60 protein-coding genes and 4 tRNA genes (1 of these 64 only partly in view) are annotated in these 56,526 nt (G+C 57.1%); 8 read left to right on the top strand and 56 right to left on the bottom strand.

Annotation, left to right across the window (positions count from 1 at the left end; all coding sequences use genetic code 11):
• On the top strand, nt 1-4,072 hold the 3' portion of the coding sequence (locus tag QZR30_RS24545; RefSeq protein WP_311904423.1) for a DEAD/DEAH box helicase. The gene continues 176 nt to the left of window position 1, outside the view; the window shows 4,072 of its 4,248 coding nt (coding positions 177-4,248); its start codon lies off the left edge, out of view; its stop codon occupies nt 4,070-4,072.
• A 92-nt stretch (nt 4,073-4,164) separates the two neighbouring features.
• On the opposite strand, the gene QZR30_RS24540 is transcribed toward QZR30_RS24545, so the two are convergent.
• Nucleotides 4,165-6,255 carry a mechanosensitive ion channel family protein gene (locus QZR30_RS24540; RefSeq protein WP_046069752.1) on the bottom strand — a complete coding sequence of 697 codons (2,091 nt, stop codon included), beginning with the start codon at nt 6,253-6,255 and terminating at the stop codon, nt 4,165-4,167.
• Nucleotides 6,256-6,473: 218 nt separating this feature from the next.
• Between QZR30_RS24540 and QZR30_RS24535 the strand changes: the two genes are divergently transcribed.
• Genes QZR30_RS24535 through QZR30_RS24520 form a run of 4 tightly spaced genes read left to right on the top strand, consistent with a single transcriptional unit; the run spans nt 6,474 to nt 10,378 of the window.
• Nucleotides 6,474-7,400: a DUF72 domain-containing protein gene (locus QZR30_RS24535; RefSeq protein WP_059398388.1), complete on the top strand. Its 927-nt coding sequence runs from the start codon at nt 6,474-6,476 to the stop codon at nt 7,398-7,400.
• Entirely contained in the window at nt 7,397-8,173 is a 777-nt protein-coding gene (locus QZR30_RS24530) for an endonuclease/exonuclease/phosphatase family protein (protein WP_046069754.1), read from the top strand. The genes QZR30_RS24535 and QZR30_RS24530 overlap by 4 nt, the downstream gene beginning before the upstream one ends.
• Nucleotides 8,170-9,432 carry a cardiolipin synthase ClsB gene (clsB, locus tag QZR30_RS24525; protein ID WP_068965537.1) on the top strand — a complete coding sequence of 421 codons (1,263 nt, stop codon included), beginning with the start codon at nt 8,170-8,172 and terminating at the stop codon, nt 9,430-9,432. The genes QZR30_RS24530 and clsB overlap by 4 nt, the downstream gene beginning before the upstream one ends.
• Nucleotides 9,422-10,378 (top strand): lysylphosphatidylglycerol synthase domain-containing protein, encoded by a 957-nt coding sequence (locus QZR30_RS24520; protein ID WP_311904420.1) that lies wholly within the window; start codon nt 9,422-9,424, stop codon nt 10,376-10,378. Before clsB ends, QZR30_RS24520 begins: the two co-directional genes overlap by 11 nt.
• Before the next feature lie 4 nt (nt 10,379-10,382).
• Here QZR30_RS24520 and QZR30_RS24515 read toward each other — a convergent pair whose 3' ends face one another.
• From QZR30_RS24515 to QZR30_RS24505, 3 genes are all read right to left on the bottom strand, one after another.
• Complete coding sequence (locus QZR30_RS24515) at nt 10,383-11,138, bottom strand: alpha/beta hydrolase family protein (RefSeq protein ID WP_059398391.1); 756 nt, start codon at nt 11,136-11,138, stop codon at nt 10,383-10,385.
• Nucleotides 11,128-12,237, bottom strand: coding sequence for a DUF3182 family protein (locus QZR30_RS24510; RefSeq protein ID WP_311904418.1), 1,110 nt, complete (start codon nt 12,235-12,237; stop codon nt 11,128-11,130). Before QZR30_RS24510 ends, QZR30_RS24515 begins: the two co-directional genes overlap by 11 nt.
• Before the next feature lie 172 nt (nt 12,238-12,409).
• The gene (locus QZR30_RS24505) at nt 12,410-13,381 is read right to left on the bottom strand and encodes a GlxA family transcriptional regulator (protein ID WP_046069759.1); all 972 of its coding nucleotides are present in this window, start codon (nt 13,379-13,381) and stop codon (nt 12,410-12,412) included.
• A 96-nt stretch (nt 13,382-13,477) separates the two neighbouring features.
• Here QZR30_RS24505 and QZR30_RS24500 point away from each other — a divergent pair, with 96 nt between their 5' ends.
• A complete protein-coding gene (locus QZR30_RS24500) occupies nt 13,478-14,041 on the top strand; it encodes a cysteine hydrolase family protein (protein ID WP_306956519.1) in 564 nt (187 codons plus the stop codon).
• Between the two features lie 21 nt (nt 14,042-14,062).
• On the opposite strand, the gene tam is transcribed toward QZR30_RS24500, so the two are convergent.
• A complete protein-coding gene (gene tam, locus QZR30_RS24495) occupies nt 14,063-14,824 on the bottom strand; it encodes a trans-aconitate 2-methyltransferase (RefSeq protein WP_311904415.1) in 762 nt (253 codons plus the stop codon).
• 277 nt (nt 14,825-15,101) lie between these two features.
• On the opposite strand from tam, the gene QZR30_RS24490 reads away from it, so the two are divergent.
• On the top strand, nt 15,102-15,926 hold the full coding sequence (locus QZR30_RS24490; RefSeq protein WP_046069762.1) for an alpha/beta fold hydrolase: 825 nt from the start codon (nt 15,102-15,104) through the stop codon (nt 15,924-15,926).
• A gap of 74 nt (nt 15,927-16,000) precedes the next feature.
• Here QZR30_RS24490 and QZR30_RS24485 read toward each other — a convergent pair whose 3' ends face one another.
• Nucleotides 16,001-16,516, bottom strand: a complete 516-nt coding sequence (locus tag QZR30_RS24485; protein ID WP_311904414.1) for a single-stranded DNA-binding protein — start codon at nt 16,514-16,516, stop codon at nt 16,001-16,003.
• A 9-nt stretch (nt 16,517-16,525) separates the two neighbouring features.
• Nucleotides 16,526-17,920: an MFS transporter gene (locus tag QZR30_RS24480; protein WP_046069764.1), complete on the bottom strand. Its 1,395-nt coding sequence runs from the start codon at nt 17,918-17,920 to the stop codon at nt 16,526-16,528.
• A 178-nt stretch (nt 17,921-18,098) separates the two neighbouring features.
• On the opposite strand from QZR30_RS24480, the gene uvrA reads away from it, so the two are divergent.
• A complete protein-coding gene (gene uvrA, locus QZR30_RS24475; RefSeq protein ID WP_046069765.1) occupies nt 18,099-20,933 on the top strand; it encodes an excinuclease ABC subunit UvrA in 2,835 nt (944 codons plus the stop codon).
• A gap of 65 nt (nt 20,934-20,998) precedes the next feature.
• Here uvrA and bfr read toward each other — a convergent pair whose 3' ends face one another.
• From bfr to birA, 49 genes are all read right to left on the bottom strand, one after another.
• A complete protein-coding gene (gene bfr, locus QZR30_RS24470) occupies nt 20,999-21,463 on the bottom strand; it encodes a bacterioferritin (protein ID WP_003176400.1) in 465 nt (154 codons plus the stop codon).
• Between the two features lie 155 nt (nt 21,464-21,618).
• Nucleotides 21,619-23,067 (bottom strand): catalase, encoded by a 1,449-nt coding sequence (locus QZR30_RS24465; protein ID WP_043050067.1) that lies wholly within the window; start codon nt 23,065-23,067, stop codon nt 21,619-21,621.
• 238 nt (nt 23,068-23,305) lie between these two features.
• Nucleotides 23,306-23,692 carry a 50S ribosomal protein L17 gene (rplQ, locus tag QZR30_RS24460; protein WP_003176402.1) on the bottom strand — a complete coding sequence of 129 codons (387 nt, stop codon included), beginning with the start codon at nt 23,690-23,692 and terminating at the stop codon, nt 23,306-23,308.
• Nucleotides 23,693-23,733: 41 nt separating this feature from the next.
• A complete protein-coding gene (locus tag QZR30_RS24455) occupies nt 23,734-24,735 on the bottom strand; it encodes a DNA-directed RNA polymerase subunit alpha (protein WP_003176403.1) in 1,002 nt (333 codons plus the stop codon).
• A 22-nt stretch (nt 24,736-24,757) separates the two neighbouring features.
• Nucleotides 24,758-25,378 carry a 30S ribosomal protein S4 gene (gene rpsD / locus QZR30_RS24450; RefSeq protein ID WP_003176404.1) on the bottom strand — a complete coding sequence of 207 codons (621 nt, stop codon included), beginning with the start codon at nt 25,376-25,378 and terminating at the stop codon, nt 24,758-24,760.
• Between the two features lie 18 nt (nt 25,379-25,396).
• A complete protein-coding gene (gene rpsK, locus QZR30_RS24445) occupies nt 25,397-25,786 on the bottom strand; it encodes a 30S ribosomal protein S11 (RefSeq protein WP_002555466.1) in 390 nt (129 codons plus the stop codon).
• 30 nt (nt 25,787-25,816) lie between these two features.
• Nucleotides 25,817-26,173 carry a 30S ribosomal protein S13 gene (gene rpsM, locus QZR30_RS24440; protein WP_003194635.1) on the bottom strand — a complete coding sequence of 119 codons (357 nt, stop codon included), beginning with the start codon at nt 26,171-26,173 and terminating at the stop codon, nt 25,817-25,819.
• A 129-nt stretch (nt 26,174-26,302) separates the two neighbouring features.
• The gene (gene rpmJ, locus QZR30_RS24435) at nt 26,303-26,419 is read right to left on the bottom strand and encodes a 50S ribosomal protein L36 (RefSeq protein WP_002555468.1); all 117 of its coding nucleotides are present in this window, start codon (nt 26,417-26,419) and stop codon (nt 26,303-26,305) included.
• 27 nt (nt 26,420-26,446) lie between these two features.
• Nucleotides 26,447-27,775, bottom strand: a complete 1,329-nt coding sequence (gene secY, locus QZR30_RS24430; RefSeq protein WP_003194637.1) for a preprotein translocase subunit SecY — start codon at nt 27,773-27,775, stop codon at nt 26,447-26,449.
• On the bottom strand, nt 27,776-28,213 hold the full coding sequence (gene rplO / locus QZR30_RS24425; RefSeq protein ID WP_046069766.1) for a 50S ribosomal protein L15: 438 nt from the start codon (nt 28,211-28,213) through the stop codon (nt 27,776-27,778).
• 3 nt (nt 28,214-28,216) lie between these two features.
• Nucleotides 28,217-28,393, bottom strand: coding sequence for a 50S ribosomal protein L30 (rpmD, locus tag QZR30_RS24420; protein ID WP_003176408.1), 177 nt, complete (start codon nt 28,391-28,393; stop codon nt 28,217-28,219).
• A 2-nt stretch (nt 28,394-28,395) separates the two neighbouring features.
• Nucleotides 28,396-28,896 carry a 30S ribosomal protein S5 gene (gene rpsE / locus QZR30_RS24415; RefSeq protein WP_003176409.1) on the bottom strand — a complete coding sequence of 167 codons (501 nt, stop codon included), beginning with the start codon at nt 28,894-28,896 and terminating at the stop codon, nt 28,396-28,398.
• A gap of 3 nt (nt 28,897-28,899) precedes the next feature.
• On the bottom strand, nt 28,900-29,250 hold the full coding sequence (gene rplR, locus QZR30_RS24410; protein WP_003186037.1) for a 50S ribosomal protein L18: 351 nt from the start codon (nt 29,248-29,250) through the stop codon (nt 28,900-28,902).
• 10 nt (nt 29,251-29,260) lie between these two features.
• Nucleotides 29,261-29,794 (bottom strand): 50S ribosomal protein L6, encoded by a 534-nt coding sequence (gene rplF, locus QZR30_RS24405; RefSeq protein ID WP_003194640.1) that lies wholly within the window; start codon nt 29,792-29,794, stop codon nt 29,261-29,263.
• Nucleotides 29,795-29,806: 12 nt separating this feature from the next.
• Complete coding sequence (gene rpsH, locus QZR30_RS24400; protein ID WP_003176413.1) at nt 29,807-30,199, bottom strand: 30S ribosomal protein S8; 393 nt, start codon at nt 30,197-30,199, stop codon at nt 29,807-29,809.
• A gap of 208 nt (nt 30,200-30,407) precedes the next feature.
• Nucleotides 30,408-30,713 carry a 30S ribosomal protein S14 gene (gene rpsN, locus QZR30_RS24395; protein ID WP_003176414.1) on the bottom strand — a complete coding sequence of 102 codons (306 nt, stop codon included), beginning with the start codon at nt 30,711-30,713 and terminating at the stop codon, nt 30,408-30,410.
• A 13-nt stretch (nt 30,714-30,726) separates the two neighbouring features.
• Nucleotides 30,727-31,266 (bottom strand): 50S ribosomal protein L5, encoded by a 540-nt coding sequence (gene rplE, locus QZR30_RS24390; protein ID WP_003194642.1) that lies wholly within the window; start codon nt 31,264-31,266, stop codon nt 30,727-30,729.
• Between the two features lie 22 nt (nt 31,267-31,288).
• Nucleotides 31,289-31,603, bottom strand: coding sequence for a 50S ribosomal protein L24 (rplX, locus tag QZR30_RS24385; RefSeq protein WP_007896770.1), 315 nt, complete (start codon nt 31,601-31,603; stop codon nt 31,289-31,291).
• 11 nt (nt 31,604-31,614) lie between these two features.
• Nucleotides 31,615-31,983 carry a 50S ribosomal protein L14 gene (gene rplN / locus QZR30_RS24380; protein WP_002555479.1) on the bottom strand — a complete coding sequence of 123 codons (369 nt, stop codon included), beginning with the start codon at nt 31,981-31,983 and terminating at the stop codon, nt 31,615-31,617.
• 23 nt (nt 31,984-32,006) lie between these two features.
• Entirely contained in the window at nt 32,007-32,273 is a 267-nt protein-coding gene (rpsQ, locus tag QZR30_RS24375; protein WP_003444370.1) for a 30S ribosomal protein S17, read from the bottom strand.
• A gap of 2 nt (nt 32,274-32,275) precedes the next feature.
• Nucleotides 32,276-32,467 carry a 50S ribosomal protein L29 gene (gene rpmC, locus QZR30_RS24370; protein WP_002555481.1) on the bottom strand — a complete coding sequence of 64 codons (192 nt, stop codon included), beginning with the start codon at nt 32,465-32,467 and terminating at the stop codon, nt 32,276-32,278.
• Entirely contained in the window at nt 32,467-32,880 is a 414-nt protein-coding gene (rplP, locus tag QZR30_RS24365) for a 50S ribosomal protein L16 (protein ID WP_003176421.1), read from the bottom strand. Before rplP ends, rpmC begins: the two co-directional genes overlap by 1 nt.
• 12 nt (nt 32,881-32,892) lie before the next feature.
• The gene (rpsC, locus tag QZR30_RS24360) at nt 32,893-33,579 is read right to left on the bottom strand and encodes a 30S ribosomal protein S3 (protein WP_003176422.1); all 687 of its coding nucleotides are present in this window, start codon (nt 33,577-33,579) and stop codon (nt 32,893-32,895) included.
• A gap of 13 nt (nt 33,580-33,592) precedes the next feature.
• Nucleotides 33,593-33,925: a 50S ribosomal protein L22 gene (gene rplV / locus QZR30_RS24355; protein WP_003103908.1), complete on the bottom strand. Its 333-nt coding sequence runs from the start codon at nt 33,923-33,925 to the stop codon at nt 33,593-33,595.
• 11 nt (nt 33,926-33,936) lie between these two features.
• Nucleotides 33,937-34,212 (bottom strand): 30S ribosomal protein S19, encoded by a 276-nt coding sequence (gene rpsS / locus QZR30_RS24350; protein WP_002555486.1) that lies wholly within the window; start codon nt 34,210-34,212, stop codon nt 33,937-33,939.
• A 16-nt stretch (nt 34,213-34,228) separates the two neighbouring features.
• A complete protein-coding gene (gene rplB, locus QZR30_RS24345) occupies nt 34,229-35,053 on the bottom strand; it encodes a 50S ribosomal protein L2 (protein WP_003210080.1) in 825 nt (274 codons plus the stop codon).
• Nucleotides 35,054-35,067: 14 nt separating this feature from the next.
• Nucleotides 35,068-35,367 (bottom strand): 50S ribosomal protein L23, encoded by a 300-nt coding sequence (rplW, locus tag QZR30_RS24340; protein ID WP_002555488.1) that lies wholly within the window; start codon nt 35,365-35,367, stop codon nt 35,068-35,070.
• Nucleotides 35,364-35,966, bottom strand: coding sequence for a 50S ribosomal protein L4 (gene rplD / locus QZR30_RS24335; RefSeq protein ID WP_003176424.1), 603 nt, complete (start codon nt 35,964-35,966; stop codon nt 35,364-35,366). Before rplD ends, rplW begins: the two co-directional genes overlap by 4 nt.
• A gap of 12 nt (nt 35,967-35,978) precedes the next feature.
• Nucleotides 35,979-36,614: a 50S ribosomal protein L3 gene (rplC, locus tag QZR30_RS24330; protein ID WP_003176425.1), complete on the bottom strand. Its 636-nt coding sequence runs from the start codon at nt 36,612-36,614 to the stop codon at nt 35,979-35,981.
• Between the two features lie 81 nt (nt 36,615-36,695).
• Nucleotides 36,696-37,007, bottom strand: coding sequence for a 30S ribosomal protein S10 (rpsJ, locus tag QZR30_RS24325; protein ID WP_003186070.1), 312 nt, complete (start codon nt 37,005-37,007; stop codon nt 36,696-36,698).
• Between the two features lie 159 nt (nt 37,008-37,166).
• Nucleotides 37,167-38,360, bottom strand: coding sequence for an elongation factor Tu (gene tuf / locus QZR30_RS24320; RefSeq protein ID WP_003176426.1), 1,194 nt, complete (start codon nt 38,358-38,360; stop codon nt 37,167-37,169).
• A 30-nt stretch (nt 38,361-38,390) separates the two neighbouring features.
• On the bottom strand, nt 38,391-40,496 hold the full coding sequence (fusA, locus tag QZR30_RS24315; protein WP_043050068.1) for an elongation factor G: 2,106 nt from the start codon (nt 40,494-40,496) through the stop codon (nt 38,391-38,393).
• A gap of 30 nt (nt 40,497-40,526) precedes the next feature.
• Nucleotides 40,527-40,997 carry a 30S ribosomal protein S7 gene (gene rpsG, locus QZR30_RS24310; RefSeq protein ID WP_002555493.1) on the bottom strand — a complete coding sequence of 157 codons (471 nt, stop codon included), beginning with the start codon at nt 40,995-40,997 and terminating at the stop codon, nt 40,527-40,529.
• 118 nt (nt 40,998-41,115) lie between these two features.
• Nucleotides 41,116-41,487, bottom strand: coding sequence for a 30S ribosomal protein S12 (rpsL, locus tag QZR30_RS24305; RefSeq protein ID WP_002555494.1), 372 nt, complete (start codon nt 41,485-41,487; stop codon nt 41,116-41,118).
• 216 nt (nt 41,488-41,703) lie between these two features.
• Nucleotides 41,704-45,903: a DNA-directed RNA polymerase subunit beta' gene (gene rpoC, locus QZR30_RS24300; RefSeq protein ID WP_005791982.1), complete on the bottom strand. Its 4,200-nt coding sequence runs from the start codon at nt 45,901-45,903 to the stop codon at nt 41,704-41,706.
• Between the two features lie 64 nt (nt 45,904-45,967).
• Nucleotides 45,968-50,041 (bottom strand): DNA-directed RNA polymerase subunit beta, encoded by a 4,074-nt coding sequence (gene rpoB / locus QZR30_RS24295; protein ID WP_046069767.1) that lies wholly within the window; start codon nt 50,039-50,041, stop codon nt 45,968-45,970.
• 219 nt (nt 50,042-50,260) lie between these two features.
• Nucleotides 50,261-50,626 (bottom strand): 50S ribosomal protein L7/L12, encoded by a 366-nt coding sequence (rplL, locus tag QZR30_RS24290; protein WP_003176432.1) that lies wholly within the window; start codon nt 50,624-50,626, stop codon nt 50,261-50,263.
• A 78-nt stretch (nt 50,627-50,704) separates the two neighbouring features.
• Complete coding sequence (gene rplJ, locus QZR30_RS24285) at nt 50,705-51,205, bottom strand: 50S ribosomal protein L10 (RefSeq protein ID WP_003232405.1); 501 nt, start codon at nt 51,203-51,205, stop codon at nt 50,705-50,707.
• 199 nt (nt 51,206-51,404) lie between these two features.
• Nucleotides 51,405-52,100, bottom strand: a complete 696-nt coding sequence (gene rplA / locus QZR30_RS24280; protein ID WP_003176434.1) for a 50S ribosomal protein L1 — start codon at nt 52,098-52,100, stop codon at nt 51,405-51,407.
• Nucleotides 52,100-52,531 (bottom strand): 50S ribosomal protein L11, encoded by a 432-nt coding sequence (rplK, locus tag QZR30_RS24275; protein WP_003176435.1) that lies wholly within the window; start codon nt 52,529-52,531, stop codon nt 52,100-52,102. Before rplK ends, rplA begins: the two co-directional genes overlap by 1 nt.
• Nucleotides 52,532-52,648: 117 nt before the next feature.
• Nucleotides 52,649-53,182, bottom strand: coding sequence for a transcription termination/antitermination protein NusG (gene nusG / locus QZR30_RS24270; protein ID WP_003176436.1), 534 nt, complete (start codon nt 53,180-53,182; stop codon nt 52,649-52,651).
• A gap of 9 nt (nt 53,183-53,191) precedes the next feature.
• Nucleotides 53,192-53,560, bottom strand: a complete 369-nt coding sequence (gene secE, locus QZR30_RS24265) for a preprotein translocase subunit SecE (protein ID WP_003194658.1) — start codon at nt 53,558-53,560, stop codon at nt 53,192-53,194.
• Between the two features lie 45 nt (nt 53,561-53,605).
• A tRNA-Trp gene (locus QZR30_RS24260) sits at nt 53,606-53,681 on the bottom strand.
• 163 nt (nt 53,682-53,844) lie between these two features.
• Nucleotides 53,845-53,920 (bottom strand) — tRNA-Thr (locus QZR30_RS24255).
• Between the two features lie 26 nt (nt 53,921-53,946).
• Nucleotides 53,947-54,020 (bottom strand) — tRNA-Gly (locus QZR30_RS24250).
• 23 nt (nt 54,021-54,043) lie between these two features.
• Nucleotides 54,044-54,128 (bottom strand) — tRNA-Tyr (locus tag QZR30_RS24245).
• Nucleotides 54,129-54,270: 142 nt separating this feature from the next.
• Nucleotides 54,271-54,717 (bottom strand): hypothetical protein, encoded by a 447-nt coding sequence (locus tag QZR30_RS24240; protein WP_056846330.1) that lies wholly within the window; start codon nt 54,715-54,717, stop codon nt 54,271-54,273.
• A 7-nt stretch (nt 54,718-54,724) separates the two neighbouring features.
• On the bottom strand, nt 54,725-55,474 hold the full coding sequence (locus QZR30_RS24235) for a pantothenate kinase (protein WP_311904409.1): 750 nt from the start codon (nt 55,472-55,474) through the stop codon (nt 54,725-54,727).
• Nucleotides 55,464-56,423, bottom strand: coding sequence for a bifunctional biotin--[acetyl-CoA-carboxylase] ligase/biotin operon repressor BirA (birA, locus tag QZR30_RS24230; protein WP_311904406.1), 960 nt, complete (start codon nt 56,421-56,423; stop codon nt 55,464-55,466). The genes QZR30_RS24235 and birA overlap by 11 nt, the downstream gene beginning before the upstream one ends.
• Between the last annotated feature and the right edge of the window lie 103 nt (nt 56,424-56,526).

Raw genomic sequence — 56,526 nt, 5'->3', positions numbered from 1 at the left:
CGCCTTTCTCGCAGTGCTGGACGATCTGGTGCATCAAGGCTTGGCGAACGGTGGACAACTGCCGGATGAAACACTGGTGGTCTACGTCTCGCCGCTCAAGGCACTTTCCAATGACATCCAGATCAACCTGCAAACCCCGTTGGCAGGCATAACCGAGCACCTTGAAAAGCTAGGCCTGCCACCCCTGGTCATTCGCACCGCTGTGCGCACCGGCGACACTCCGCAAAAAGACCGCGCCCAGATGCGCAAACGCGCACCGCATATACTGGTCACCACTCCGGAATCGCTCTACGTGTTGCTCGGCTCGGATTCCGGCCGACACATGCTCGCCAGCACGCGCACGGTGATCGTCGATGAGATCCACGCGATCGCCGCCGGCAAGCGTGGCAGCCACTTGGCCTTGAGCCTGGAGCGCCTGCAAGGGCTGTGTGCCGAGCCATTGACCCGTATCGGCTTGTCGGCCACGCAAAAACCCATCGAAGCCGTCGCCCGCTTTTTAGTCGGCACCGACCGTGATTGCGCCATCGTCGATATCGGCCACGCCCGTCCCCGCGACCTGGCGATCGAAGTGCCGCCGGTGCCGCTCTCGGCGGTAATGGCCAACGACGTGTGGGAGTTAGTCTACGACCGCCTCGCGCAATTGGCCCGCGAACACCGCACCACGCTGGTATTCGTCAACACCCGGCGCCTGGCCGAACGCCTGGCCAGGCACTTGAGCGAGCGCCTGGGCAAGACCGCCGTGGCCGCTCACCATGGCAGCCTGGCCAAGGAGATGCGCCTGGACGCCGAACAGCGCCTCAAGGCCGGCGAACTGCAAGTGTTGATCGCCACGGCGTCCCTGGAGCTGGGGATTGATATCGGCGAGGTAGACCTGGTCTGCCAGATAGGCTCGCCGGGTTCGATCAACGGCTTTCTGCAACGGGTCGGCCGTTCCGGGCACCAGGTCGGCGGCACGCCCAAGGGGCGCCTGTTTGCCACCACTCGCGACGACCTGATTGAGTGCGCCGCGCTGCTCGACTGCGTGCGCCGTGGCGAGCTGGATACCTTGCATATTCCGGTGGCGCCGCTCGATGTACTGGCCCAGCAGATCATCGCCGAGGTCAGCGCCCAGGAATGGCCGGAACAGGCGTTGCTGGCGCTTGTCCACCGCGCCGCGCCCTACGCCGAACTGGATGAACGCCACTACCAGGCCCTTTTGCAGATGCTCAGCGAGGGCTATAACGGCCGCCAGGGCATGCGCAGCGCCTACCTGCACCGCGACGCCGTGACCCACACCCTGCGCGACCGCCGTGGCGCCAGGCTCACCGCAGTAACCAGCGGCGGCACGATCCCCGACAACGCCGACTACAGCGTGTTGCTGGAGCCGCAAAGCCTGAATATCGGCAGCGTCAACGAAGACTTTGCGGTGGAAAGCATCGCCGGGGATATCTTCCAGCTCGGCAATACCTCCTATCGCATCCTGCGGGTCGAAGCCGGCAAGGTGCGGGTCGAGGATGCCCAGGGCCAACCTCCGACCATTCCGTTCTGGCTGGGTGAAGCCCCCGGGCGCAGCAACGAGTTATCGGTGGCTGTGGCCCGCTTGCAAGGGCAGTTGGACAGCTTGCTCGGCGCCACGCCAGGCGACCTGCAACCGGCCCTCGACTGGCTTACCGGCACCCTGGGCCTCAATGCCGCCAGCGCCGATCAACTGTTGGACTACCTCGCCCGGTCGCGCCTTGCCCTGAGCGCCCTGCCGTCCCAGGACACATTGATCATGGAACGGTTTTTCGACGCATCCGGCGGCACCCAACTGATCATCCACACGCCGTTTGGCAGCCGCATCAACCGCGCATGGGGCCTGGCCTTGCGCAAGCGCTTTTGCCGCACGTTCAATTTCGAGCTGCAAGCGGCGGCCAGTGAAAATGCCATCGTGCTGTCGTTGTCCACCAGTCACAGCTTCGCGCTGGATGAGGTGTGGCGTTATCTCAACAGCAACAGTGCCGAGCACATCCTGATCCAGGCCGTGCTGGATGCGCCACTGTTTGGTGTGCGCTGGCGCTGGAATGCCGGCGTGGCCCTGGCGCTGCCGCGTTATACCGGCGGGCGCAAGGTGGCGCCGCAGATCCAGCGCATGAAAAGCGAAGACCTGATCGCCAGCGTGTTTCCCGACCAGATCGCCTGCCTGGAAAACCTTGCCGGCGAACGCGAAATTCCCAACCACCCGTTGGTAGAGCAAACCCTCGACGACTGCCTGCACGAAGCCATGGACAGCGACGCCTGGCTGGCGCTGCTGCGGCGCATGGAGCGCGGCGACGTGCGGTTGATCAGCCGCGACCTGCCCGCGCCCTCGCCCATGGCCGCAGAAATCCTCAGCGCCAAGCCCTATACCTTCCTCGACGACGCGCCCCTGGAAGAGCGCCGCACCCAGGCCGTGCTCAACCGCCGCTGGAGCGACCCGCAGAGCACCGACGACCTGGGCGCCCTGGATGCCGACGCCGTCGCCGGTGTACGCGAAGAAGCCTGGCCCGCGCCCAATGGCCTGGATGAAATGCATGAGGCGCTGATGAGCCTGGCATGCATCGCAGCGAGCGAAGTTACGCCGCAATGGGCCCAATGGCTGCTGGCATTGCGCAACGCCGGGCGGGCCTATCAGTTGTCTAACGGAATGTGGGTCGCCGTGGAGCGCTTGAGCTGTTTGCAGGCGCTGTATCCTAACGATCTGCCGTTGCTGCCGGGGTTCGATGAGCCCTGGTCCTTCGATGAAGCGCTGGTGGAAGTGCTGCGTGCGCGCCTCAGTGGTTTTGGCCCGCTGACCCTGGTCGAGATCGCAGCACCCCTGGCCTTACCGGTGGAGTCGATTACCCAGGCCCTGGCACGCCTGGAACAGGAAGGCTACGTGCTGCGCGGCCAATTCAGCCCCGGCGTGGGTGAAGAACAATGGTGCGAACGTCATTTGCTGGCGCGCATTCATCGCTACACGGTCAAGCGCCTGCGTCGGGAAATCGAGCCGGTGGCATTGCAGGATTTCATGCGCTTTCTGTTCGATTGGCAGCACCTGTCCGACAGCACCCGTGGCCAGGGCAGCGCGGTGTTGCCGCAGATTGTCGGCCAGTTCGAAGGCTATGCCGCGGCCACGTCGGCCTGGGACACCGACCTGCTCAGCGCCCGCATCAAGGATTACTCATCGACCTGGCTCGATGACCTGTGCCGCAGCGGCAAGCTGGTCTGGACGCGCCTGAGCAACAAGGCCGGCGCCATGGCGTTGCGCAGCACCCCGGTGGTTTTGCTCCCCCGTAGCCAGGTAGCGTTGTGGAGCGGGCTGACCGAGCCTACCGACAGCACCACCTTGTCGCCCAAGGCCCAGAAGGCCCACCTGGCCCTGCGCGAGCATGGCGCGCTGTTTTTCGATGAACTGGTGCACGAGGCCCATTTGCTGCGCAGCGAACTGGAGATAGCCTTGCAGGAACTGGTAGGCGCCGGCCTGGTGAATGCTGACAGTTTCGCCGGCCTGCGCGCCTTGACCACCCCTGCCAGCAAACGCCAAGCGCGCAGCAGTCGACGTGGGCGCGGGGCGTTTGTCGGCGGTATGGACGATGCCGGGCGTTGGGCCTTGGTTCGCCGCTCGGCGACCGCCGCCGGCGCGCATTCGGCCGAGACCCTGGAGCATGTGGCGATGACCCTGCTGCGCCGTTATGGTGTGGTGTTCTGGCGGCTGCTGGAGCGTGAGGCGGACTGGTTGCCAAGTTGGCGTGAGCTGCTGCGCACTTTCCATCGGTTGGAGGCGCGGGGCGAAATTCGTGGCGGGCGGTTTGTCAGTGGGTTGGCGGGGGAGCAGTTTGCATTGCCTGAGGCGATACCGCTGCTGCGCGAGGTGCGGCGGCGGCCCCATGATGGGAGTTTGATTGCAGTGTGTGGGGCCGATCCGTTGAATCTTGTCGGCACGCTGTTGCCGGGGGCCAAGGTGCCAGCGGTGAGCGGTAATCGGATTGTGTATCGTGATGGGGTGACGGCGGCGGTGATGGTCGCCGGCAAGCAACAGGTGTTGCTGGAGGTGGATCAGAAAGCGGTGCAGGAGAAGTTGATCAGGCGCTGACCTTGAGGGCCTCATCGGGGGCTAGCCCCCTCCCACACTTGAAATGTGTTCACAAATCTAAATGTGAGGGGCTTGCTCCCGATGGGGCCTCATCATTGAGACCTGGGCTGCTCAGTCAGCACCAGCGCATCCGGCTCTTCCACCTGCGCCACACGTTTTGGCAACAACACCTGCTGTGGATAAGTCTGCGCAAAGTGCACCTCATCACAGTTATCCACAAGTTTTTTCAACCGCTGGTTAAACGCCCGGCTGACCGCATATTGCCCACCCGACACCGTACGGAACTGTGCGGTAAGCACCACGCCATTGAGGTCCATCTTGTCCACGCCAAATACTTCCAGCGGCCCTTGCAGGTTGTATTTGAGGAACACGTCGTCGCGAATCGATTGGCCCGCTTCGCGGATCAGTTCCACGGCCTTGTCCACGTCGGTGTCGTAGGTGAATTGCACCGAGAAGAAGGCATAGGCGAACTGCCGCGACTGGTTGGTAACCGCCTTGATCTGCCCGAACGGCACCGAATGCACAAAACCCTTGCCGTCGCGCAAGCGCAGGGTGCGGATGGTCAGGCCTTCGACGGTGCCGGCGTGGCCGGAGTCGAGCACCACCCAATCGCCGATGGACAGGGTGTCTTCGATAATGATGAACAGGCCGGTAATCACGTCCTGCACCAACTGCTGGGAGCCGAAACCAATGGCCAGGCCCACCACCCCGGCACCCGCCAGCAACGGCGCGACGTTGATGCCAAGGTTTGCCATGGTGGTGATCGCGCAAATCACCACCAGGATAATCTTCACCGCATTGCGCAGCAGCGGCAGGATGGTTTTCACCCGGGTGCTGGGCTGGCGGCTGGAGCGTTTATTCACCGGCGGCTTGAGCGCTTCCTGGATCGCCGTGTCGAGCACCACCCAGAACAGCCAGGTCACCAACAGGATCAGGCCGATGCTACTGAGGGAATCGCTGATGGCCCGGCCCACCGAGTTGCGCTGGGCAAATTCGAATAGCGAAACACCCCAGATACGCCCGAGGATTTCGATAAACGCGATAGCCATCACGATACGCAGGATCGCGTGCAGCAAACTGAGGAAGCGCTCCTTGTAGGCGCTGCTGCGTTGGATCGACACTTGGCTGCGGGATTTGAACAGGTGTTGCAGCACGGTGCTGAGAAACACGGTGCCGATCAGCAGCAGCGTGGTGAGCAGTGCGCAACGCAGGGCCTTTTGGTTGTCGTCGCCGGCGCCGATCAGGTTGACCGCCGACACCAGCACCATCAACAGGATCGGCCAGTACCAAAGCCCGGAAAACACCCGCAGCGATTGCTGCAAGGCCGGATGTTTGAGGCGCTGGGCCAACGGCCGGTTACGGATCAAATGGGCCACCGGACGGCGCAGGCGCACCACCAGCACACCAAAAATTACTGCGGCAAACAGGCCGGTAAATACCGCGATACTGCTGGTGATATTGCCGCCCAGTTGACGAGCGATCTGCGGGCTGGTCAACGCGTCGCTGAGGGCGGCAAGGAAGCCGATCAGGAACAGCGGCTTGGGGCAGTAGTCACGAATAATCTGCACGGCGGGCCGTTTGTGCCCGACGTTAAACATCACAATGACGCACAGCAGCATCGAGGTCGAAAAGATGCCGCTGCTGGTGGCATAGGCAAAACACAGCGCCAGCGCACGACCCACCGAAGCGGCCAAGAAGTGGCTTACATAGAGGGTAAGCGGCAGGCAGATCAACGCTGGAATCGTGTAGGGCACTATGTAGCCGAGCAAGCCTTGCAAGCGCTGGCGTCGTGCGACGAACGGGCGCCGGCTGGAGCGCTGCACGACCCAGTGCCCCAGTAACGTCAACACGGCAAAGGCACCGATCCACACCCCGGACAACAACAGAAAATCGCCGGCCACACTCCACGGCGAGCGCGCGGCGGTCTGGTCGACCAGGCGCCCCACTTCATCCGCCGCCCGATCGGCACGCAGGCGCCAGGCATCGACGAGGTTCTGGTTGAGGTCGAGCTTGTCCTGCACGTCATCGATACTGGAACTGATGGCCCCGAGCAGCCCGCCCTCCACCAACAGCTCCGGCTTGGCCGGCGTTTCGGTGGCAGGCGCGGTGGCCGCGGCTTGCAGTGCGCCGTTGCCGCACAGCAACAGTGCGGCGAGCAGTAATGCAGTCTTTAGATTCAGCAAAACAACGGGCTCCTTCAGCAGGGTCTGTAAGGAACTGACGGGTTTGGCCTTGGATCGTTCCCTGCGCTTTTTGGGCATGTGATTCAAAAAGGTGGAAGGGGCTTGCCCCTCCCACATTTGGCACCCCGTACCGTCTGTAGGAATGTGGAAACTTTCAGGCAAATATCGCAGTCATCCCATAACGGAGGTCAATCCACCCATCATTTACGGGAGCAAGCATGGCGGCGATTCATATCGGCATTTCCGGCTGGCGCTACACGCCCTGGCGCGGGGACTTCTACCCCGAGGGGCTGACCCAGAAACGCGAGCTGCAGTTTGCGTCACGTGCCGTCAACAGCATCGAAATCAACGGCTCGTTCTACGCGCTGCAAACCCCCAAGCGCTACGCCGAATGGTATGCCGATACGCCCGAGGGCTTCGTATTCAGCGTCAAGGCGCCGCGCTATATCACCCATATCCTGCGCCTGCGGGAGGTGCACAAGCCAATGGCGAACTTCTTCGCCTCCGGGGTATTGGAGTTGAAGGAAAAACTCGGCCCCATCCTTTGGCAGTTCCCGCCCAGCTTCAAGTTCGACGCCGCGCTGTTTGAAACCTTCCTTGCCGAACTACCCACCGACACCCATCAGGCCGCTGCCCTGGCCCGCCAACATGAGTCACGCCTGAACGGCAAGGCCAGCATGAAAGCCTATGCCAAGAAGCCTTTGCGCCATGCCGTGGAGATTCGCCACAAGAGTTTTGCAGTGCCGGAATTTGTGCAGATGCTGGACAAGCACGGCGTCGCTCTAGTGGTGGCAGACACCGCCGGCAAGTGGCCGTATATCGAAGACGTCACCGCCAACTTCATGTACTTGCGCTTGCACGGCGACAAGCAGTTGTATGCCAGTGGCTATAGCGTCGAAGCGCTCAAGCGCTGGGGTGACCGTATCGAGCGCTGGGCCAACGGCAAGCAGCCTGCGGACGCGCACCTCGTCGACCCACAACACAAACCCCGTGCCCGCAAACAACGCGACGTGTTCTGCTTTTTCGACAATGACATCAAGGTTCGCGCCCCCTTCGATGCACGCCAATTGCTGCAGCGTTTCGAACTGGACAAGCACCTGGCCACCGAGCCCGGCAAGTTGCCGGAACCCGGAGTATTGCCATGACCCAGCCCGAATTGATTCCGATCACGCCGACCACTCCCATCACTCGTTTCACCGTGCTGACGGTCAATATCCACAAGGGCTTCACGGCCTTGAATCGGCGCTTCATCTTGCCCGAGTTGCGTGAGGCAGTGCGCAGCGTGGGCGCCGACATGGTGTTCCTGCAGGAAATTCACGGCACCCACGAACGTCATCCCCAGCGCTACAGCGACTGGCCAAAAATGCCGCAATACGAATTCCTCGCCGACAGCATCTGGCCGCAGTTTGCCTATGGTCGCAATGCGGTCTACCCCCATGGCGACCATGGCAATGCACTGCTGTCGAAATTCCAGATCATTCGCTACGACAACCTCGACATTTCCCAAAGCGGCCACGAAAACCGTGGCCTGCTGCATTGCGTGCTGCGCTTGCCGGGTGGCGAGCGCGAGATACATGCGATCTGCATCCACCTGGGCTTGCGCGAGGTACATCGCCAGCAGCAATTGCGCTTGCTGGAGCAGCGCATCCGCGAGATTCCGGCCGATGCGCCGCTGGTGGTCGCCGGCGATTTTAACGACTGGCGCCAAAAGGCCGACCTGAGCCAAAGCGGCCTCCATGAGGTGTTTGTCCATGCCCATGGCAAGCCGGCACGCACTTTCCCGGCACGCCTGCCATTGCTGCCTCTGGATCGCATCTATGTGCGCAACCTGACGATCCATAATCCTCGCGTGCTCACCACGCGGCCCTGGTCTCACCTGTCGGATCATGTGCCCCTGTCGGTGGAGATTGAGCTATGAACGTTGCGGTAGAGCATATCGCCACCGACCAGCCGCCGGACGACAGCAAGGCGCGCGACATGGATTACGGCTGGCAGAGCGGCAACCGTGTGGAGTTGCTGGAGAATGGCGAGGCGTACTTTCCCGCGGTGTTCGACGCCTTGCGCGGCGCCCAGCGCGAAATCCTGTTGGAGACCTTCATCCTGTTTGAGGACAAGGTTGGCCATGAGCTGCAAGGCATCCTTATCGAAGCGGCGCAGCGCGGGGTGAAAGTGGTGGTCAGCCTTGATGGCTTTGGATGTGGCGAGCTGAGCCCGGCCTTTCTTGGCGAATTGGCCGAGGCTGGAGTGATGGTGCAGATGTTCGACCCAGCCTCCAAGACCCTGGGCATACGCACCAACTGGTTCCGCCGCCTGCACCGCAAGATCGTGGTGGTGGACGCCAGCGTGGCGTTTATCGGCGGGATCAATTTTTCCGCGGACCACTTGGCGGATTTCGGCCCCGAGGCCAAGCAGGATTATTCAGTACAGGTGATCGGCCCGGCAGTGGCTGACCTGCACCACTTTGCCCTGGCCCAAAGTGGTCGCCAGGTGCGCAGCCGTCGTGGCTGGCGACGGCGTCAGCAGCGGCCTTCGCCCTGGACCAACGAGCAAGGTGACGGCTTGGTGCGCCTGATTTATCGCGACAATATCCAGCATCGCGACGACATCGAAGAGGCGTATATCCACGCCCTGAGCCAAGCCCGCCAGCGAGTAGTGATCGCCAACGCCTACTTCTTCCCTGGCTATCGCCTGCTGCGTGAGATTCGTAACGCGGCGCGCCGTGGCGTGCACGTGCAATTGATCATGCAGGGCCAGCCCGATGTGCTGCTGGCCAAGCTGGCGGCGCGCATGCTCTACGACTATCTGCTCAAGGATGGCGTGGTGATTCACGAGTACTGCCAACGCCCGTTGCACGGCAAGGTTGCGCTGGTGGACGACGAATGGAGCACCGTGGGCTCCAGCAACCTCGACCCACTGAGCCTCGCGCTGAACCTGGAAGCCAATGTGCTGATTCGTGACCGGACATTCAATCAGCAGTTGTACGAACGCCTGGAAGCACTTGCCAGGAATCATTGCCAGACCATGCCTGCAAAGCGCAAGCCGCGCCTGTGGCTGTGGCGCCTGACCGTGGGCTTTTTGGTGTTCCATGTGATGCGCCACTTCCCTGCGCTGACCGGCTGGTTGCCAGCGCACAAGCCGCGCTTGAAACCTTTTGAGAGTAGGCCCCATGACGTCTGAAATCAGCGGTTCGCGGTTCAAGCGCTGGAAGAAACCGCTGACGATTGCGTTCTTCCTGCTGCTGATCGTCCTGTTCACCCTGCTCGCCCGGCGTATCGACTGGAGCGAAGTGTTCCAGACCCTGGGCGACTTCAAGCTGCGCACGTTGCTCATCGCTGGCGCCCTGACCTTGTGCAGTTTTATCGTCTATGCCTGTTTCGATCTGATCGGCCGCACCTACATTCGCCAGCCGCTGCGCTGGAAGCAGATCCTGCCGGTGGGCATCATCAGTTACGCGTTCAACCTCAACCTCAGCGCCTGGGTAGGCGGCATCGCCATGCGCTATCGGCTGTACTCCCGACTGGGAGTGAGCACCAGCAATATCGCCAAGATCCTCGGCCTGAGCCTGGCCACCAATTGGTTTGGCTATATGGCACTGGCCGGGGTGGTGTTCAGCAGCGGACTGGTCACCATGCCGCCCGGCTGGAAGCTCAGCAGTGGCGCTCTGCAAGGTGTCGGCGTGCTGTTGGTAATCGCAAGCCTTGGGTATCTGGCGGCGTGCCGGTTTTCAAAAAAACGCGCATGGTCGATCCGTGGCATCGAGATCAACCTGCCGTCGCTGCGCATGGCCTGCCTGCAACTGGCCCTGGGCGCCTTGAACTGGTCGCTGATGGCAGCGGTGATCTTTACCTTGCTGCCGGCCAAGCTGGATTACCCGCTGGTGTTGGGGGTGCTGCTGATCAGCGCGATTGCTGGAGTGGTCACCCATATACCTGCCGGGCTTGGGGTGTTGGAGGCCGTGTTCATTGGCCTGCTGCAACATGAAGCGTCACGAGGGAGTTTGCTGGCAGGGCTGATCGCGTATCGGGCGATTTATTTCATCTGCCCGCTGTTGATTGCGTTGGTGATGTACCTGGGCGTGGAAGCCAAGGCCAAGGCCCTGCGAGTGAAGAAAACACCCGCTTAGCGCGTCAGCGGGATTGAATGATGCTTAACCGCTCGCCCACCACCATCTCGGTAATCCAGTCCACCAGGATCGAGGTGTAGGCCTGTTGCGACACCGGGTCACTCAGGGAATGGTCGGCACCATCGATGATGCGGTGGGTCAGGGAGTGAGTCTGCTGGCAGGCCGCACGATAGCTCATGATGGTGGCGTGGGGCACATGATCGTCGGTTTCCGATTCGACGATCAGCACATCGCCAGTAAATTGTGCGCAGGCATGCAGGGCACGGTTGGTCTCGGCATGCACGAGGGTGCCGCGGTAATCCATCAAGTCGGCTTTATCCAGGTCGCGCTTGGGCTTGAGCCATTCCTGGTCGCGGTACAGCGCGGGCACCCGCAGCGCCAGCCAACGCACTGGGCGTAACGAGGTGAGGATGGCTGCCAGGTAGCCGCCATAGCTGGTGCCAACCACCGCCACCGCCGAGGTGTCGATAGCCGGGTGAGACAGCAGGCGGTCGTAGGCCGCTATCAGGTCGCGCAGGTTGTCTTCACGGGTAACGCGGGATAACGGAATGCCGGTGCCGGCGTGGCCGCGCAAGTCGAAGGTCAGGCATACGCAGCCCAGCCCGGCAATGCCTTTGGCTCGCTCCAGGTCGCGCTCCTGGCTGCCGCCCCAACCGTGCACGAACAACACGCCGGGCACTTTGGATTTTGGACTGAGGAATGTCCCGCTCATCTGTTCGTCGTCTATATCGATGGTGATGCTCTCGCTTCTAGCCGTCATAAGGTTTGACCGTCACGTATTTGAGAAGAAAGTCGCTGTTTTCGGCCGGGCCTCGGTAGACCTCGATGGCATCCGCCGGCAGCGCTTGCTCCACGTAGGTTTCCACCGAGGACACACGAATGGCCCTGAGACCCGGGTTGTTGATAAAGCTCTGCAGCGCCGCGACCTCTGCGCTGCTTGCGCCGCCCATGCGCCAGGATTGCTCGAGCACACCACTGCGCCGTTGGTTGTCGCTGTCCAGACCCTGGGCTATATCGTAGTTGCGCCGCGAGGCGTAGAAGCCAGGGTAGGCTTCGTCGGCAGCGTTGTCGAACACCCGAGCCTGCTCGATGGCTTCACGCACATCCTCTGGCAAGTCCAGCTTGAGCAGGTCTTCGTAGTAACCGCGCACGACCAAGAGATTGGAGCCGCCGTAAACCTCTTCGCCCTGCCCGTCCTGGGCCAGGTACTGCTCGCCGCAGTAGCTGAATACGTGAGCGCCGATAAAGCTCTGACCCACACTGTGGGTGACCACCTCGTGCAGATCCTGTTCCAGCACCACGCCCTCACTGAACATCTTGCTCGCTTCTGGACGTGCCAAGACCGCGTCGAACTCATCGAGGCTGTGGATAACTTCCTGGCCACGACCTGCGCAGGCATGCACGGGCTTGAGGCGAATCGGACCGCTGTAGAGCAGACGAGTGGCGGCGGGCCTGGCGTCGTTGAGGCTGAAGACAGTTAAGCCATCCAACACGACGTCGCGCACTCGCTCGCAGAATAACGGCGACCACCCTTCAGGCGCTTTTGCCTCAGGGCCCAGCAGGCCATGGCTGATGGCTTTGGTGCAGATGAAATCATGGTCGACATAACCGCCCCACAAGTCTTCTGGCCCCTTGATATTGAGCTCACGTGCTTGGGCGGGCCCAACCAGCGTTTGTGTGGGCAAAAGATACAGTTCACGCCCAGCGTGCAGATCGGGATCGTAATTGCCACCGAATTTGAGTCCGAGTATCTGCGCCAGCCAGCGGGCCAAGGCGCGGTTGGTTTCAACTTCATGCTGTGGCGCGCCCTCTCGCGTGGAGTGTGCGACCACCAGTTTCTTGCGATTCGTTGGGGTCATGCGTTCCCCTTGGTTATCCCGCCCTTATGTGTAGCACAAAGGCTGCATGGATCAGGCCAACGCGCGGCCGGCAGGGATAGTCTTTAAATCAATCAGTTGCGCCGAAAGTGATGGCCGTTAGCCTGTCTTATTCTGCACGACCTGCGTTACACCACACGGCGTTCTGCACGATTCAAACACCAAACCGGTTGCGGTAATCGCTGGGGGCCAGGCCGGTAATCTTCTTGAAGATCGCACGAAAGGCGCTGGGATCCTGATAGCCCACGGTCCAGGCGATGTGGTCGATCGTGCCGTTGGTGAACTCCAGCATCTGTCGCGCCTTGCCTACCCGCAGGTGCTGGCAGTATTCGGTGGGTTTCAACCCGGTCGCAGTGCGAAACCGTCGCAGGAACGTGCGCTCCTCAAGGTTCGCCTCCCGTGCCATTGCCGCCACGCCGACATCCACCGCGCCACTGGCTTGCAACCAATGCTGGACCTTGAGGATTGCGCTGTCGCCATGCCTGAGAATCGGCGCAAAGTTACTGCCGCACTGGCTGGCGCTGTCGCGGTGTTCGATCACCAGAAACCGCGCCGTGTCGGCCGCGATGCTGGGGCCCATCAGCCGGTCGACCAGGCGCAGGCCCAGCTCGGACCAGGCCATCAGCCCAGCGGTGGTGATCAGGTCGCCGTCATCGACAATAGGTTTATCCGCTTCCAGGCGCACCGCCGGGTAACGGGCCGCGAAGGTTTTCGCGGATGACCAGTGGGTGGTGGCGCTGCGCCCGTCCAAAAGCCCGCTGCGCGCCAGCATGATCGAGCCGATGCACACGCCGCCAAGCACCGTACCGGCGGCATGCTGCTGGCGGATCCACTCCAGCAGCGCCGGCGGCGCCTGATCTTCGGTGAATTCACCAATCGACGGGGGCACCAGCACGGCCATCATCGATTGGTCCGGACCTGGGTGGCTGTCAAACCCGCGCGCAGGCGTACCGTGGGCATCCACCTGCCAGTGGCTGACCCGCAACAGGGGCAGTTGCCCGGCTCGATGCTCGGCGGCGATGCGATTAGCCACCCCGAACAGGTCCGTCAGGCCATGCACCGCCGCCAGTTGCGCGCCCTGGTAGATCAACACCCCCAGCTCGACGGTCCCGCGTTCCACGGTCATTGTCAGTTTTCCCCCTGTTATTGTCGGTGCAGCCAATCCTCGGCCTGATCGCCAGCTAAGATACTAGGCCCATCAACCCATCACGAGGCGATACACATGGCCAAGCAGGCGCTCATCCTAATCGATATCCAGAACGACTACTTCCCACAAGGCAAGTGGCCCCTCGACGGCGTGGAAGCCGCGGCGGACAAGGCGGCGCAAGTGCTACAGGCGTTTCGCCAGGCCGGCGATGCAGTGATTCATGTGCGGCATGAATTCGAAGGCGACGACGCACCGTTCTTTACACCGGGCTCCGAAGGCGCGCATTTGCATGCCAAGGTGTTGAACGAGGGCGATGAACCGGTCGTGCTCAAGCACTTCGTGAATGCGTTTCGCCAAACCAACCTGCGCACCGTGCTGGAACAGCGCAGCATCACCGACGTGGTGGTAGTCGGCAGCATGAGCCATATGTGCGTGGATGCCGTGGTGCGAGCGGCGGCGGACCTGGGCTACAAAGTCACGGTGATCCATGACGCGTGTGCCACTCGCGATCAGGAATTCAACGGGCAGGTCATCCCGGCGGCTCAAGTACAAGGCGCGTACATGGCAGCCCTGGCCTTCGGCTATGCGGGCGTGGTGTCGGCGGATGAATTCTTGAAGGCGCAAGCGGCGGCCGCGTGACCGCCACTCGGATCGATGGCTCTAGCGTGTAGCAATGATGAACAGGCGCGGGAATGGCAGCAATACAGTGCCATCGCCCAAGGCCGGGTAGGCCTGGGTGATTCGCGCCCGGTACGCCTGCAGGAAAGCGGTTTTTTCATCGCTGCTCAACGGCGCGAGAAAGGGCCGCAATGCCGACGCCTTGAACCACTCCACTACCGCCGCGTGATCCGCCAGCGGGTGCTGATAAGTGGTGCGCCACACATCTACGGCACCGCAATGCTTGCTCAGCAGTTCGTAGTAGTAGTTGGCGGTGTGCCGCTCATTGTGTTTGACCGCGCCGATCTTCGCGGACCATGGGCCGTCGGCCGCGACTTCGCGGGCAAGGCGATGGGCTGGCTCGTCAAGGTTGTCTGGTGTTTGCACCGCCAGCGTGCCGCCTGGGTTCAGTTGGTTGACTAAGTGCGGGTAGAGTGTGGCGTGGTCGGGCAGCCATTGCAGCGAGGCATTGGCCAGGATCACATCGAAACTCTGTGCCGGACTCCAGGCACCGATATCTGCCAGCTCAAAGTTCAGCGCCGGCAGGCGCTTGCGGGCGTCGGCCAACATGTCATCGGAGCTGTCCATGCCGGTCACCTGCGCCTCGGGGAAGCGTTTGGCCAGCACTTCAGTGGAGTTGCCCGGCCCGCACCCCAAGTCAACGGCTGTACGCACGTCAGCAGTGGGAATGGCCGCGACCAGATCTCGGACGGGGCGAGTGCGTTGCTGTTCGAACAGCGTGTATTGCTTGGCAGACCAGGTCATCGCAATTTTCCTTGTTCTAGAGATGAACGACAGCCTAAAACTTGTGAGCCATGAGAACAAATAGCCGAATTGATCGCCGCCCCTGTTAAAAGCCTGTCCGTGAGCGGAAAACTCGGCGCTGTCGCCACACGCCTCGCCTGTACAGACTAGAATTATTATCGACCCAAACAGGTTGAGTCTTCTTAGGGTCATCAACTTAACGCCAGCGTAGTGTCCACGGACGATTTTTCTGGCCTCCATCAGCCAAAAATTATCCACACGTCAATGGAGCTGAGCCATGGCCTATTTGAAAACCCGCGAAGGTAACGATCTTTACTACAAGGATTGGGGCAGTGGTCAGCCCGTTGTGTTTTGCCACGGCTGGCCGCTGAACAGCGACAGTTGGGAGTCTCAAATGCTGCACTTCGCCAACCATGGTTTTCGTGCCATTGCGCATGACCGCCGCGGGCATGGCCGATCAAGTCAACCGTGGGCCGGCAATGACATGGATCACTACGCAGATGACTTGGCGCAACTGATCGAGCACTTGGATCTGACCGCCGTGATTCTCTTCGGTTTCTCCACCGGGGGCGGGGAAGTGGCACGCTATATCGCACGGCACGGCACTGCACGCGTGGCCAAGGCAGGGTTGATCTGCGCCGTGACGCCCCTGATGTTAAAAACCCCCAGTAATCCGCAGGGGACGCCGATAGATGTTTTCGACGGCCTGCGCGCCGACTCCATTGCCAACCGTTCGCAGCTCTATCTTGACCTCGCAAGCGGACCATTCTTCGGATTCAACCGAACAGGGGTCGAGCCGTCGCCAGGCTTGATCAATTCGTTCTGGATGCAAGGCGTAATGGGAGGTCACAAAAATACGTTTGACAGTATCGAGGCTTTTTCGGAAACCGACTTCAGGGATGATCTGAAGTACTTCAACATCCCCACGCTGATCATCCATGGAGGCGACGATCAAATTGTACCGATCCAAGCTTCGGCCCTGGAGAGCAAGCGCTTGATCCCACACGCCCAACTGCTGGTATACACAGGCGCCCCTCATGGGTTGACCGACACGCACAAGGAGCGAGCCAATCAAGATATGTTGCGCTTTGCGCAATTGTAGTCGGCAGCAGTACACAAAAAAAACGCGCGGCCTTAGGCAGCGCGTTCTTTTGCAGCGAGTCGCTTCGATGTGGCCTAGAACGGAATATCGTCATCAAAACTATCGAAATCCTGGGCCGGTTGCGGCGCAGCCTGTTGTGGCGCTGGGCGCGATTCACGCTGTGGCTGCTGGGCTGGCTGCGGACGCGACTGCTGTGGACGCGGTGCCGAGTTGGACATGCTGCCCTGGCCCTGTTGGTCGCCCTGTGGACGGCCGCCCAGCAGTTGCATGGTGCCTTGCATGTCGACCACGATTTCGGTGGTGTAGCGCTTGATACCGTCTTTTTCCCACTCGCGGGTTTGCAGCTTGCCTTCGATGTATACCTGCGAACCTTTGCGCAGGTACTCACCGGCGATCTCCGCAACCTTGCCGAACATCGACACGCGGTGCCATTCGGTCTTCTCGACTTTCTGGCCGGTCTGCTTGTCGGTCCACTGCTCGCTGGTCGCCAGACTCAGGTTGGTCACGGCGTTACCGTTAGGCAAGTAGCGAACTTCGGGATCCTGGCCGCACGTACCGACCAATATGACTTTGTTAACCCCACGGGCCATAACGTTCTCCTAAGCTGGGCGCGCTGTCGGCACTGGGTTGACCAGTTGCTCGAGCGTCGCGCGATCCAATAATTCGGTGTCTAGTTTGATGTAGATGGCGGCTTCTTCAGCGACAACCACGGCATCGGTAACCCCGGTGACGGTCTTCAGGCGCTCGGCCAGGCCTGCTTCGCGCATCGCGTCGGGCGATAACGGCAAGCGCAGACTCGTCACATAGGGAGGTTCGCGCATGGTAACAGCAAAGGCCAGCCAAAGTGCAGCCAGCCCGGCGCATCCCAGGAAAACAACCGACAAACCGCCATGCTGGAACATCCACCCACCCATGATGCCGCCCAGTGCGGAACCCAGGAACTGGCTGGTGGAATACACCCCCATCGCCGTGCCCTTGCCGCCGGCCGGTGAAACTTTACTGATCAGCGAAGGCAATGAAGCCTCCAGCAGGTTGAACGCGGTGAAAAATACCACCGTGCCGGTGACCAGCGCCCGCAGGCTGTCGCCGAACTGCCAGAAGAATAGCTCAGTGAGCATCAGCGTCGCGACGGCGCCGAGCAGAACTCGTTTCATTTTGCGTTTTTTCTCGCCGTAGATGATGAACGGGATCATGGCGAAGAACGAAATCAGCAGCGCGGTAAGGTACACCCACCAATGCTGTTCCTTGGGCAGGCCGGCTTTTTCCACCAGGGCCAGGGGCAAGGCGACGAAGCTGCACATCAACATGGCGTGCAACACAAAGATACCCAAATCCAGGCGCAGCAGGTCTGGGTGTTTGAGCGTGGGCAGCAACGCCTGGCGGGCGACACCGGATTCACGATGGGCCAGCGTGCCAGTAGAGCGCGGCACCATAAAGGCCACTATCACGATACCGAACAATGCCATGCCACCGGTGGCCAGGAACAACCCGTGCAAGCCAAACGCACGGGTCAGCAAAGGGCCGACCACCATGGCCACGGCAAACGACAGGCCGATGGTCATGCCAATCATGGCCATGGCCTTGGTGCGGTGCTGTTCACGGGTCAGGTCCGACAGCAAGGCCATGACCGCAGCGGAAATCGCGCCCGCACCCTGCAGGATGCGCCCGGCGATCACGCCCCAGATCGAATCGGACTGGGCTGCGAGCACGCTGCCCAAGGCGAACACGATCAGCCCGAGATAAATCACCGGGCGACGGCCAATGCGGTCGGAAATGATCCCGAATGGAATCTGGAAAATCGCCTGGGTCAGGCCATAGGCGCCAATCGCCAGGCCAATCAAAGCGGGGGTTGCGCCTGCGAGATCCATTCCATAGGTCGCCAGCACCGGCAACACCATAAACATGCCCAGCATACGGAAGGCGAACACCAGGGCCAGACCGCTTGCCGCTCGGGTCTCGCCGCTACTCATGCGTTCGCTGTGGGGATCGTGCATGGAAAAACCTCGTGTGAACCGGCGGCGATTCTACCAGTCCCATCGATTGAGAGGGTATATGCGGCGCTTTGCCGCGCAGCTTTCATGTAAGGCTGCAAGCGGCCTTTTGACAGTGTATATTCATCCAGTCTTTAGCCGTATACTCCGGCATTATTTACGCCCGCCGTGCGAGGCCATCTTGGACAAGATCCTGATTCGTGGGGCTAGAACCCACAACCTGAAGAACATCGACCTGACCCTGCCCCGGGACAAACTGATCGTCATCACCGGTTTGTCCGGCTCCGGCAAGTCGTCCCTGGCGTTCGACACGCTGTATGCCGAAGGTCAGCGTCGTTATGTGGAATCGCTGTCGGCCTATGCCCGGCAGTTCCTGTCGATGATGGAAAAACCCGACGTCGACACCATCGAAGGCTTGTCGCCGGCGATCTCCATTGAGCAGAAGTCGACCTCCCACAACCCACGTTCCACCGTGGGCACCATTACCGAGATCTACGACTACCTGCGCCTGCTGTACGCGCGGGTTGGTATTCCGCGTTGCCCGGACCACGACATTCCTCTGGAAGCCCAGACCGTCAGCCAGATGGTCGACCTGGTGCTGGCCCAGCCGGAAGGCGCCAAGCTGATGCTGCTGGCGCCCGTTATCCGCGAGCGCAAAGGCGAACACCTTTCGGTCTTCGAAGAGCTGCGGGCCCAAGGCTTCGTACGCGCACGCATCAACGGCAAGCTTTATGAGCTGGATGAAGCGCCGAAGCTCGACAAGCAGAAAAAGCATTCGATCGATGTGGTGGTCGACCGCTTCAAGGTGCGCGCCGACTTGCAGCAGCGTTTGGCGGAATCCTTCGAGACCGCGCTGAAGCTGGCCGATGGCATTGCCTTGGTAGCCCCCATGGATGACGAGCCGGGCGAAGAGATCATCTTCTCCGCACGCTTCGCCTGCCCGATCTGTGGCCACGCCATCAGCGAGCTGGAACCCAAGCTGTTTTCCTTCAATAACCCAGCCGGCGCCTGCCCGACGTGCGATGGCCTGGGCGTGAAGCAGTTTTTCGATATCAAGCGCCTGGTCAATGGCGACCTGACCTTGGCCGAAGGCGCGATACGTGGCTGGGACAGGCGTAACGTCTACTACTTCCAGATGCTGGGGTCGTTGGCTTCCCACTACAAGTTCAGCCTTGAAGTGCCGTTCAACCAACTGCCGACAGACCAGCAGAAGGTCATCCTCAACGGCAGCGGCTCGCAGAATGTCGACTTCAAGTACCTGAACGACCGCGGCGATATCGTCAAGCGCTCGCACCCGTTTGAAGGCATCGTGCCGAATCTGGAGCGCCGCTACCGCGAAACCGAATCGGCGAGCGTGCGTGAAGAGCTGGCCAAATTCCTCAGCACCCAGCCTTGCCCGGATTGCCGTGGCACGCGCCTGCGCCGTGAAGCACGACATGTGTGGGTAGGCGAGAAAACCCTGCCGGCGGTGACCAACCTGCCGATTGGCGATGCATGCGAATACTTTGGTGTGCTTAAGCTCACCGGGCGTCGCGGGGAGATTGCCGACAAAATCCTCAAGGAGATTCGCGAGCGGTTGCAGTTCCTGGTCAACGTCGGCCTGGACTACCTGTCGCTGGATCGCAGCGCCGATACCTTGTCGGGTGGTGAAGCACAGCGGATCCGCTTGGCCAGCCAGATTGGTGCGGGCCTGGTAGGCGTGCTGTATATCCTCGACGAGCCTTCGATTGGCTTGCACCAACGGGATAACGATCGCCTGCTGGGTACGTTGAAACACCTGCGGGATATCGGCAACACCGTGATTGTGGTCGAGCACGATGAAGACGCTATCCGCCTGGCAGATTATGTGGTCGATATCGGCCCAGGTGCTGGCGTGCATGGTGGGCATATCGTTGCCGAGGGTACGCCTGCCGAAGTAATGGCCCACCCCGATTCATTGACCGGCAAGTATTTGTCTGGCCGGGTGAAGATCGAAGTACCTGCCAAGCGTACTCCGCGTAACAAGAAAATGGCGCTACATCTCAAAGGCGCGCGCGGGAACAACCTGCGCAATGTCGACCTGGAGATTCCGCTGGGCCTGTTGACCTGCGTGACCGGTGTTTCCGGCTCGGGCAAATCGACGCTGATCAACAACACGTTGTTCCCATTGAGTGCCACCGCCCTGAACGGCGCGACCACCCTGGAAGCGGCAGCCCATGACAGCATCAAGGGCCTGGAACACCTGGACAAGGTGGTCGATATTGACCAGAGCCCGATCGGCCGCACACCGCGTTCCAACCCTGCGACCTACACCGGGTTGTTTACGCCGATTCGCGAGCTGTTTGCTGGCGTTCCAGAATCCCGTTCGCGGGGGTATGGGCCTGGCCGGTTCTCGTTCAACGTCAAGGGCGGGCGCTGTGAAGCATGCCAGGGCGACGGCCTGATCAAGGTGGAGATGCACTTCCTGCCGGACATCTACGTGCCGTGCGATGTGTGCAAGAGCAAGCGCTACAACCGCGAAACCCTGGAAATCAAATACAAGGGCAAAAGCATCCACGAAACCCTGGAGATGACTATCGAGGAAGCCCGGGTGTTCTTTGACGCGGTGCCGGCGTTGGCGCGCAAGCTGCAGACGTTGATGGACGTGGGCCTGTCGTATATCAAGCTCGGGCAATCGGCGACTACGTTGTCCGGTGGCGAGGCGCAGCGGGTCAAGTTGTCTCGCGAGCTGTCCAAGCGAGATACCGGCAAGACCCTGTACATTCTCGATGAGCCGACTACCGGACTGCACTTCGCGGATATCCAGCAATTGCTGGACGTACTGCACCGCCTTCGCGACCACGGCAATACCGTGGTGGTGATTGAGCACAACCTCGATGTAATCAAGACCGCTGACTGGTTAGTGGACCTCGGGCCAGAAGGTGGCTCCAAGGGTGGCCAGATCATCGCCGTGGGCACACCGGAGCAAGTCTCCGAGATGTCGCAGTCACACACGGGTTATTACTTGAAGCCGTTGTTGGCGCGCGACCGGGCCTGATTTTCAGGCCCCAATAAAAAGCCCCTGTCACGTTGCGGTGACAGGGGCTTTTTTGTAGCCGGAAGTTAGAACTGCGATTGCAGATAATTCTCCAGGCCAATCAACTTGATGAGGCCCAACTGCTTTTCCAGCCAGTAGGTGTGGTCTTCTTCGGTGTCATTCAACTGGACACGCAGTATTTCCCGGGTGACATAGTCGTTGTGCTGCTCACACAGCTCGATGCCCTTGCACAGGGCCGCACGGACCTTGTACTCAAGGCGCAGGTCGGCAGCGAGCATGTCAGGTACCGTTGTGCCCACATCCAGATCATCGGGACGCATGCGTGGCGTGCCTTCAAGCATCAGGATGCGGCGCATCAGCGCATCAGCATGCTGTGCCTCTTCTTCCATCTCATGGTTGATACGTTCGTAAAGCTCGGTAAAGCCCCAGTCTTCGTACATACGCGAGTGGATGAAATATTGATCACGAGCTGCCAGTTCGCCCGTCAGCAACGTGTTGAGGTAATCGATTACGTCGGGGTGACCTTGCATCGCCCTACATCTCCCTACTTGAAAGGCTGTAGTTTGAACCATGATGACTTGAAGGTCACGGGATCAACGGCAGAAAAGTGAAGATTTCCGGAGAAAAGTAGCTGAAATAACGCAAAAACCGCCCAAATGAGGGCGGTTCTGCTTATCGTTTAGAGTCAGTTAAGCGATACACCCAGTGCCTTTGCGATTGCTTCTCCATAAGCCGGGTCCGCCTTATAGAAATGCTGCAATTGACGCTGGACCACATCGCTGGAAACCCCAGCCATCGCACCGGCAATGTTGCTGGTAAGCAGGGCTTTTTGCTCATCGTTCATCAGGCGGAACAACGCACCCGCATGGCTGTAGTAGTCGGTGTCTTCACGATGATCGTAACGATCCGCGGCGCCGCTCAGGGCCAATGCAGGCTCTGCATATTGCGGGGCTTGTTTCGGCGCATCGGCGTAGCTGTTTGGCTCGTAGTTGGGAGCCGCACCACCGTTACTGCCGAAGGCCATCGAACCGTCACGCTGGTAGCTGTTCACCGGGTTGCGTGGCGCATTCACCGGCAATTGCTGGTGGTTGGTGCCGACACGGTAGCGGTGGGCATCTGCGTAAGCGAAAACCCGACCTTGCAGCATGCGGTCCGGCGACAGGCCAACACCTGGAACCATGTTGCTTGGGCCGAATGCAGCCTGTTCCACTTCAGCGAAGTAGTTCTGCGGATTGCGGTTGAGCTCCAGCTCACCCACTTCAATCAACGGGAACTCTTTTTGCGACCAGGTCTTGGTCACGTCAAACGGGTTCTCGTAGTGAGCATTCGCCTGGGCCTCAGTCATGATCTGGATGCAGACGCGCCATTTCGGAAAGTCACCGCGCTCAATCGCCCCAAACAGATCACGCTGGGCATAGTCAGGATCAGTCCCTGCAAGTCGGGCAGCCTCGGCTGGCGCCAGGTTCTTGATACCTTGCTTGGTCTTGTAGTGCCATTTCACCCAATGACGTTCGCCCTTGGCATTGATCAGGCTGTAAGTGTGGCTACCGAAGCCATGCATGTGACGATAGCCGTCTGGAATACCGCGGTCCGAAAACAGGATCGTGACCTGGTGCAGCGCCTCAGGAGAGTGTGACCAGAAGTCCCACATCATCTGCGCGCTTTTCAGGTTGCTTTGCGGCAGACGTTTCTGGGTGTGGATAAAGTCCGGGAATTTCAATGGGTCGCGGATGAAGAACACCGGGGTGTTGTTACCCACGATGTCCCAGTTGCCTTCTTCGGTGTAGAACTTCAAGGCGAAGCCACGTGGATCTCGCTCGGTGTCAGCCGAACCGCGCTCGCCACCTACAGTGGAGAACCGCAGGAAGGTCGGCGTTTGCTTGCCAACCGATTCGAACAGCTTGGCGCTGGTGTACTGGGTGATGTCTTTTGTCACAGTGAACGTACCGTAAGCACCCGAACCTTTGGCGTGCACACGACGCTCGGGGATGTTTTCACGGTTGAAGTGAGCGAGCTTCTCGATCAGGTGAAAATCGTCGAGCAGCAACGGGCCGCGAGGGCCGGCGGAACGCGAGTTCTGGTTGTCTGCGACGGGGGCGCCGCTGGCGGTGGTAAGGACTTTATTCTGGCTCATGCGCAATCTTCCTCAGGTCGGGCTTGGAACTGCCGGCTAATCGGCTTGGAGGGAGTATTGATCATCAACATGACGTGTACAAATTCATTAAATCGTAAGCATCAATAGAAAATAACTAATAACCTTCCAATATTCATAGTACCCAGCGCCGATGAGTGAAAGCTTGTATCTATTGAGCTTTCCTTGCGCGCACAAAAAACCGGGCACAAGGCCCGGTTCTTCGTTACAGCTTGTCGTCTTACTCGGCGGATACAGCTTCGCCAGCAGTAGCACGATCAACCAACTCGACATACGCCATAGGCGCGTTGTCGCCAGCGCGGAAACCGCACTTGAGGATGCGCAGGTAGCCACCCTCACGGGTAGCGTAACGCTTGCCCAGGTCGTTGAAGAGCTTACCAACGATAGCTTTCGAACGAGTACGGTCGAAAGCCAGACGGCGGTTAGCCAGGCTGTCTGTCTTGGCCAAAGTGATCAGCGGCTCAGCAACGCGACGCAGTTCTTTGGCTTTCGGCAGTGTAGTTTTGATCAGCTCGTGCTCGAACAGCGACACCGCCATGTTTTGGAACATGGCCTTGCGGTGCGAGCTGGTACGGCTCAGGTGACGACCACTTTTACGATGACGCATGGTTCATTCCTTACCAAACTCACGTTCGGTGATTACGACGATCAGGCAGTCGCCTTGTCGTCCTTCTTAAGACTTGCAGGCGGCCAGTTGTCGAGGCGCATGCCGAGGGACAGACCGCGGGAGGCCAGAACGTCCTTGATTTCAGTCAAGGATTTCTTGCCCAGGTTCGGAGTCTTCAACAGTTCTACTTCGGTACGCTGAATCAGGTCGCCGATGTAGTAAATGTTTTCCGCCTTAAGGCAGTTAGCCGAACGTACAGTCAGTTCCAGATCGTCAACCGGGCGAAGCAGGATCGGATCGATCTCGTCTTCTTGCTCGATTACCACTGGCTCGCTGTCACCCTTGAGGTCGACGAACGCAGCCAACTGCTGTTGCAGAATGGTTGCAGCGCGGCGGATAGCCTCTTCAGGATCCAGGGTACCGTTGGTTTCCAGATCAATAACCAGCTTGTCCAGGTTAGTACGCTGCTCGACACGGGCGTTTTCCACCACGTATGCGATACGGCGAACCGGGCTGAACGAAGAGTCAAGCTGCAAGCGACCAATGCTGCGGCTTTCGTCTTCATCGCTCTGACGCGAGTCGGCCGGTTCATAACCACGACCACGAGCTACAGTGAGCTTCATGTTCAGGGCGCCGTTAGACGCCAGGTTAGCGATTACGTGATCGGGGTTAACGATCTCGACATCATGATCCAGCTGAATATCGGCAGCGGTAACCACCCCCGAACCCTTCTTCGACAAGGTCAGCGTAACTTCGTCACGGCCGTGCAGCTTGATAGCCAGACCTTTAAGGTTCAACAGGATTTCAATTACGTCTTCCTGTACACCTTCGATGGCGCTGTACTCGTGGAGCACACCGTCAATCTCGGCCTCGACTACTGCACAGCCGGGCATTGAGGACAACAGGATGCGGCGCAGCGCGTTGCCCAGGGTGTGGCCAAAACCACGCTCGAGAGGCTCGAGAGTGATCTTGGCGCGGGTTGGACTGACAACCTGCACATCAATGTGGCGGGGTGTCAGGAACTCATTTACCGAAATCTGCATGGATGCACCTATTTTCTAGCCCTTACTTGGAGTAGAGCTCGACAATCAGGCTTTCGTTGATGTCGGCGGACAGATCACTGCGAGCAGGAACGTTCTTGAAAACGCCCGACTTCTTCTCAGTGTCTACTTCTACCCATTCTACGCGGCCACGTTGGGCACACAGATCGAGAGCTTGGACAATGCGAAGTTGGTTTTTAGCTTTCTCGCGAACTGCGACCACGTCACCAGCACGAACCTGGTAGGACGGAACGTTTACGGTCTGACCGTTAACGCTGATCGACTTGTGCGATACCAGCTGACGGGATTCGGCACGAGTCGAACCAAAGCCCATACGGTATACAACGTTGTCCAGACGGCATTCGAGCAGTTGCAGCAGGTTTTCACCGGTTGCACCTTTCTTGCCAGCAGCTTCTTTGTAGTAGCCGCTGAACTGACGCTCGAGAACGCCGTAGATACGACGGACCTTCTGCTTTTCACGCAGTTGGGTGCCGTAATCGGACTGGCGACCGCGGCGTTGGCCGTGGATACCAGGTGCTGCTTCAATGTTGCACTTCGATTCGATCGCGCGCACGCCGCTCTTCAGGAAGAGATCGGTGCCCTCGCGACGAGCGAGTTTGCATTTTGGACCAATGTAACGAGCCATTCTTTACAATCTCCTGGATTACACGCGGCGCTTCTTCGGCGGACGGCACCCGTTGTGCGGGATTGGCGTCACGTCGGTGATGCTGGCGATCTTATAGCCACAGCCGTTCAAAGCACGGACAGCAGACTCACGACCTGGGCCTGGACCTTTGACGTTAACGTCGAGGTTTTTCAGGCCGTATTCCAGCGCAGCTTGACCAGCACGTTCAGCAGCTACTTGAGCAGCAAACGGGGTGGACTTGCGGGAACCGCGGAAACCCGAACCACCGGAGGTAGCCCAAGAAAGCGCGTTACCTTGACGGTCGGTGATGGTCACGATGGTGTTGTTAAAAGATGCATGGATGTGGGCGATGCCATCAACCACTGTCTTTTTAACTTTTTTACGAGGACGAGCAGCAGGTTTTGCCATGATAATTTTCCTGTCGATTCGCTGGGGCGATTACTTGCGGATCGGCTTACGCGGACCTTTACGGGTACGCGCGTTAGTCTTGGTACGCTGACCGCGTACTGGAAGACCACGACGATGACGCAGACCGCGATAGCAACCGAGGTCCATCAAACGCTTGATTTTCATGTTGATTTCGCGACGCAGGTCACCTTCAGTGGTGAACTTCGCCACTTCGCCACGCAGCTGTTCAATCTGCTCGTCGCTCAGATCCTTGATCTTAGCGGCTGGGTTTACCCCAGCAACTGCGCAAATTTTCTGCGCAGTAGTGCGACCAACACCATAGATGTAGGTCAGCGAGATAACAGTGTGCTTGTTATCTGGAATGTTAACGCCTGCAATACGGGCCATTCAGTGGGACTCCAATTGACAGCTACCTACGCCCCGGAAGCCAAGAAATAGGGCGCGAGATAATATCGCTGTAATAACAAATAATCAACCCGGCAGCGCACTAGCTGCCGGGCTTCAAGCGGATCACACTCAGCCTTGGCGCTGTTTGTGACGCGGTTCCGCGCTGCAAATTACTCGAACAACACCTTCGCGGCGAATAATCTTGCAGTTACGGCACAGCTTTTTCACCGATGCACGAACTTTCATCACCAACTCCTCGAACCTTATGGGTACTCAGCGCAACATGCCGCTGCCGTAACCCTTCAGGTTGGCTTTCTTCATCAGGGATTCGTACTGGTGCGAAACGAGGTGCGATTGTACTTGGGACATGAAGTCCATCACAACCACGACCACGATCAGCAACGAGGTCCCGCCAAGGTAGAACGGAACGTTTGCTGCAACCACCAGGAACTGGGGCAACAAGCACACGGCCGTCATATATAGAGCACCGAACAGGGTCAAACGAGTCAGAACGCCATCAATGTAGCGTGCCGACTGCTCACCTGGACGGATGCCCGGAATAAAGGCACCGGACTTCTTCAGGTTTTCCGCTACGTCTTTCGGATTGAACATCAACGCCGTATAGAAGAAGCAGAAGAAAATAATCCCTGCACTAAACAGCAGAATATTCAACGGCTGACCAGGAGCGATCGACTGAGAGAGGTCCTGCAGCCAGCCCATATTTTCGGACTGACCAAACCAGGTACCCAACGAAGCCGGAAACAGCAAGATGCTGCTCGCGAAAATTGCCGGAATAACGCCGGCCATATTCACTTTCAGCGGCAAGTGGCTGGTCTGCGCAGCAAAGACCTTGCGGCCCTGCTGACGCTTGGCGTAGTGAACAGCAATACGACGCTGGCCACGCTCAATGAACACCACAAAACCGATAATCGCTACTGCCAGCAAACCGATGGCAACCAAGGCGAAGATATTGATATCACCCTGACGCGCAGACTCGAAAGACTGCCCGATTGCCCTCGGAAGACCGGCGACGATACCTGCGAAAATCAACATCGAGATACCGTTACCAACACCACGCTCAGTAATCTGCTCACCCAGCCACATCATGAACATCGCACCAGCCACAAATGTGGATACCGCGACGAAATGGAAGCCAAAGTCACCAGTGAACGCAACGCCCTGCCCTGCCAGGCCAACGGACATGCCGATAGCTTGAACCAGGGCAAGGACGACAGTGCCGTAGCGGGTGTACTGGCTAATCTTGCGACGGCCAGCTTCACCTTCCTTCTTCAACTGCTCCAGTTGCGGGCTGACGGCTGTCATCAGTTGCATGATGATCGATGCCGAAATGTACGGCATGATCCCCAGTGCAAAGATGCTCATCCGCTCCAGCGCGCCACCGGAAAACATGTTGAACAAGCTAAGAATGGTCCCCTCATTCTGTCGAAACAGGTCTGCGAGTCGGTCCGGGTTGATACCTGGAACCGGGATGTGTGCGCCTATTCGGTAGACGATAATCGCCAGGAACAGAAAACGCAGACGAGCCCAAAGTTCAGACATACCGCCTTTGCCGAGCGCTGAGAGAGCACCTTGCTTAGCCATTTATTCCTCGAACTTGCCGCCAGCTGCTTCGATAGCCGAACGCGCACCTTTGGTGGCGCCGATTCCCTTGCCGATAGTGACAGCGCGAGTCACTTCACCGGACAGCATGATTTTCACACGCTGTACGTTGACGTTGATCACGTTGGCATCTTTCAGGGTCTGCACAGTAACGATGTCGCCTTCCACTTTAGACAGCTCGGACAGACGCACTTCTGCGCGGTCCATGGCTTTCAGGGATACGAAACCGAACTTAGGCAGGCGACGATGCAGCGGCTGTTGACCGCCTTCAAAGCCTGGAGCGATGGTGCCACCGGAGCGGGAGGTTTGACCTTTGTGGCCACGGCCACCAGTCTTACCCAAACCGCTACCGATACCACGGCCCGGACGATGCTTTTCGCGACGGGAACCCGGCGCTGGACTCAGATCATTGAGTTTCATCGATTAACCCTCTACACGCAGCATGTAGTAAGCCTTGTTGATCATCCCGCGATTCTCGGGAGTATCCTGGACTTCTACAGTGTGACCGATGCGACGCAGACCCAAACCTTTAACGCACAGTTTGTGGTTAGGGATGCGGCCGGTCATGCTTTTGATCAGCGTTACTTTAACGGTAGCCATGATCAGAAGATCTCCTTGACAGTCAGGCCACGCTTGGCAGCGATGGACTCAGGAGATTGCATAGCTTTCAAACCCTTGAAAGTGGCGTGAACCACGTTTACCGGGTTAGTCGAGCCGTAGCACTTGGCCAGAACGTTCTGAACGCCAGCAACTTCGAGGACAGCACGCATAGCGCCGCCAGCGATGATACCGGTACCTTCAGAAGCAGGCTGCATGTACACCTTCGAAGCGCCATGGGCGGACTTCATTGCGTACTGCAGAGTGGTGCCGTTCAGATCAACTTGGATCATGTTGCGACGAGCAGCTTCCATTGCCTTCTGGATCGCAGCAGGCACTTCACGTGACTTGCCACGGCCGAAGCCAACACGCCCTTTACCATCACCTACCACGGTCAACGCGGTGAAAGTGAAGATACGGCCGCCTTTAACGGTTTTGGCTACGCGGTTAACTTGAACCAGCTTCTCAATGTAGCCTTCGTCGCGCTTTTGGTCGTTATTTGACATAACTTAGAACTCCAGCCCAGCTTCACGAGCAGCATCAGCCAGCGCTTTCACGCGACCGTGGTACTTGAAGCCAGAGCGGTCGAAAGCCACTTGCGAGACGCCAGCGGCCTTAGCACGCGTAGCGACCAGCTGGCCAACCTTTGTGGCCGCGTCGATGTTGCCAGTGGCACCATCACGCAGTTCTTTATCCAAAGTCGAGGCGCTTGCCAGGACTTTGTTGCCGTCGGCCGAGATGACCTGGGCGTAGATGTGCTGCGACGAGCGGAACACGCAGAGACGCACGACTTCGAGTTCGTGCATTTTCAGGCGTGCTTTGCGAGCGCGACGCAGTCGAGTAACTTTTTTGTCGGTCATTTGCTATGCCCTACTTCTTCTTGGCTTCTTTACGACGGACGACTTCGTCCGCGTAGCGCACACCTTTGCCTTTGTACGGCTCTGGTGGACGGAAGTCGCGGATCTCAGCGGCCACTTGACCTACCAGCTGCTTGTCGATGCCCTTGATCAGGATATCGGTCTGGCTAGGGGTCTCAGCAGTGATGCCCGCTGGCAGTTCGTAATCCACAGGGTGCGAGAAGCCAAGGGCAAGGTTCAGAACCGTGCCTTTTGCTTGCGCTTTGTAACCAACACCGACCAGCTGGAGCTTACGCTCGAAGCCTTGGCTTACGCCTTGGACCATGTTGTTTACCAACGCACGCGTGGTACCGGCCATTGCGCGAGTTTGTTGATCGCCATTGCGAGCAGCGAAACGCAGCTCACCAGCTTCTTCAACGATCTCAACGGACGAATGGATGTTCAGTTCAAGAGTACCCTTGGCACCCTTCACCGAAAGCTGTTGGCCTGCGAATTTGACTTCGACACCGGCTGGCAGCTTAACGGGGTTCTTAGCGACGCGTGACATGCTTATCCCCCCTTAGAACACAGTGCAAAGAACTTCGCCGCCGACACCGGCAGCGCGCGCAGCACGATCCGTCATCACACCTTTGTTGGTGGAGACGATAGACACGCCCAGACCGCCACGAACTTTCGGCAGATCTTCAGCGGACTTGTACTGACGCAGGCCTGGACGGCTAACGCGCTTCACTTCCTCGATGACCGAACGGCCTTCGAAGTACTTCAGCTCGATGGACAGCAGTGGTTTGATTTCGCTGCTGATCTGATAACCCGCAATGTAGCCTTCGTCTTTCAGGACTTTGGCAACAGCTACCTTCAACTTGGAAGATGGCATGCTTACGACGGACTTTTCAGCCATCTGGGCATTACGGATACGAGTTAGCATGTCCGCTAACGGGTCCTGCATACTCATGGGCTAGACGCTCCTAATACAAAAAAATTAGCCTTGCGGCTACATATGTCGCCGAGAATCTCCGAGCATAGAAAACACGGGCTCAGGCGAGCCGGGTATTCTAGACACACTCCGGAAATGAAACAAGCCCCAAAAGGGGCTTGTTCCAGATTCAAGGTCACCGGCGGTCAGTATCTTGCGATCCGAACCGCCTGGACTTCGAACGTACTTACCAGCTGGCTTTAACCAGACCTGGTACGTCACCACGCATTGCCGCTTCACGCAGTTTGTTACGGCCGAGGCCGAACTTGCGGTAAACGCCGTGTGGACGACCGGTCAGGCGGCAGCGGTTACGCATGCGCGAAGCGCTTGCGTCACGTGGCTGCTTCTGCAGAGCAACTGTAGCTTCCCAACGCGCTTCTGGACTTGCGTTCAGATCAACGATGATTGCTTTCAGTGCTGCACGCTTTTTGGCGTACTTGGCAACCGTGAGCTGACGCTTCAGCTCGCGGTTTTTCATGCTCATCTTGGCCATGGTCCTACTCCAATCAGTTGCGGAACGGGAATTTGAAAGCACGCAACAGGGCGCGACCTTCATCATCGTTCTTGGCAGTGGTGGTCAGGGTGATATCCAGACCGCGGAGAGCATCGATCTTGTCGTAGTCGATTTCCGGGAAGATGATCTGCTCTTTCACGCCCATGCTGTAGTTACCACGACCATCGAAGGACTTGGCATTCAGGCCGCGGAAGTCGCGGACCCGAGGCAGGGAGATCGACAGCAGACGATCCAGGAATTCGTACATACGCTCACGGCGCAGAGTCACTTTGACGCCGATCGGCCAACCTTCACGGACTTTAAAGCCAGCGATGGATTTCCGAGCGTAAGTCACAACGACTTTTTGACCGGTGATCTTTTCCAGGTCAGCAACCGCGTGCTCGATGACTTTTTTGTCGCCGATCGCTTCGCCCAAACCCATGTTCAGGGTGATTTTGGTGACGCGCGGAACTTCCATCACGTTCCCGAGCTTAAGTTCTTCCTTAAGCTTGGGGGCGATTTCCTTCCGGTAAATCTCTTGTAGTCGTGCCATGGTCTTATCTACCTAGCAGTGTTCAAGCATCAACCGCTTTTTGGGTCGACTTGAAGACACGAATTTTCTTACCGTCTTCTACTTTGAAACCAACGCGGTCAGCCTTGTTGGTTTCGCCGTTGAAGATGGCGACGTTAGAAGCGTGCAATGGCGCTTCTTTCTCGACGATACCGCCCTGTACGCCCGACATCGGGTTAGGCTTGGTATGACGCTTGACCAGGTTAAGACCACCAACGACCAGACGGTCATCAGCGAGAACCTTCAGCACCTTACCGCGCTTACCTTTGTCTTTGCCGGCGATCACGATGATCTCGTCGTCACGACGAATCTTTTGCATGTCGGATCTCCTTACAGCACTTCTGGGGCGAGCGAGACGATCTTCATGAACTTCTCAGTACGAAGTTCACGGGTCACTGGCCCAAAGATACGGGTGCCGATAGGCTCTTGCTTGTTGTTCAGAAGAACAGCAGCGTTGCCATCAAAGCGGATAATGGAGCCATCTGCACGACGTACGCCGTGACGAGTGCGGACTACGACAGCAGTCATCACTTGGCCTTTTTTCACCTTACCGCGAGGAATTGCTTCCTTCACGGTAACTTTGATGATGTCACCGATACCAGCGTAACGACGATGGGAGCCACCCAGCACCTTGATGCACATAACACGGCGAGCGCCGCTGTTATCGGCCACATCGAGCATGGATTGAGTCTGAATCATATAATTTCTCCGACCCCTAGTCCTTAGACTTCCACAGCGCGTTCGAGAATATCAACCAGTGCCCAAGACTTGGTCTTGGCCAGCGGACGAGTTTCACGAATAGTGACTTTGTCGCCGATGTGGCACTGATTGGTTTCGTCGTGCGCGTGCAGCTTAGTCGAACGCTTAACATATTTACCGTAGATCGGGTGCTTAACGCGACGCTCGATCAAAACGGTGATGGTTTTGTCCATCTTGTCGCTGACAACACGGCCAGTCAGCGTACGGACAGTCTTTTCGGCTTCAGCCATGATCACTTACCTGCCTGCTGGTTGAGCACAGTCTTCACGCGAGCGATGTCACGCTTAACTTGCGAGAGCAGATGAGACTGCCCCAACTGGCCAGTTGCTTTCTGCATGCGCAGATTGAACTGGTCGCGCAGCAGGCCGAGCAGTTGCTCGTTCAGCTGCTGTGCGGATTTTTCACGAAGTTCATTCGCTTTCATCACATCACCGTCCGTTTAACAAAGGAGGTGGCGAGCGGCAGCTTTGCAGCAGCCAGGGCGAAAGCCTCACGCGCCAGCTCTTCAGAAACGCCCTCGATTTCATACAGGACTTTGCCTGGCTGAATCTGGGCTACCCAGTATTCCACGTTACCCTTACCTTTACCCATCCGAACCTCGAGAGGTTTTTTGGAGATCGGCTTGTCCGGGAATACACGGATCCAGATCTTGCCGCCACGCTTTACGTGACGGGTCAGAGCACGACGCGCTGACTCGATCTGACGAGCGGTGAGACGACCACGAGCTACAGACTTCAGCGCGAACTCGCCGAAGCTGACTTTGCTACCGCGCTGAGCCAGACCACGGTTGTGGCCTGTCATCTGCTTGCGGAACTTCGTACGCTTAGGTTGCAACATTTGGCGTACCCCTTACTTAGCAGCTTTTTTACGAGGCGCTGGTGCTTGTGGTTTCAGTTCTTCTTGGCGACCACCAATTACTTCGCCTTTGAAGATCCAAACCTTTACACCGATCACACCATAAGTGGTGTGAGCTTCGTAGTTGGCATAGTCGATGTCGGCACGCAGGGTGTGCAGTGGCACACGACCTTCGCGATACCATTCAGTACGTGCGATTTCAGCACCGCCGAGACGACCGCTCACTTGGATTTTGATGCCTTTGGCACCAATACGCATGGCGTTCTGTACGGCGCGCTTCATAGCGCGACGGAACATTACGCGACGTTCCAGCTGCTGAGCTACGCTCTGCGCAACCAGCATACCGTCGAGCTCCGGCTTACGGATCTCTTCGATATTGATGTGCACAGGCACACCCATTTGCTTGGTCAGGTCCTGACGCAGTTTCTCAACATCTTCACCCTTCTTCCCGATAACGATACCTGGACGAGCGGTGTGGATGGTGATACGTGCAGTTTGCGCCGGACGATGGATATCGATACGGCTTACGGACGCGCTTTTTAGTTTGTCTTGGAGATACTCACGCACCTTCAGATCAGCGAACAAATAGTCCGCATAAGTCCGACCGTCTGCGTACCAGACGGAGGTGTGCTCCTTGACGATTCCCAGGCGAATGCCAATGGGATGTACTTTCTGACCCATCTCTTCGACTCCGTTACTTGTCAGCAACCTTGACAGTGATATGGCAAGACCGCTTGACGATGCGATCAGCACGGCCTTTGGCACGTGGCATGATGCGCTTCAGCGAACGCCCTTCGTTGACGAAAACGGTGCTGACTTTAAGGTCATCAACGTCTGCGCCTTCGTTATGCTCGGCGTTGGCTACGGCCGACTCCAGCACTTTCTTCATGATCTCGGCGGCTTTCTTACTGCTGAAAGCCAACAGGTTGAGCGCTTCGCCCACCTTCTTCCCGCGGATCTGGTCGGCGACCAAGCGGGCTTTCTGGGCGGAGATTCGAGCGCCCGACAACTTAGCGGCTACTTCCATTTCCTTACCCCTTAACGCTTGGCTTTCTTGTCTGCCACGTGCCCACGATAAGTGCGGGTACCGGCAAACTCGCCTAGTTTGTGGCCGACCATGTCTTCGTTAACGAGAACTGGGACGTGTTGGCGACCGTTGTGTACTGCGATGGTCAGACCGACCATTTGTGGCAGGATCATCGAACGACGCGACCAGGTTTTAACTGGTTTGCGATCGTTCTTTTCCGCCGCCACTTCGATCTTCTTCAGTAGGTGAAGATCAATAAAAGGACCTTTTTTCAGAGAACGTGGCACTGTCGTATCCCTCTATTTACTTGCGACGACGGACGATCATTTTGTCGGTACGCTTATTACCACGAGTCTTCGCGCCCTTAGTCGGGAAGCCCCATGGCGATACCGGATGACGACCACCAGAGGTACGACCTTCACCACCACCGTGTGGGTGGTCAACCGGGTTCATGGCAACACCACGAACGGTTGGGCGAACGCCACGCCAGCGTTTGGCACCAGCTTTACCCAGCGAACGCAGGCTGTGCTCGGAGTTCGAGACTTCACCCAGGGTCGCACGGCATTCAGCCAGCACTTTACGCATCTCACCAGAACGCAGACGCAGGGTCACGTAGACACCTTCACGAGCGATCAGCTGAGCCGAAGCACCAGCGGAACGAGCGATCTGTGCGCCTTTACCTGGCTTCAATTCGATGCCGTGTACGGTGCTACCAACTGGAATGTTACGCAGTTGCAGAGCGTTGCCCGGCTTGATCGGTGCCAGGGCACCTGCGATCAGCTGGTCGCCAGCACTCACGCCTTTAGGGGCGATGATGTAGCGACGCTCGCCATCTGCGTACAGCAGCAGAGCGATGTGAGCAGTACGGTTTGGATCGTATTCGATACGCTCGACAGTGGCAGCGATGCCATCTTTGTCGTTGCGACGGAAGTCGACCAGACGATAATGCTGCTTATGGCCACCACCGATGTGACGAGTGGTAATACGACCATTGTTGTTACGACCACCAGTCTTCGATTTCTTCTCGAGCAGCGGTGCGTGAGGAGCGCCTTTATGCAGCTCCTGGTTGACCACCTTGACCACAAAACGGCGGCCAGGGGAAGTCGGTTTGCATTTAACGATTGCCATGATGCACCCCTTCCTTACTCAGCACTGCTGCTGAAATCGAGATCTTGGCCTGGCTGAAGGGAGATAACTGCCTTCTTCCAGTCATTACGCTTGCCCAGACCGCGAGCAGTGCGCTTGCTCTTACCCAGAACATTCAGGGTAGTAACACGCTCTACTTTCACGCTGAACAGGCTTTCGACGGCCTTCTTGATTTCCAGCTTGGTTGCGTCAGTTGCAACCTTGAAAACGAACTGGCCTTTCTTGTCAGCCAGAACCGTAGCCTTTTCGGAAACGTGCGGGCCAAGCAGAACTTTAAATACGCGTTCCTGGTTCATCCCAGCAGCTCCTCGAATTTCTTCACGGCCGACACGGTGATCAACACCTTGTCGTATGCGATCAGACTAACTGGATCGGAACCTTGCACGTCACGTACATCAACGTGTGGCAGGTTGCGAGCAGCCAGGTACAGGTTCTGATCAACAGCTTCAGACACGATCAAAACGTCGGTCAGGCTCATGTTGTTCAGTTTGCCCAGCAGATCTTTGGTTTTTGGACTTTCAACAGCGAAGTCTTGAACCACGACCAGGCGATCAGTACGCACGAGTTCAGCAAGGATGGAGCGCAGTGCTGCGCGGTACATCTTCTTGTTGAGCTTCTGAGAGTGATCCTGAGGACGAGCTGCGAAAGTGGTACCGCCGCCGCGCCAGATTGGGCTACGGATAGTACCGGCACGAGCACGGCCAGTACCTTTCTGACGCCAAGGGCGCTTACCGCCACCACGAACGTCGGAACGGGTCTTTTGCTGCTTGCTACCTTGACGGCCGCCGGCCATGTAGGCCACGACTGCTTGGTGAACCAGCGTCTCGTTGAATTCGCCGCCAAATGTCAGTTCGGAAACTTCAATCGCTTGAGCGTCATTTACATTTAATTGCATGTCAGCTTCCCCTTAACCGCGAGCCTTGGCCGCTGGACGTACAACCAGGTTGCCGCCAGTAGCGCCAGGAACAGCACCCTTGACCAACAACAGATTGCGTTCAGCGTCGACGCGCACTACTTCGAGGGACTGCACGGTCACGCGCTCAGCGCCCATATGACCGGACATTTTCTTGCCCTTGAATACACGACCAGGAGTCTGGCACTGGCCAATAGAGCCCGGGACGCGGTGGGAAACGGAGTTACCGTGAGTGTTGTCTTGACCACGGAAATTCCAACGCTTGATCGTACCCTGGAAGCCTTTACCCTTGGACTGACCGGTTACATCAACCAGTTGACCAGCGGCGAAGATTTCAGCGTTGATCAGATCGCCAGCCTTGTAGTCGCCGTCTTCAAGACGGAACTCCATGACGGTGCGACCAGCTGCAACGTTTGCTTTAGCGAAGTGACCTGCTTGAGCAGCAGTCACGCGCGAAGCACGACGCTCGCCGACAGTGACTTGCACTGCACGATAGCCATCGGTTTCTTCAGTTTTGAACTGGGTGACGCGATTCGGTTCGATCTCAATGACCGTGACCGGAATGGAGACACCTTCTTCGGTGAAAATACGGGTCATACCGCATTTACGACCGACTACACCAATAGTCATGTTGTAAACCTCATGAGTGTACGGGGCTTTCACCCGCTATGGCCGCCCATTTCAGAGCGTTACACGACTAAGACCCAAGTCTTAGCCGAGGCTGATCTGTACTTCCACACCGGCCGCCAGATCGAGCTTCATAAGTGCATCAACGGTTTTATCCGTTGGCTGGACAATGTCCAGTACGCGCTTATGAGTACGGATCTCGTACTGGTCACGCGCGTCTTTGTTGACGTGCGGGGAGACCAGAACGGTGAACCGCTCTTTACGGGTAGGCAGTGGAATTGGACCACGCACTTGAGCACCAGTACGTTTCGCGGTTTCCACGATTTCCTGGGTGGATTGGTCGATCAGGCGATGGTCAAAAGCCTTCAACCTGATACGGATTTGCTGATTTTGCATTGGATTTCAGACTCCGGCTGCTATTCCCAGCGAGCGCAATACGCCCGTTAAAAGGAGGCGCAATTCTATAGACGGCCCTGATAGGTGTCAACCCAATAAAAAAGGCCCCCGCTGAGCGGGGGCCTTTTCAAAACATCAGAACTATCTCAGAAGAGATAATTACTCGATGATTTTAGCTACAACGCCAGCACCAACGGTACGGCCGCCTTCACGGATTGCGAAACGCAGGCCGTCTTCCATAGCGATGGTTTTGATCAGGGTGACAACCATTTTGATGTTGTCGCCTGGCATTACCATTTCTACGCCTTCCGGCAGTTCGCAGTTACCAGTTACGTCGGTAGTGCGGAAGTAGAACTGTGGACGGTAGCCTTTGAAGAACGGAGTGTGACGGCCGCCTTCTTCTTTGCTCAGCACGTAGACTTCAGCTTCGAACTTGGTGTGCGGCTTAACCGAACCCGGCTTGACCAGAACCTGGCCACGCTCAACGTCGTCACGCTTGGTACCACGCAGCAGAACGCCGCAGTTCTCGCCAGCACGACCTTCGTCGAGCAGCTTACGGAACATTTCAACACCGGTGCAGGTGGTGACGGTAGTGTCACGCAGACCAACGATTTCCAGTGGATCTTGAACCTTGACGATACCGCGCTCGATACGACCAGTTACAACAGTACCACGACCGGAGATCGAGAATACGTCTTCGATTGGCATCAGGAACGGCTTGTCGATAACACGGACTGGATCTGGGATGTAGCTGTCCAGAGTCTCAACCAGTTTACGAACGGACGTGGTGCCCATTTCGTTATCGTCTTTGCCTTCCAGAGCCATACGAGCAGAACCGATGATGATCGGAGTGTCGTCACCTGGGAAGTCGTAAGTGCTCAGCAGATCGCGCACTTCCATCTCAACCAGTTCCAGCAGCTCAGCGTCGTCTACCAAGTCAGCCTTGTTCAGGTAAACCACGATGTACGGAACGCCAACCTGACGGGACAGCAGGATGTGCTCACGGGTTTGTGGCATCGGACCATCAGCGGCCGAACAAACCAGGATTGCGCCGTCCATCTGGGCAGCACCGGTGATCATGTTCTTCACATAGTCAGCGTGACCTGGGCAGTCAACGTGAGCGTAGTGACGGATCAGCGAGTTGTATTCAACGTGCGCGGTGTTGATGGTGATACCACGAGCTTTTTCTTCTGGTGCGCTGTCGATTTTATCGAAATCAACGATTGCAGAACCGAATACTTCGGAGCAAACGCGAGTCAGAGCAGCAGTCAGAGTGGTTTTACCGTGGTCAACGTGACCGATAGTGCCAACGTTGACGTGCGGTAGGGAACGATCAAATTTTTCTTTAGCCACGACAATTAACTCCTTGCCTAAAGGACTGAATCAGCCTTGTTTTTTGGATACAGTTTCAGCGATGTGCGCCGGAGCTGTGTTGTATTTTTTGAATTCCATAGAGTAGCTTGCGCGACCCTGGGACATGGAGCGAACGTCGGTCGCATAACCGAACATCTCACCCAACGGAACCTCAGCGCGAATCACTTTGCCGGAAACCGTGTCTTCCATACCCAAGATCATGCCGCGACGACGGTTAAGGTCGCCCATGACATCACCCATATAGTCTTCAGGTGTAACAACTTCTACCGCCATGATTGGCTCAAGCAACTCACCGCCGCCCTTCTGGGCCAGCTGCTTGGTTGCCATGGAGGCAGCCACCTTAAACGCCATCTCGTTGGAGTCGACGTCGTGGTAAGAACCGTCAAAAACGGTTGCTTTCAGGCCGATCAGCGGATAGCCGGCAACAACACCGTTCTTCATCTGCTCTTCGATACCCTTCTGGATAGCAGGGATGTATTCCTTAGGAACAACACCACCTACTACTTCGTTCACGAATTGCAGACCTTCCTGACCTTCGTCAGCAGGCGCAAAACGGATCCAGCAGTGACCGAACTGACCACGACCGCCGGACTGACGAACGAACTTGCCTTCGATTTCACAGTTCTTCGTGATGCGCTCACGATAGGAAACCTGAGGCTTACCGATGTTGGCTTCGACGTTGAACTCACGGCGCATCCGGTCAACCAGGATGTCCAGGTGAAGCTCGCCCATGCCCGAGATGATCGTTTGACCAGTCTCTTCATCAGTCTTGACGCGGAAAGATGGATCTTCCTGAGCAAGCTTGCCCAGTGCGATACCCATTTTTTCCTGGTCATCCTTGGTCTTAGGCTCTACGGCAACCGAAATAACCGGCTCCGGGAAGTCCATGCGAACCAGGATGATTGGCTTGTCAGCGTTGCACAAGGTTTCACCAGTGGTGACGTCCTTCATGCCGATCAAGGCCGCGATGTCACCAGCGCGTACTTCCTTGATCTCTTCGCGGGCGTTTGCGTGCATTTGCACCATACGACCCACGCGCTCTTTCTTGCCTTTAACCGAGTTGATCACGCCGTCGCCGGAGTTCAACACGCCCGAGTAAACACGGACGAAGGTCAAGGTACCCACGAATGGGTCAGTGGCAATTTTAAATGCCAGAGCGGAGAACGGTTCTGCGTCGTCTGCATGACGCTCCAGCTCGATAGTCTCGTCATCCGGGTCAGTACCCTTGATGGCAGGAATATCGATTGGTGCCGGCAGGTAGTCGATCACAGCATCGAGAACCAGGGGAACGCCCTTGTTCTTGAACGAGGAGCCGCAAACAGCCAGGACGATCTCACCAGCGATAGTACGCTGACGCAGAGCGGCCTTGATTTCCACGTTGGTGAGCTCTTCACCTTCGAGGTACTTGTTCATCAGCTCTTCATTGGCTTCGGCCGCAGCCTCAACCATGTTGTTGCGCCATTCGTCAGCCAGTTCCTGCAGCTCGGCAGGGATAGGCTTGCGAACAGGGACCATACCCTTGTCGGCATCGTTCCAGTAGACAGCTTCCATGGTCAGCAGATCGATCTGCCCCTGGAAGTTATCTTCGGAACCGATAGCCAACTGGATTGGCACCGGAGTGTGACCCAAGCGCTGCTTGATCTGACCGATCACGCGCAGGAAGTTCGCACCGGCACGGTCCATCTTGTTTACGTAAACAAGGCGTGGAACGCCGTATTTGTTGGCTTGACGCCATACGGTTTCCGACTGCGGCTCAACACCCGAGGTACCGCAGAACACAACGACAGCGCCGTCGAGTACGCGCAGGGAACGCTCAACTTCAATAGTGAAGTCTACGTGGCCCGGGGTATCGATTACGTTGAAGCGGTGCTCATCCTTGTACTGCTTCTCGGAACCTTTCCAGAAGGCGGTAATAGCAGCAGAAGTAATGGTAATACCACGCTCCTGCTCCTGAACCATCCAGTCTGTGGTCGCGGCGCCATCATGCACCTCGCCCATCTTGTGACTTTTGCCGGTGTAAAACAGTACGCGCTCGGTGGTGGTGGTTTTACCAGCATCCACGTGAGCAACGATACCGATGTTACGGTAGCGGCTAATCGGAGTAGTACGAGCCATAAAGCCCTCGCAAAATTAGTGAAGCTAAAATTAGAAGCGGTAGTGCGAGAAAGCTTTGTTAGCTTCAGCCATACGGTGCACGTCTTCACGCTTCTTAACAGCAGCACCTTTACCTTCAGCAGCGTCCAACAATTCGCCGGCCAAACGCAGAGCCATAGACTTCTCGCCGCGCTTACGGGCGAAGTCTACCAACCAGCGCATTGCCAGGGCGTTACGACGGGACGGGCGAACTTCAACCGGAACCTGGTAAGTAGCACCGCCTACACGGCGCGACTTCACTTCGACCAGCGGAGCGATGGCGTCGAGAGCTTTCTCGAAGATTTCCAGGGGGTCGCTGTTCTTGCGTTCTTTAACCTTTTCCAGCGCGCCATAAACGATACGCTCGGCAACGGCTTTCTTGCCGCTTTCCATCACGTGGTTCATGAACTTGGCCAGGATTTGGCTTCCGTATTTTGGATCGTCAAGCACTTCGCGCTTGGCTGCTACGCGTCTTCTTGGCATGGATAAGCCCTCAAACGGTCTTCAGGTTCGCTCGGAATCGGTGCCCTTTCGGGACGCCTCCGACCTTACTCTTATCGACTCAGAAAATAAGATGATTCAGGTTTACAAAAAGCCGCTACTACTTAGGCTTTTTAGTACCGTACTTCGAACGACCCTGGTTACGACCTTTAACGCCGGAAGTATCCAAGGAGCCGCGTACGGTGTGGTAACGAACACCTGGCAAGTCTTTTACACGACCGCCGCGGATCAGTACCACGCTGTGCTCTTGCAGGTTGTGGCCTTCACCGCCGATGTACGAGGAAACCTCGAAACCGTTGGTCAGACGCACACGGCATACTTTACGCAGTGCCGAGTTAGGTTTTTTCGGCGTGGTGGTATACACACGGGTGCATACGCCACGACGTTGCGGGCAGTTCTGCAGCGCAGGCACGTCGGATTTCTCGACGATACGCTTACGCGGCTGACGTACCAGCTGGTTGATAGTTGCCATCTACTAGCTCCACTGTTGTCTTGCGACGCTATTGTCTTGCAAGAAAAGCAAAATGGCAGGAACGAATTCCCGCCAAATTTAGGGGTACAAGAGTCTAAAGAGGATCTTGTCCCCAGTCAAGGCAAGGCCCCGACCTCCCCTCTCGTCGAACCAGGGCAAAAATGCCTCGATCCGACGAATGGGACTGCCAGGGCCCAGACTTATCTACTGCAGAACTCAGTTACCGCTTGAGTTCAGCGCTTCGGTCAGTGCAGCTTCCACTTCACTGGCGCTTACGCGCAACGGCTTGTCAGCATCACGGCGACGCTTGCGCTCGCTGTGGTAAGCCAAACCGGTACCGGCTGGGATCAGACGACCCACAACCACGTTTTCTTTCAGGCCACGCAGGTAATCGCGCTTGCCAGTTACCGCTGCTTCGGTCAGTACGCGAGTGGTCTCCTGGAAGGAGGCCGCCGAGATGAACGACTCAGTGGACAACGACGCCTTGGTGATACCCAGCAGCACGCGAGTGAACTTGGAAACGAATTTCTCTTCGTTCGCCAGGCGCTCGTTTTCTACCAGTACGTGAGTCAGTTCCATCTGGTCGCCCTTGATGAAACTGGAATCGCCGGATTCAGCGATTTCAACTTTACGCAGCATCTGACGCAGGATGGTCTCGATGTGCTTGTCGTTGATCTTCACGCCCTGCAGACGGTAAACGTCCTGGATCTCGTTGACGATGTACTTGGCCAGCGCACTCACACCCAGCAGACGCAGGATGTCGTGTGGATCGCTCGGGCCGTCGGAGATAACTTCGCCGCGGTTTACCTGTTCGCCTTCGAAGACGTTCAGGTGACGCCACTTCGGAATCAGCTCTTCATACGGATCGCTACCGTCGTTCGGGGTAATGACCAGACGGCGCTTGCCCTTGGTCTCTTTACCGAACGCGATGGTGCCGCTGACTTCAGCCAGAATCGACGCTTCTTTCGGACGACGAGCTTCGAACAAGTCAGCAACACGCGGCAGACCACCGGTGATGTCACGAGTCTTCGAAGTTTCTTGCGGGATACGCGCGATAACATCACCGATCGCGATCTTCGCACCATCCGCCACACCGACCAGGGCGTTGGCTGGCAGGAAGTACTGAGCGATTACGTCAGTGCCTGGCAGCAAAAGATCCTTGCCGTTGTCGTCGACCATCTTCACGGCAGGACGGATGTCTTTACCGGCAGCTGGACGATCTTTGGCGTCGAGTACTTCAATGTTGGTCATACCGGTCAATTCGTCAGTCTGACGCTTGATCGTGATGCCTTCTTCCATGCCCACGTAGGTCACGGTACCTTTCATTTCGGTAACGATTGGGTGAGTGTGCGGATCCCACTTGGCCACGATTGCGCCAGCGTCGACCTTGTCACCTTCTTTAACCGAAATCACAGCACCGTACGGCAGCTTATAACGCTCGCGCTCACGACCGTAGTCATCAGCGATTGCCAGCTCACCGGAACGGGAAACAGCAACGAGGTGGCCATCCACTCGCTCAACGTGTTTCAGGTTGTGCAGACGGACGGTACCGCCATTCTTCACCTGAACGCTGTCGGCTGCGGAGGTCCGGCTTGCCGCACCACCAATGTGGAACGTACGCATGGTCAGCTGGGTACCCGGCTCACCGATGGATTGGGCAGCGATAACGCCGACCGCTTCACCGATGTTCACCTGGTGACCACGAGCCAAGTCACGGCCGTAGCACTTGGCGCAGATGCCGTAGCGGGTTTCGCAACTGATCGGCGAGCGAACGATCACTTCGTCGATGCTGTTGAGTTCGATGAACTCGACCCACTTTTCATCTACCAGAGTGCCGGCAGGAACGATAACTTCCTCGGTACCTGGCTTGAACACGTCACGGGCAATCACACGACCCAATACGCGCTCACCCAGCGGTTCTACAACGTCACCGCCTTCAATGTGCGGAGTCATCAGCAGGCCATGCTCGGTGCCGCAATCGATCTCGGTTACAACCAGATCTTGTGCAACGTCTACCAGACGACGTGTCAGGTAACCGGAGTTAGCGGTTTTCAACGCGGTATCCGCAAGACCCTTACGAGCACCGTGAGTGGAGATGAAGTACTGAAGTACGCTCAAACCTTCACGGAAGTTCGCGGTAATCGGCGTTTCGATGATGGAACCGTCCGGCTTGGCCATCAGGCCACGCATACCGGCGAGCTGACGGATCTGCGCAGCAGAACCCCGTGCGCCCGAGTCGGCCATCATGTACATCGAGTTGAAAGATTCCTGGTCGACTTCGTCGCCGTGACGGTCGATGACTTTCTCTTTCGAGAGGTTGGCCATCATCGCCTTGGAAACTTCGTCGTTGGCCTTGGACCAAAGGTCGATCACTTTGTTGTACTTCTCGCCCTGGGTTACCAGGCCGGAGGCGTACTGGCTCTCGATCTCTTTCACTTCGTCAGTGGCGGCACTGATGATGCGAGCTTTTTCATCCGGAATAACGAAGTCGTTAACGCCGATGGAAACGCCGGAAATAGTCGAGTAAGCGAAACCTGTGTACATCAACTGGTCAGCGAAGATAACGGTCTCTTTCAAACCAACCACGCGATAGCACTGGTTGATCAGCTTGGAGATCGCCTTCTTCTTCATCGGCAGGTTGACGACATCGTACGACAGACCTTTTGGCACAACCTGGTACAACAGCGCACGGCCGACAGTGGTGTCGACGATACGGGTGTTGCTCACGCTGCCGCCGTCACGGTCATTGACGGTTTCGTTGATCCGCACTTTGACCTTGGCGTGCAGTGCGGCTTCGCCGGCACGGAACACACGGTCAACTTCCTGCAGGTCAGCGAACACACGACCTTCGCCCTTGGCATTGATCGCTTCACGGGTCATGTAGTACAGACCCAATACAACGTCCTGCGAAGGAACGATGATTGGCTCACCGTTGGCTGGCGACAGAATGTTGTTGGTCGACATCATCAACGCGCGCGCTTCCAACTGGGCTTCCAGTGTCAGCGGTACGTGCACGGCCATTTGGTCGCCGTCGAAGTCGGCGTTGTACGCGGCACAGACCAGCGGGTGCAGCTGAATAGCCTTACCTTCGATCAGTACTGGTTCAAACGCCTGGATACCCAGACGGTGAAGGGTCGGTGCACGGTTGAGGAGAACCGGGTGTTCGCGGATCACCTCGGCGAGAACGTCCCAAACCTCTGGCAGTTCGCGCTCGACCATTTTCTTGGCCGCTTTGATGGTGGTCGCGAGACCGCGCATTTCCAGCTTGCCGAAGATGAATGGCTTGAACAGCTCAAGTGCCATCTTCTTGGGCAGACCGCACTGGTGCAGACGCAGGGTCGGGCCTACGGTAATTACCGAACGACCGGAGTAGTCAACACGCTTACCGAGCAAGTTCTGACGGAAACGACCTTGCTTACCCTTGATCATGTCAGCCAAGGATTTCAGAGGACGCTTGTTGGAACCGGTGATAGCGCGGCCACGACGACCGTTGTCGAGCAAGGCATCGACAGCTTCCTGCAACATACGCTTTTCGTTGCGCACGATGATGTCCGGAGCGGACAGGTCAAGCAGGCGCTTCAAGCGGTTGTTACGGTTGATCACGCGGCGATACAGGTCGTTGAGGTCGGACGTCGCGAAACGACCACCGTCCAACGGTACCAGCGGACGCAGGTCTGGCGGCAGAACCGGCAGAACGGTCAGCACCATCCACTCTGGCAAGTTGCCGGAACCCTGGAAGGCTTCCATCAACTTCAGACGCTTGGACAGCTTCTTGATCTTGGTTTCGGAGTTGGTTTGCGGAATTTCTTCGCGCAGACGGCCAATCTCGTGCTCCAGGTCGATAGCGTGCAGCAGCTCGCGGACAGCTTCGGCACCCATACGGGCATCGAAATCGTCACCGAACTCTTCCAGCGCTTCGAAGTACTGCTCGTCGTTCAGCAGCTGACCTTTTTCAAGGGTGGTCATGCCTGGATCGATAACGACATAGCTCTCGAAGTAGAGAACGCGTTCGATATCACGCAGAGTCATGTCCATCAGCAAGCCGATACGGGACGGCAGCGATTTCAGGAACCAGATGTGGGCAACCGGCGAAGCCAGTTCGATGTGCGCCATACGCTCACGACGAACCTTAGCCAGTGCGACTTCAACGCCGCACTTCTCGCAGATCACACCACGGTGCTTCAAGCGCTTGTACTTACCGCACAGGCACTCGTAATCCTTTACCGGGCCAAAGATCTTGGCGCAGAACAGGCCGTCACGCTCAGGTTTGAACGTACGGTAGTTGATGGTTTCCGGCTTTTTAACTTCACCGAACGACCACGAACGGATCATCTCAGGCGATGCCAACCCAATACGGATGGCGTCGAACTCTTCGACTTGACCCTGGTTTTTCAGCAAATTCAGTAGGTCTTTCAAGGCCTTTCCTCCTGGCGGAGCAGAGAGCGGACCAAACGGCCACGCTCTCGATTCGCGTCACGTGTTATTCGGTTTCCAGATCGATATCGATGCCGAGGGAACGAATTTCTTTGATCAACACGTTGAAGGACTCGGGCATGCCCGGCTCCATACGGTGATCGCCGTCCACGATGTTTTTGTACATCTTGGTACGACCGTTCACATCGTCCGACTTCACTGTGAGCATTTCTTGCAGAGTGTATGCAGCACCGTATGCTTCCAGTGCCCAGACCTCCATCTCCCCGAAACGCTGACCACCGAACTGAGCCTTACCACCCAGCGGCTGCTGGGTAACCAGGCTGTACGAACCAGTAGAACGAGCGTGCATCTTGTCGTCTACCAAGTGGTTCAGCTTCAGCATGTACATGTAGCCAACAGTAACCGGGCGCTCGAACTTGTTGCCGGTACGGCCGTCGAACAGCTGCATCTGGCCGCTTTCTGGCAGGTCTGCCAGTTTCAGCATGGCCTTGATTTCGCTTTCCTTGGCACCGTCGAACACCGGGGTAGCCATTGGAACGCCGCCGCGCAGGTTCTTCGCCAGATCCAGGATTTCCTGGTCGGAGAAGGTATCCAGCTCTTCGTTGCGACCACCTATCTCGTTGTAGATCTCGTGCAGGAACTTACGCAGGTCTGCGACCTTGCGCTGCTCTTCGATCATGCGGTTGATCTTTTCGCCCAGACCTTTGGCTGCGAGGCCCAGGTGGGTTTCAAGGATCTGACCAACGTTCATACGCGAAGGTACGCCCAACGGGTTGAGGACGACATCGACCGGGGTGCCATTGGCATCGTGCGGCATGTCTTCAACCGGCATGATCACGGAGACCACACCTTTGTTACCGTGACGACCGGCCATCTTGTCGCCCGGCTGGATGCGACGACGGATTGCCAGGTAAACCTTGACGATTTTCAGCACGCCTGGAGCCAGGTCATCGCCCTGCTGCAGTTTGCGCTTCTTGTCTTCGAACTTGTCGTCCAGCAGACGACGACGATCAACGATATAGGCCTGAGCCTTCTCGAGCTGCTCGTTCAGAGCATCTTCAGCCATGCGCAGTTTGAACCACTGGCCATGCTCAAGACCGTCGAGGATTTCGTCGGTGATGTCCTGACCTTTCTTCAGACCTGCGCCGCCTTCAGCCTTGTGGCCTACCAGAGCGGAACGCAGACGCTCGAAGGTCGCGCCTTCAACGATACGGAACTCTTCGTTCAGGTCCTTGCGGATCTCGTCGAGCTGGGTCTTCTCGATGGACAGTGCACGAGCATCACGCTCAACGCCGTCACGGGTGAAGACCTGTACGTCGATGACAGTGCCCTTGGTACCGGTAGGTACACGCAGGGAAGTGTCTTTAACGTCGCTGGCTTTTTCACCAAAGATGGCACGCAACAGCTTCTCTTCCGGAGTCAGCTGGGTCTCGCCTTTCGGAGTGACCTTGCCTACCAGGATGTCGCCTGCACCAACTTCAGCACCTACATAAACGATACCGGCTTCGTCCAGCTTGTTCAGTGCAGCTTCACCCACGTTAGGGATGTCCGCAGTGATTTCCTCTGGCCCAAGCTTGGTGTCACGTGCCACACAGGTCAGTTCCTGAATGTGGATCGTGGTAAAGCGATCTTCTTGAACAACGCGCTCCGACAGACAGATGGAGTCTTCGAAGTTGTAACCGTTCCAGGCCATGAACGCGATGCGCATGTTCTGACCCAGTGCCAGCTCACCCATGTCGGTGGACGGGCCATCGGCCATGATGTCGCTACGCTGAACGCGATCACCCTTACGCACCAGCGGACGCTGGTTAATGCAGGTGTTCTGGTTAGAACGGGTGTACTTGGTCAGGTTGTAGATGTCGACACCAGCTTCACCGGTTTCAACTTCGTCATCGGCAACACGAACCACGATACGGCTGGCATCAACAGAGTCGATCACGCCACCACGACGAGCCACGACGCAAACGCCGGAGTCACGGGCTACGTTGCGCTCCATGCCGGTACCTACCAGCGGCTTGTCGGCACGCAGGGTCGGTACAGCTTGACGCTGCATGTTGGAACCCATCAACGCACGGTTGGCGTCATCGTGTTCCAGGAACGGGATCAGCGACGCTGCAACCGAAACTACCTGCTTCGGCGAAACGTCCATCAAGGTGACGTCTTCCGGCGCCTTGACGGTGAACTCGTTCAAGTGACGAACAGCTACCAGTTCGTCGATCAGGACTTTCTTGTCGTTCATCGTGGCCGAAGCCTGAGCGATCACATGATCAGCTTCTTCGATAGCAGACAGGAATACGATCTCGTCGGTGACCAGACCCTCTTTCACCACACGGTACGGGCTCTCAAGGAAGCCGTACTGGTTGGTGCGCGCATAAGCGGCCAAGGAGTTGATCAGACCGATGTTCGGACCTTCCGGCGTTTCGATCGGGCAAACACGACCGTAGTGCGTAGGGTGTACGTCACGGACTTCGAAACCTGCCCGCTCACGGGTCAGACCGCCCGGGCCCAGTGCAGAGACACGGCGCTTGTGGGTAATCTCGGAGAGCGGGTTGTTCTGGTCCATGAACTGCGAGAGCTGGCTGGAACCGAAGAACTCTTTCACCGCCGCAGCCACTGGCTTGGCGTTGATCAGGTCTTGCGGCATCAGGCCTTCGCTTTCTGCCATCGACAGACGCTCTTTGACCGCACGCTCAACACGTACCAGGCCAACGCGGAACTGGTTCTCGGCCATTTCGCCAACGCAGCGAACACGACGGTTACCCAGGTGGTCGATGTCATCGACGATGCCTTTGCCGTTACGGATGTCGACCAGGGTCTTCAAGACCGCAACGATGTCTTCCTTGCACAGTACACCCGAACCTTCGATCTCGGTACGACCGATACGACGGTTGAACTTCATCCGGCCGACCGCAGACAGGTCATAGCGCTCAGGGCTGAAGAACAGGTTGTTGAACAGGGTTTCGGCAGCGTCTTTGGTTGGTGGCTCGCCAGGACGCATCATGCGATAGATCTCGACCAGCGCTTCCAATTGGTTGCTGGTGGAGTCGATCTTCAGTGTGTCGGAGATGAACGGACCGCAGTCGATGTCGTTGGTGTACAGGGTCTCGATGCGAACGACCTGGGCCTTGGCGATTTTAGCCAGGATCTCGGTGTTCAGCTCGGTGTTGCACTCGGCCAGGATTTCGCCTGTGGCCGGATGAACGATGACCTTGGCGGTAGTACGGCCCAGGACATAGTCCAGAGGTACTTCCAGCTCCTTGATACCGGCTTTTTCGATCTGATTGATGTGGCGCGCAGTGATACGACGGCCAGCCTCAACGATGACCTTGCCTTTTTCATCCTGGATGTCCAGGACAGCAATTTCACCACGCAGACGCGAAGCGATGAGCTCCAGCTTGAGGGTTTCATCCTTCAGACTGAATACGTTGGTGGTGTAGAAAGCGTCCAGCACTTGCTCGGTGGTATAGCCGAGCGCACGCAGCAGTACCGAGGCCGGCAGCTTGCGACGACGGTCGATACGCACGAACACGCAGTCTTTCGGATCGAACTCGAAGTCCAACCACGAACCGCGGTACGGAATGATCCGCGCGGAGTACAGGAGTTTGCCGGAGCTGTGCGTCTTGCCGCGGTCGTGGTCGAAGAACACGCCCGGGGAACGGTGCAGCTGGGAAACGATTACACGCTCGGTACCGTTGATAACGAAGGTACCGTTCTCAGTCATCAATGGGATTTCGCCCATGTAGACTTCCTGCTCTTTGATGTCCTTGATCGCTTTGTTCGACGATTCTTTGTCGAAAATGATCAGGCGGACTTTTACCCGCAAAGGTACGGCGTACGTAACGCCACGCAACACGCATTCTTTGACATCAAATGCCGGTTCGCCCAGGCGATAACCGACGTACTCCAGCGCAGCATTGCCGGAGTAGCTGATGATCGGGAAAACGGATTTGAAGGCCGCATGCAGGCCCACGTCGCGGAACTGATCTTTGGTCGCTCCCGCCTGCAAGAATTCACGATACGAATCCAGCTGGATAGCCAGAAGGTACGGGACATCCATGACGTCCGGCAACTTGCTAAAGTCCTTGCGGATACGTTTTTTCTCAGTATATGAGTAAGCCATCAGCGTTCCCCAGCTTGGTCACCTGCTTGTTTGGCTCTCCCGACGGGAGCAGCCAGAAAATCTTGCAAACCCCATGGTTTGCACCACCGCATCGGGTGGCTACAGCGCGTTAATGGCGGCGACCGAGTCGACAGCCAAGAACGGAAAAAGGCCGGTGGCAAGAGCCACCAGCCATCAGCCTTCAGCTTAACGCTTGGGCTGGAGACGCAAGGTCGATGCTTACTTCAGCTCGACTTTAGCGCCTGCTTCTTCCAGAGTAGCTTTGGCTTTGTCAGCAGCGTCTTTCGACACAGCTTCCAGAACCTGGGCAGGAGCGCCGTCAACTACAGCCTTGGCTTCTTTCAAGCCCAGACCGGTCAGTTCACGTACTGCCTTGATCACGTTTACTTTCTTCTCGCCAGCTTCCAGCAGCATGACGTTGAATTCGGTTTGCTCTTCAGCAGCAACAGCAGCAACAGCTGGGCCAGCGGAAGCAGCGGCAGCGGAAACGCCGAATTTTTCTTCGAAAGCTTTGATCAGCTCAACAACCTGCAGAACCGACATTTCAGCTACGGCGTTGAGGATATCGTCTTGGGAGATAGACATTGCTGTATTTCCTGAATTGGGGGACGGCCTACGCGGCCATCGAAATAAACAAAAATACGCGAGAGAGGTTGCTCAGCCTTAGGCTGCGGCAGCTTCTTTTTGCTCGCGAACTGCAGCCAGAGTACGAGCCAGCTTGCTGGTAGCGCCTTGAATCACGCTCATCAGCTGCGAAATGGCTTCGTCGCGGGTCGGCAGTGTTGCCAGTACGTCGATTTGGTTAGCTGCGAGGAACTTGCCCTCGAACGCAGCTGCCTTGATCTCGAACTTATCCTGACTCTTGGCGAATTCCTTGAACAAACGGGCAGCAGCGCCTGGATGATCCTTGGAGAACGCAATCAGAGTCGGGCCAGTGAACACGTCGTTGAGAACACTGTATTCAGTGTCAGCAACAGCGCGCTTGAGCAGGGTGTTACGTACAACACGTACGTATACGCCAGCTTCACGAGCCTCTTTACGGAGTCCGGTCATAGCGCCTACTGTCACACCACGGGCATCAGCCACGACAGCGGACAGAGCAGCTTTGGCAGCCTCGTTGACTTCAGCGACGATGGCCTTCTTGTCTTCGAGATTAATTGCCACGGGTTTAACTCCTGCTTGTTACCGTTTCATCTGGCCGGAGCCGGATGTCGTTTTGGTGTCTGATTCGGTAAGGAACCGGGAGCACCATCTGCGTAGGCTTGTTGGTTTAAGACTTGCGTCGCCTACGGTCTTGGATAGCCCCCGCCAGGCAGGGACCCCAATCTTTCAATTGGCGCAATCGCTTGCGCCAACTTGCGTCTTATACGTCCAGCGAGCCTTGGTCGATGACCAGACCTGGGCCCATAGTGGTGCTCAGGGTAACGCGCTTGACGTAGATACCTTTCGAGGAAGCCGGCTTGATACGCTTCAGATCAGCGATCAGGGCCTCAACGTTTTCCTTCAGCTTGACGGCATCGAAGCCGACTTTGCCAACGGAGGTGTGAATGATGCCGTTTTTGTCGGTGCGATAACGAACCTGACCAGCCTTGGCGTTTTTAACCGCGGTAGCTACGTCTGGGGTTACAGTGCCGACTTTAGGGTTAGGCATCAGACCACGTGGACCGAGGATCTGACCCAACTGGCCTACAACGCGCATTGCATCCGGGGAGGCGATAACTACGTCGTAGTTCAGGTCGCCGCCTTTCATTTCGGCAGCCAGGTCATCCATGCCAACGCGATCAGCGCCAGCGGCCAGAGCAGCTTCAGCGGCTGGGCCTTGGGTGAAGACAGCAACACGTACAGTCTTGCCAGTACCGTGTGGCAGCACAGTAGCGCTACGAACGACCTGGTCAGATTTACGTGGGTCAACACCCAGGTTTACAGCAACGTCAACAGACTCGCTGAACTTGACAGTCGACAGCTCGGTCAGCAGGGCAGCAGCGTCTACAAAGTTGTAGGACTTGCCTGCTTCGATTTTGCCGGCGATAGCCTTTTGGCGCTTGGTCAGCTTAGCCATTACACACCCTCCACGTTAAGGCCCATGCTACGAGCAGAACCGGCGATGGTACGCACGGCTGCATCCATATCAGCTGCAGTCAGATCCGCGTTTTTGGTTTTCGCGATTTCTTCCAGCTGAGCACGAGTCACGGTGCCAACCTTAACGGTGTTAGGACGAGCGGAACCGCTAGTCAGACCAGCAGCCTTCTTCAGCAGAACCGAAGCCGGGGTCGACTTGGTTTCGAAGGTGAAGCTACGGTCGCTGTATACAGTGATGATCACTGGAGTCGGCAGACCTGGTTCAAGACCCTGTGTACGGGCGTTGAAGGCCTTGCAGAATTCCATGATGTTCACGCCGTGCTGACCCAGAGCCGGGCCGACGGGTGGACTTGGGTTGGCCTGAGCGGCCTTCACTTGCAGCTTGATGTAAGCGGTAATCTTCTTGGCCATGAGGCACTCCAATTACGGGTTCAAACGCCTCGAAAGGCTCCCCGGTTACTTGCGCGTTTATCCCAGTGACGACAAAACCCCACAGCCTAAGGCTGCGGGGTTGGGATGCTTGTCCAGCTAGACCTTCTCGACCTGGCTGAACTCCAACTCTACCGGAGTAGAGCGACCGAAAATGAGCACTGCCACTTGGATCCGGCTCTTTTCGTAGTTAACTTCTTCGACGGTGCCATTGAAATCAGCAAATGGGCCATCAGTCACACGAACAACCTCACCCGGCTCGAACAACGTCTTCGGCTTGGGCTTGTCGCTACCATCAGCAACGCGACGCAGAATTGCTTCCGCCTCTTTGTCGGTGATCGGAGCAGGCTTATCAGCAGTACCGCCAATGAAACCCATGACACGAGGAGTGTCCTTGACCAAGTGCCAAGTACCTTCATTCATGTCCATCTGAACCAGCACGTAGCCAGGGAAGAACTTGCGTTCGCTTTTGCGCTTCTGGCCATTGCGCATTTCAACCACTTCTTCAGTGGGGACCAGAATCTCGCCGAAGCCATCTTCCATGCCTGCAAGCTTTACGCGCTCTAGCAAAGAGCGCATAACATGCTTCTCGTAACCCGAGTAAGCATGCACAACGTACCAACGCTTAGCCACGGGACACCCTTAGCCAACAATCAAGGAAACAAGCCAGCCGAGCAGGGAATCAAGCCCCCACAACAGCAACGCCATAACCAGAACAACAGCCACGACAATCAATGTGGTCTGCGTGGTTTCTTGGCGAGTCGGCCAAACGACTTTACGTATTTCGGTGCGAGCTTCCTTTACCAGGACCGCGAAAGACTTGCCTTTGGCAGTCTGCAGGCCTACAAAGGCAGCTACAGCAGCAAGGGCGAGCAAAGCGAGCACACGGTACAGGATCGGCGAAGCAGAATAGTACTGATTGCCAACAACGCCTACGACCACCAAGGCGACTACAGCGAGCCACTTGACCAGATCGAAACGAGAGCTTTGAGCTTCAGCCTTAGGAGTCATCTATGAAGATCCTGTGAAAAGAAAGCCAGACACACCACGTGAATCTGGCAGGTCAGGAGGGAATCGAACCCCCAACCTACGGTTTTGGAGACCGTCGCTCTGCCAATTGAGCTACTGACCTAAAACAAAATCAGGCCGACCATTATGCAGGCCTGAAAAAGACTTTACAACAACCAACCCCAACAGACTTGAAACCATCCGACAATCAAAGCCAGACACAACACGAAACAAGCCGAGGCAGCTGTTAAAACAAAGGCAGATATTTTCATATCTGCCTTGTTATATGGAGCTCTTGAGCGGATTTGAACCGCTGACCTCACCCTTACCAAGGGTGTGCTCTACCAACTGAGCTACAAGAGCAAAACACCGTGCACAATCTGCAAACTTGGAGCGGGTAGCGGGAATCGAACCCGCATCATCAGCTTGGAAGGCTGAGGTTCTACCACTAAACTATACCCGCGGAGCTTGCAGCTCACGCTAAAATGGTGGAGGGGGAAGGATTCGAACCTTCGAAGTCGTAGACGTCAGATTTACAGTCTGATCCCTTTGGCCGCTCGGGAACCCCTCCTAAGCGAGCCGGCATTCTACATCACGCCGGCCTTCTGTCAAGCATTTTCTCATTAAAAATATGAGGTTAGCTGCGTTGACCTTCGCTTCGCCATGTAGCCCTTAAAGGTCTTCACTGCGAAGCGGGCGCCATTCTATGCAAACTATTCGAGAGTTGCAATGCCTTCGCACAGCATTATTTTATGTTTTAACTCATTGAATTCCTTAGCAAGGTTTTCAAACGGCAGATCATCAGCCAGGCGCCGGCTTTCAGGGGCTACACGCAACCAGTAACCCGAGGCATCAGGCGCACTCAACAATTGAACCTTGACCTTTATATCCAGGCTCGTCAGTCGCTGCTCGACAGATAGGGCTTGGCGCCGATCAGAGAAACCACCGATGTATAGACAGGTATTTTGCCCTTCAGATGGCTTTATTCGATCACGCCGAGCCACCCCATCTACAGATTCACTCAAGAGCCGAATGTCTTGCTGCGCTCCACGATAAAGACTCAAAGGCGTAACATCCTTGGCACGCAACGGAGCCTCTTGCTGATGCCAGACGTAATAGAAAGCATTGAGGACAAGTAAAAGCAAAAACAGCCAACGCATAATCACCTCAAGACAAAGGGCATGCCATCGCCAGACCAACAAATACAAGGTCCGGAACCAGCTGAGCCTGGGGCGCAGCATCCGAGACCAACTCAGCATCCCCTCCAGTCAGGAAGACGGTGAAATCGTCACCCCAGTGGCTTCGCGCCAGCTCAAGCTGGGTCAGCACAAACCCTCTAAGCATGAGCGTACAGCCTCGCTCGACGGCCTCCACGGTGGTCCGCCCCGGAGAGAGGCGCTCCAGAGCCCTCTCAGCCGCCGCGTCGCCATAACGTATCTTGCGCGTATGGGTACGCAGCTGATTGCGCATGAGGGGCATGCCTGGGCAAATAAACCCTCCCAGGTGCTCACCATCTGAACTGATAAAATCGGCGGTCGCCGCGGTGCCAAAATCAAGCACCAGGCATGCACCTGACGCCAATTTGAACGCCCCGAGCATCGCCAACCAACGATCAAGCCCGAGACGCTCGAAATCTTCGTAGCCGTTGCGCACACCAGCCATTTCCCGCTCAGGGCCGGCACATGAAACGGTAACGCCAAATGTATCCACCAAAGCAGCTACCAGCTTGTCGGTTTCTTCAAGTGCACGAACACTGACTAATCGGCAGCGCGTAAGCAGAAGATCGGGAAGAGCCACCAAGCTGTCAATCAATGATGCATCCGAACCTGCTATGCCTTCCGCGCAAGCGCTTGCCTCACTCGACTCAAGTACACGCCATTTAATGAAGCTGTTTCCACAGTCGAGCTCAAGAATCATCACGCAACCTCAGGCTTAGCTCACCGCCGCTATAGATTTTCTCAACTCCATCGACATTCAAACGCAAGGCGCCCTGACGATCCACCCCCAGTACCACCCCCTCAATCCGGTTGGTGCCGGCAATGAGAGATACAGGCCTGGCCTGCCACAAGTGATGCTGCTCCCACTCTTCTTGCAATCCGGCAAAACCAGTAGCCTTATGGCGATCAAGATAGATTTGCAGCTGTCCTCCCAGGCGCGCCACCAGGTGGTTGCGGTCAATAGAGGTTCCAGTCTCAAGCTGCATCGACGTCCACTGTTGATCGACCTCAACAGCCTTCTGCATATTCACATTGATACCTATGCCAAGCACAACGTGACAGATGTCTCCAGGATCCCCGACTAACTCAAGCAAGATGCCAGAAATTTTCTTGTTCCCAACCAAGATGTCGTTTGGCCACTTCAAAGCAGCGCCCTGGACCCCCGACTCGCGCAAAGCCTGCATGACAGCCAAACCCACTACGAGGCTCAACCCCTCCAACTGTCGCAGGCCGCCGTCGATGCGCAACACGAGACTGTAATAAAGATTTTGCGCATATGGACTGACCCATTTTCGGCCACGCCGCCCCCTTCCAGCCGTTTGTTGTTCTGCCAAGACAACAAAGGGTGGCACGCAGCCCGACTCCACAAGACGCAAAGCCTCGGCATTGGTGGAATCAACGGAATCGTAAATGTGAACCGGCCAGGCCGAAGAAGCCGCCTCCAGAGAAATGTCCTCTGCATTCAAAAACACCAGCGGCGCAGCCAATTGATACCCACGGCCACGGACTCTATGAATAGGCAGATTCATCTCGGCTTCAAGATGCTGGAGCTGCTTCCACACAGCACTTCGACTAATCCCCAGGGCAGCGCCAAGCGCCTCTCCAGAATGGAATCGACCATCTTTCAGAAGTTTCAACAACGTCAGCATGCAGGTATCGCCTCACAATGAGGCACGCATGATAGCCATGCGTAGGGTCATTGCATAGAAAGCCCGTTCGTTAGCACTCAAGGCATAAGTGATATTTATAGAT

The organism is Pseudomonas sp. rhizo25, assembly GCF_031931935.1.
GTDB lineage: Bacteria > Pseudomonadota > Gammaproteobacteria > Pseudomonadales > Pseudomonadaceae > Aquipseudomonas > Aquipseudomonas synxantha.
Note: the sequence above shows the minus strand (reverse complement) of the source record. Positions and strands in the feature narration are given on the sequence as shown.

Coding starts and splice junctions, on each gene's coding strand:
- QZR30_RS24535 (WP_059398388.1), top strand. CDS start 6,474: ATGGCGGCGATTCATATCGGCATTTCCGGCTGGCGCTACACGCCCTGG.
- QZR30_RS24530 (WP_046069754.1), top strand. CDS start 7,397: ATGACCCAGCCCGAATTGATTCCGATCACGCCGACCACTCCCATCACT.
- clsB (WP_068965537.1), top strand. CDS start 8,170: ATGAACGTTGCGGTAGAGCATATCGCCACCGACCAGCCGCCGGACGAC.
- QZR30_RS24520 (WP_311904420.1), top strand. CDS start 9,422: ATGACGTCTGAAATCAGCGGTTCGCGGTTCAAGCGCTGGAAGAAACCG.
- QZR30_RS24515 (WP_059398391.1), bottom strand. CDS start 11,138: ATGACGGCTAGAAGCGAGAGCATCACCATCGATATAGACGACGAACAG.
- QZR30_RS24510 (WP_311904418.1), bottom strand. CDS start 12,237: ATGACCCCAACGAATCGCAAGAAACTGGTGGTCGCACACTCCACGCGA.
- QZR30_RS24505 (WP_046069759.1), bottom strand. CDS start 13,381: ATGACCGTGGAACGCGGGACCGTCGAGCTGGGGGTGTTGATCTACCAG.
- QZR30_RS24500 (WP_306956519.1), top strand. CDS start 13,478: ATGGCCAAGCAGGCGCTCATCCTAATCGATATCCAGAACGACTACTTC.
- tam (WP_311904415.1), bottom strand. CDS start 14,824: ATGACCTGGTCTGCCAAGCAATACACGCTGTTCGAACAGCAACGCACT.
- QZR30_RS24490 (WP_046069762.1), top strand. CDS start 15,102: ATGGCCTATTTGAAAACCCGCGAAGGTAACGATCTTTACTACAAGGAT.
- QZR30_RS24485 (WP_311904414.1), bottom strand. CDS start 16,516: ATGGCCCGTGGGGTTAACAAAGTCATATTGGTCGGTACGTGCGGCCAG.
- QZR30_RS24480 (WP_046069764.1), bottom strand. CDS start 17,920: ATGCACGATCCCCACAGCGAACGCATGAGTAGCGGCGAGACCCGAGCG.
- bfr (WP_003176400.1), bottom strand. CDS start 21,463: ATGCAAGGTCACCCCGACGTAATCGATTACCTCAACACGTTGCTGACG.
- QZR30_RS24465 (WP_043050067.1), bottom strand. CDS start 23,067: ATGAGCCAGAATAAAGTCCTTACCACCGCCAGCGGCGCCCCCGTCGCA.
- rplQ (WP_003176402.1), bottom strand. CDS start 23,692: ATGCGTCATCGTAAAAGTGGTCGTCACCTGAGCCGTACCAGCTCGCAC.
- QZR30_RS24455 (WP_003176403.1), bottom strand. CDS start 24,735: ATGCAGATTTCGGTAAATGAGTTCCTGACACCCCGCCACATTGATGTG.
- rpsD (WP_003176404.1), bottom strand. CDS start 25,378: ATGGCTCGTTACATTGGTCCAAAATGCAAACTCGCTCGTCGCGAGGGC.
- rpsK (WP_002555466.1), bottom strand. CDS start 25,786: ATGGCAAAACCTGCTGCTCGTCCTCGTAAAAAAGTTAAAAAGACAGTG.
- rpsM (WP_003194635.1), bottom strand. CDS start 26,173: ATGGCCCGTATTGCAGGCGTTAACATTCCAGATAACAAGCACACTGTT.
- rpmJ (WP_002555468.1), bottom strand. CDS start 26,419: ATGAAAGTTCGTGCATCGGTGAAAAAGCTGTGCCGTAACTGCAAGATT.
- secY (WP_003194637.1), bottom strand. CDS start 27,775: ATGGCTAAGCAAGGTGCTCTCTCAGCGCTCGGCAAAGGCGGTATGTCT.
- rplO (WP_046069766.1), bottom strand. CDS start 28,213: ATGAAACTCAATGATCTGAGTCCAGCGCCGGGTTCCCGTCGCGAAAAG.
- rpmD (WP_003176408.1), bottom strand. CDS start 28,393: ATGGCTACCGTTAAAGTAACGCTGATCAAAAGCATGACCGGCCGCATC.
- rpsE (WP_003176409.1), bottom strand. CDS start 28,896: ATGTCAAATAACGACCAAAAGCGCGACGAAGGCTACATTGAGAAGCTG.
- rplR (WP_003186037.1), bottom strand. CDS start 29,250: ATGACCGACAAAAAAGTTACTCGACTGCGTCGCGCTCGCAAAGCACGC.
- rplF (WP_003194640.1), bottom strand. CDS start 29,794: ATGTCACGCGTCGCTAAGAACCCCGTTAAGCTGCCAGCCGGTGTCGAA.
- rpsH (WP_003176413.1), bottom strand. CDS start 30,199: ATGAGTATGCAGGACCCGTTAGCGGACATGCTAACTCGTATCCGTAAT.
- rpsN (WP_003176414.1), bottom strand. CDS start 30,713: ATGGCCAAGATGAGCATGAAAAACCGCGAGCTGAAGCGTCAGCTCACG.
- rplE (WP_003194642.1), bottom strand. CDS start 31,266: ATGGCACGACTACAAGAGATTTACCGGAAGGAAATCGCCCCCAAGCTT.
- rplX (WP_007896770.1), bottom strand. CDS start 31,603: ATGCAAAAGATTCGTCGTGACGACGAGATCATCGTGATCGCCGGCAAA.
- rplN (WP_002555479.1), bottom strand. CDS start 31,983: ATGATTCAGACTCAATCCATGCTCGATGTGGCCGATAACAGCGGCGCT.
- rpsQ (WP_003444370.1), bottom strand. CDS start 32,273: ATGGCTGAAGCCGAAAAGACTGTCCGTACGCTGACTGGCCGTGTTGTC.
- rpmC (WP_002555481.1), bottom strand. CDS start 32,467: ATGAAAGCGAATGAACTTCGTGAAAAATCCGCACAGCAGCTGAACGAG.
- rplP (WP_003176421.1), bottom strand. CDS start 32,880: ATGTTGCAACCTAAGCGTACGAAGTTCCGCAAGCAGATGACAGGCCAC.
- rpsC (WP_003176422.1), bottom strand. CDS start 33,579: ATGGGTCAGAAAGTACATCCCATTGGCATTCGCCTGGGAATCGTCAAG.
- rplV (WP_003103908.1), bottom strand. CDS start 33,925: ATGGAAGTAGCCGCTAAGTTGTCGGGCGCTCGAATCTCCGCCCAGAAA.
- rplB (WP_003210080.1), bottom strand. CDS start 35,053: ATGGCAATCGTTAAATGCAAACCGACTTCCCCTGGCCGCCGTTTTGTG.
- rplW (WP_002555488.1), bottom strand. CDS start 35,367: ATGAACCAGGAACGCGTATTTAAAGTTCTGCTTGGCCCGCACGTTTCC.
- rplD (WP_003176424.1), bottom strand. CDS start 35,966: ATGCAATTAAATGTAAATGACGCTCAAGCGATTGAAGTTTCCGAACTG.
- rplC (WP_003176425.1), bottom strand. CDS start 36,614: ATGACTATTGGTGTAGTCGGTCGTAAATGCGGTATGACCCGTATTTTC.
- rpsJ (WP_003186070.1), bottom strand. CDS start 37,007: ATGCAAAATCAGCAAATCCGTATCAGGTTGAAGGCTTTTGACCATCGC.
- fusA (WP_043050068.1), bottom strand. CDS start 40,496: ATGGCTCGTACTACTCCGATTAGCCGCTACCGTAACATCGGTATCGTT.
- rpsG (WP_002555493.1), bottom strand. CDS start 40,997: ATGCCAAGAAGACGCGTAGCAGCCAAGCGCGAAGTGCTTGACGATCCA.
- rpsL (WP_002555494.1), bottom strand. CDS start 41,487: ATGGCAACTATCAACCAGCTGGTACGTCAGCCGCGTAAGCGTATCGTC.
- rpoB (WP_046069767.1), bottom strand. CDS start 50,041: ATGGCTTACTCATATACTGAGAAAAAACGTATCCGCAAGGACTTTAGC.
- rplL (WP_003176432.1), bottom strand. CDS start 50,626: ATGTCTATCTCCCAAGACGATATCCTCAACGCCGTAGCTGAAATGTCG.
- rplA (WP_003176434.1), bottom strand. CDS start 52,100: ATGGCTAAGCTGACCAAGCGCCAAAAGGCTATCGCCGGCAAAATCGAA.
- rplK (WP_003176435.1), bottom strand. CDS start 52,531: ATGGCCAAGAAGATTACCGCTTACATCAAGCTGCAAGTGAAGGCCGCT.
- secE (WP_003194658.1), bottom strand. CDS start 53,560: ATGACTCCTAAGGCTGAAGCTCAAAGCTCTCGTTTCGATCTGGTCAAG.
- QZR30_RS24240 (WP_056846330.1), bottom strand. CDS start 54,717: ATGCGTTGGCTGTTTTTGCTTTTACTTGTCCTCAATGCTTTCTATTAC.
- QZR30_RS24235 (WP_311904409.1), bottom strand. CDS start 55,474: ATGATTCTTGAGCTCGACTGTGGAAACAGCTTCATTAAATGGCGTGTA.
- birA (WP_311904406.1), bottom strand. CDS start 56,423: ATGCTGACGTTGTTGAAACTTCTGAAAGATGGTCGATTCCATTCTGGA.